The organism is Accumulibacter sp. (assembly GCF_029255145.1).
GTDB lineage: Bacteria > Pseudomonadota > Gammaproteobacteria > Burkholderiales > Rhodocyclaceae > Accumulibacter.
Map to the genome: position 1 here is coordinate 1 of NZ_JAPUVQ010000042.1, position 56,349 is coordinate 56,349.

Genomic DNA, 56,349 nt, shown 5'->3' on the forward strand with positions numbered 1-56,349 from the left:
CGATGGCGAGGCCCTGGCGATAGGCGGTGAGCGCCGCGGGTCCGTCACCCTGGGCGACCAGCACGTCGCCGATCTTGATGTGGCTGACCGAGAGATCGCGCTGCCACTCGGCGTTGGCCGGATCGCGCCGGGTCAGCGCTTCGGCGATGGCGAGGCCCTGGCGATAGGCGGCGAGCGTCGCGGGTCCGTCACCCTGGGCGGCCAGCACGTCGCCGATCCTCTCGTGGCTGACCGACAGGTCGCGCTGCCACTGGGTGTTGGCCGGATCGCTGGCGAGGCGGTCCTCGGCCAGGCGCCGCGTCGCGGTGAAAGCGTCGTTGGCGGCGGCCAGGTCTCGGGTCTTCAGGAAGACGTCGCCGAGTCCGCCCTGCGCGGCCATTTGGCCCCACGAATCGGCACGAACGGTTGCGGCGTAGAGCGACCTGGTCAGTGCCTGTTCGGCAGAGTCCAGATCGCCGACGACGATCAGCGCGTGGCCGAGCAGACGGGCGGTCTCGGGATCATCGGCTTCGGCGGCCAGCGCTTTGCGGTAGAAGCGCACGGCCTTGGCGACGTCGCGCAGCAACGCGAGGTTGGCGACGTTGCGCGCGGCTTCGGCCATGGTCTGCTGCGCTACTGCCGCCGCGTGCTGCTGCGCGTCGTAGGCGCGCTCGAAAGCGTCCTTGGCGGCCAGCGACCTGCCCTGAGCGAGCTCGGCAAAGGCCTCGGCGAGGCCTCGCCGCTCGCCCGCGGACGCCTCGGCCAGCTTGCGCCTGAGGTCGTCGATGGTGCGGCCGAGGGCGTCGATCTGGTCGGACTGGAGGTGGCGGGTCTCTTCGAGTTCGCGCACGCGCTGCTGCGCGGCGCCGACGTCGCGCAGCAGTTGTTCGAGGTCGGGACCGACCGGCAAGCTGGTGGCCTCGGCGATCTCGGCGATCAGGCGGCGGGTGTCGTCTTCCCAGCCGCCTTCGCTGACCACGCGTGCGTTCCAGGTCTCGAACAGCGGGCGCAGGGGCGCTGGCAGCTCGGCGACGCTCGGCAGTTCTGCGCCCTCGACCAGCGTCGGAACCAGCGCCAACTCCTCGTCGGCCAGCGCGCTGACGAGCTCGTGGCGCACCATGTCGGCTTCGTCGTGCAGGCGGCGGAGGTGGTCGGCGTTCGCCCAGCGCGGACCGATGACCGCCACGCAGGCGGCGCTGCGCGCCAGCGCGGCGTCTATTTTCGTCCGCCATTTGCCGACGCCGAGACTGTGCACGTCGCGAAAGACGTGCTCGCGGCCAAAGCCGATGCGCAACCAGTCGTACAGGCGGCCGCTGGCGCCGCGCGCGTCGTCGCGACGGTAGCTGACGAAGATCTGGTCGCGTGTCGGCAAAGAAGGATCAATCGTGGGCGGCATTGGCGGGGTCCGGCTTCGCGCAATTCGGCGGGCTGTTCAGGCTCGATCATATGCCAGCCGTGCGGCTGCGTGTCACGGAGTTCGCAGCGTCGCGGGTCCAGTGTGCAAGGCGGCATTTCCTCGACCGGTTCCTGGTCATTCGTCGCTGCGATGCGGTTGATTTCCCGGTAAGGCAGACGGTTGCCGGGACGTTGGAATAGAGCAGCGACGGTCGTTTCGGGGTACCGAGCGGGCGGACCGCGAGCTTGATGCAGGCGCTACCACGCAAGCCCCTCGCCTGTCGACGGCGACTGGCTCGATGCCGTCGGCGCATTCCGGCGAGAGCGTATCCGGGACTCCCGGAAAGGTGGCGGTATCACGCCGTTCATGGATGCACGCGATGCGGCCACCGTTCTCACCCGGCGTCAGGTCACTGAACAGCGTGCGATATTCGCGCGCATGCCAGGCATCACAGACAGCAGCGCCTCGACGCGCACGCACGACGGCGGCGATCACGCCAGCACTCGACCGTGATCGTGCCCGTCGTATCGTCCTCCCGAACAACCTTGCTCACTTGCCCGTCGTAGCCCAGAATCCCTACCGCGATGGCCGCACCCGTTTCGCTTGCCTCGCGGTGTCCTCGGAAAGCCCGGATGGCTACGCGATCTCGGGGTTTTCGGTCATCCCTGGTGACGCAAGCAAACGACGAAAGGCCGAATCTTTCCACCACAGAAGAGGAAACTTCCATGTCCAGTGTTGGCTACCACGAACCTGTTGAAGAACTATCCGATGAAACTCGCGACATGCATCGAGCGATCGTGTCGTTAATGGAGGAGCTTGAGGCCGTCGATTGGTACAACCAACGTGCAGATGCCTGCAAGGATCACGACCTGAAGGCAATCCTCGAGCACAATAGAGACGAGGAAAAGGAGCATGCCTCGATGGTGTTGGAGTGGATTCGGCGCAAAGATCAAGCGTTCTCGAAGGAACTGAAGGATTACCTCTTCACCGACCAGGCGATCACGCACAAGTAGCAGCAACCTGCGGCCACCGTTCAACGGGCGTTGCCTGCGGCAGGCCGGTCAATGCGCTTCGGAACTGGACAGCTGCTGTGGTGGTGGGAAGGCACGGCGTCGCGTCGTCATTTGAGAGGCTCCGCTGTCCTGCACGGCTTCGGTTGCTTAAGGCGGTGTGCTGATCGATGCAAGGCTGGTCGCTGAGACTGTCGCCGCAGAACGTGGAAACCGCCGCGATCCGTCCGCGTCGGCCTGCACGACGGAAGGTGTCAATGACTTTGAGACCCCAGGGCACATCCATCCGACGGCGCTGCGGCAGGCCGACTGATCGCGCCGGTCCTTGGCGGCTGGGTGCAAACCTGCTTTGCCTGACCCTCGGTGTTTGCTCTACTGGCGCTGCTGAGCGTCGCGCTGTGGCTGGCCTGCTGGAAGCTGCGCCCGGAAACCGTGCCCCGGCACCGGCGGCAATCGCCGCGCCCCAGCCATCTGTCGCAGACTTACCGGAAGGTGCTGAATTCGCACGCTTTGCTGCTGGTTTGTAGCGCGCTGGCGCTCAATTTCGTGGCCTTCTTCGTCGTTGTGTTGTCGGCGCCTGGCCGTCGCGCGTCCTGTCGGTGTTCGGCTTCACCTTCGGCATGTCGCTGGCGACGCCTGGCCTGACGCTCGCTGCACTTGACCTGTTTCCCGAACAGCGCGGACTGGCTGCCTCATGCCAGGCAGTCGTCCAGACCACCTGCAATGCCCTCGCTGCGCCACCGCGATCCACCACCGGTTGCACGCGGTCGCGGCGTCATGCCGTCTGCTGGCAATGGGTCTCTTTGGCAAAAGGGATCAGGCACAGCGAGACGACCAGGCAGGCGGCCATCAGGCTGAACGCGGTCTGATACGCGGTGGCATCGTAAATGCGCGCGCCGTTCGCGCTTGCGCCCAGCCAATTGCGGTCGAGCACCCAGCCGACAGCCGGTTGCAGCAGCATCCCGCCGAGCAGCGGCCCCATGTTGCAGATTCCCGAGGCGGTACCCATCAGGCGCACCGGGACCGATTCCTTGGCGAATGCGAAGCCGATGATCAGGTTGCCAGAAACCAGGCCGGTGAATAACAGGGTGACAATCAACAGCCACACGGGAATCGGCGCGAAGATGACCACCGCCCAGCCGGAGAGAGCCGCTGCGGTGGTCCACACATAGAGTGGCCGGCGGTGGCCCAGGCGTTGCGAGAGGGTGCCGAGAAGCGGCCCGCCGACCGCCCAGGCGATCAGCAGCAGCGAGGTGATCGCCGCCGCGGTCCTGGTTTCCAGTCCATGCACCTGACGCAGATAGGGTACCCCCCACAGCCCTGCGAAAGTGAGTACCGCGCCGGCTATCCCGATCGGGGTGATCAGCAGAATCCAGCTGTTGCGGTAGGAGAGCACCGCGGCGACGCCGCGCAGGATCGAAGCATGCTGTCCGCTATCGTGCGTCGTCTGGGTGTGGCTGTCATAACCCCAGTCAGCCGGGTCGTCGCGAACGCGCAGCCAGATCGCCACGGCCAGCAGCGCGGTGACTACCGCCGACACGCCCATCACCGGGCGCCAGCCCCAGGCCTCGATCAGCAGCCGCAGCGGGACACCGGCGATCACCCCGCCAACGACGCCGAAGACCAGCGCCAACCCCGAGGCGAGGGCAAACTGCTGCGGCGCGAACCAGTGGCTGGCGAGCTTGAGCATCGACACGAAAGCGACCGCCACCGAAGCGCCGACCAGCAATCGCCCGGCACTCGCCCACCACAGGTCCGGCGCGTACGCGAAAACGGCACTGCCGACCGCCGCCACGGCTGCGCCGGCGGTCAGCAGGCGGCGGGGTCCCCAGCGGTCGGCGATGATCCCGGTCGGGATCTGCATCGCCACATAGGAGTAGAAATAGAATGCCGAGAGATTGCCGAGTTCGGTCGCGCCAATCGCGAAGTCGTTCATCAGCCGGTCGGTCATCACCGCCGGGGCGACGCGCTGGTAGAAAGCGATCAGATAGAGCAGGGCACCCAGTCCCCATACGGTCCATGCTACCGCAGCCGGTGGATAGCGACGCTGGCCGGGGTTCAACACCATTCCCCGGTGAATCCGCGGTGGCCGCGTGCGGCGCGTTCCGGGCAATGCCGCTCCCGGTCGGTGGCTGGCCGCGCACGCCTGGCAATTCTCGGGGGATCGGTCGGTCTCACGGGACTCCTGATTGTGCCTTCGTCTATACTCGGGCTTGCTCGAACGATTCTAGTCGCAGTCAGTGGAGCGCGGTGGACATGTTCAGGAAAGTATTTGCCGGGATCTTCCTTTCGGGCGTGATTGTCTTGGCGTTGTCAGCCTGTGATGCCGACAAGCTGAGCAAGCTGAAGCCCGGCAGCACCAGCGCCGATGAAGTGCGCAAGCTGATGGGCCAGCCGAGTCTGGAGTGGGTGGACGCGGAAGGGACGCGCGTCTGGGAGTATCCGCGGATGCCCGAGGGGATCGTCAACTACATGGTCGTGATCGGCCCGGACGACGTGCTGCGCGAGGTCCGACAGGTCCTGACCGAAGAGAACTTCGCCAGGGTCAGGCCGGGCATGAGCACCGATGAAGTGCGCTATCTGCTCGGCCGACCGGCGCACGAACGCTACTTTTCGCTGCAGCGGGAAACCGTCTGGGACTGGAAGATCAAGGTCGAGCCAGGAATGACGTGGTACTTCAACGTCCATTTCAACCAGCACGGGGTGGTCAGCAAGACCAGCACCAACTTCGTGCCCAAGGGCTGAGTACGGCGGCCGGCGCGAAGGCGCAACCGGCGGCGCCCGTCGACCGCCCCGGATTGGCGATCTGCCGATTTCCTGAACGCAGGGGACTAGCTGCGCACGGCCTGCAGCTGATTGCCGAACTCCATGACTGTCGCTGCGACTCGCGGCTGCTCGCCGAATCGCATCTGGCGGTACACACCTGGCCGGAAGCGAAAACAGTGACCATCGACCTCTATGTCTGCAATTTCAGCCAGGACAACAGTGGTGTAGCGCGGGCCGCCTGGCAGCGATTGCTTGCCGAATTCGCGCCGTCGCGACTGGTTCAGCGAGACCTTGAACGCGGCGTGCCGGATCATGCCGGCGCGCCAGCTGGCATCTGCGGTAGTGATTAGGGGCGATATCCCGGGGTATACTCCCCTGTTCGATCAAGAAGAAATGTCGGAGGTTTCGTGGAATCGTTACGCATTACGCTCGAACAGTCCGAGATTCCGACCCACTGGTACAACGTTGTCGCCGACATGCCGACGCCGCCGCTGCCGCCGTTGGGCATCGACGGCAAGCCGGTGTCGCCGGAGCAGATGGGGGCAATTTTCCCGGCGGCGATCCTCGAACAGGAAATGTCGGCCGAGCGCTGGATCGCGATCCCTGCGCAGGTTCGCGAGATTTATCGGCTGTGGCGCCCTTCACCGCTGATTCGCGCCCGGCGGCTTGAAGAAGCTCTGGCGACGCCGGCGAGGATCTACTACAAGTACGAGGGCGTTTCGCCGGCCGGTTCGCACAAGCCGAACACCGCCGTCGCGCAGGCCTTCTACAACCAGCAGGCAGGGATCAAACGGATCACCACCGAGACCGGTGCCGGGCAATGGGGTTGTTCGATGGCCTTCGCCGGCCAGATGTTCGGCCTGGAGGTGCGCGTGTACATGGTCAACATCAGCTTCCAGCAGAAGCCTTTCCGCCGCTCGATGATGCAGACCTGGGGCGCTGAAGTGTTCGCCAGTCCGTCGATGATGACCCAGACCGGCCGCGACCTGCTGGCCGGCGATCCGGAAAACCAGGGCTCGCTCGGGATCGCGATTTCCGAGGCCGTCGAGGAAGCGGCGGCACGCGCCGACACCAGCTACGCGCTGGGTTCGGTCCTCAATCACGTCGCCCTGCACCAGACGATCATCGGTCAGGAAGCGAAGAAGCAGTTCGAGAAGGTCGGTGACTGGCCGGATGTCATTTTCGCGCCGTGTGGTGGCGGTTCGTCATTCGCCGGGGTGGCCTTTCCGTTCATCGCCGAGAACGCCGCCGGCGGGCGCAACGGCCGGCCGACGCGACTGGTGGCCGTCGAGCCGAGTTCTTGTCCGACGTTGACCAGGGGTGCCTACGCCTATGATTTCGGCGATGCCTCTGGCTTCACGCCGCTGATGAAGATGTACACGCTGGGTCACGATTTCATGCCGCCCGGAATCCATGCCGGCGGGCTCCGCTACCATGGCGATTCGCCGCTGGTCTCGCAGCTCTACCATGACGGCCTGATCGAGGCCGTTGCCGTCGCCCAGTTGGCCACCTTCGAAGCGGGCGTGATGTTTGCGCGGGCCGAGGGCGTCATCCCCGCGCCCGAGTCGAACCACGCCATCCGGGCGGCGATTGATGAGGCATTGCGCTGCAAGCAGAGCGGCGAAGCAAGCACCCTCCTGATCAATCTCACCGGGCACGGGCACTTCGACATGGCCGCCTACGACCGGTATTTCGCGGGTGAACTCGAAGACTTCGAGTATCCCGCGGCAGCCATCCGGGCTTCACTCGAACACCTGCCGAAAGTTGGATGATCGCCGCGATGCGGATCGCCGTCCTTTTTCTGCTCCTGGCTAATCTGCTGCTGTTCGCGTGGGCGCGCGCCTACCTGGGCGCGCCGGCCAGCGCCGACGCGCGACGCGTAGACGAGCAACTGCTGCCCGAGCAGGTGAAAGTCGTTTCTCGCGATCGGCCGTCGCGGGCAAACGGCAAGAAGGAGGAGTTGGAAAAGATGGTGGATAGGGTGGATAACAAGGTGGATAAAGTCGCCGACAAAGGCGCCTCCGAGAGCTGTCAGCTGTGGACTGAGCTCGCCAGTGCCGACGCCGATCAGCTGGAGCGCCTGCTGGCCGACCAGTTTGCGGCGTTCAGGGCAACGCGCGGCACAACCGGTGAGGCCAGTGGCTACTGGGTTTACATCCCGCCGCTGGCCAGCAGGGAAGAGGCCGGCAGGAAGACGGCCGAACTGCAGGAACTGGGGATCAAGGATTTTTTTGTCGTGCCGAACGGTGGCACCAACCCCCTGGCGATCTCCCTGGGTGTCTATCGCAACGAGGAAGCCGCCAAGGCGCGGCTTGAGGCCTTGCGCGCCAAGGGCGTGAGATCGGCGAAAGTCGCCGAGCGCAAGGGCAAGACGGCGCTCAGCACGCTCGAGATTCGTGGCCCTGAAGCGCAGACGGAAGCGCTCGGCAAGGCGATCGTCGCGCTGCTGCCAAAGGCCAGCCCGGCAACTTGCAAGACCAGGAGTGAGACGGCGCCATGACGTTCATCGTCGGCTTGACCGGTGGCATCGGCAGCGGCAAGAGCACCGTCGCCGAACTGTTTGCCCAGCGCGGTGCAGTGCTGGTGGACACCGACGCCATCGCGCATCAGCTCAGCGGTCCGCAGGGTGAGGCCATCGGAGCGATTACGGCAGCCTTCGGGAGTGCCGTGCTGCGCGCCGATGGGGGGCTGGACCGGGCGGCAATGCGCCGTCTTGTTTTCGCCGATCCGACCGCCAAGGCGACGCTCGAAGCGATCCTGCATCCCCTGATCCGGCAGCGCAGTGACGCTTGTTGCGCCGCTGCCGAGGCCGCGCCTTATGTCTTGTTGATCGTCCCCTTGCTGGTCGAGTCGGGCAGTTATCGCCGACGTGCGGATCGGGTGCTGGTCGTCGACTGCGATGAGTCCGTGCAGATTACGCGGGTGATGGCGCGCAGCGGTCTGACAGCGGATGCCGTCGCGGCGATCATCGCCACACAGGCCTCACGAGACGAGCGGCGCGCCGTGGCCGACGATCTGGTGTACAACGATGGCGAACCGGAGGCCCTGCAGCCGCAGGTCGAAGGCCTGCATCAACGCTATCTCGTTCTGGCCGGGGCCAAACTTAATGCCGGGCGTTGAGGTTTTGCTGCAAATGCTTCAGAATCATCGAAAATTCCCGTTTTTTGAGTTTGGCGGAAGTGTGATCACCTACGAATATCCCTTCAATGAACGCATACGCACCCTGTTGCGTCTGGAGGATCTATTCCAGAAGGTGAGTAGTTTCATGCAGCGAGATGGCTCGCAGGAGCATCATATCGTGCTCCTGACCTTGTTCGAGATCCTTGATGTGGCCGGGCGCGCCGACCTGAAAATGGATCTGATTCAGGAACTCGAACGCCAGCGCCAGAGTCTCCTCGCTTATCGCAACAATCCGGACATCTCCGAACAGGCACTTTCCGACGCCCTCAACGAGATCGAGCAGGCATCGGCGGCGTTGCTGGCCATGGCCGGCAAGATCGGCCAGCATCTCCGCGACAACGACTGGCTGATGAGTATCAAGAGCCGCGCCAGTATTCCGGGAGGCGTTTGCCAGTTCGACCTGCCGTCATACCACTACTGGCGGCATCAGGATGCCGGGGTCCGGCGCGAGGCGCTGCTCGGCTGGCTGCAGCCCATGCTGCCCTTGCGCGACGCGCTGGCCATCGTGCTACGTCTGCTGCGCGCCAGCGGTCGCCCGGAACATCATGTGGCAAGCAACGGTGCTTTCCAGCTGATGCTCGGCGGCAGCAGTTCGCAGATGGTGCGTATCTCGCTCAAGCTGGACGATCCCTACATCCCCGAAATCAGCGCCAACAAGTACGCGCTGAACATCCGCTTCACGCGTCCGGACAGCGACCATCGGCCGCGGCAATCGGACAACGACGTTCAGTTCGAGATGCTGTTCTGTAACCTCTAGACGCCGCCTGCCGGCATCGTGCCGCAGCCAGGCGACGCCAGCATCCTCGTTTCCTGGACGCTTGACCAACCGACCGTCAGCAGAACGATGTTTCGAACTCTCAGTCAGCCTGGCGTATGGGCGGTCACCCTGTCGGCAGCCGGAATTCTGATGGTGACCATGGGCGCCCGCCAGTCGCTCGGGCTCTTCCTGTCGCCGCTGAATACGACCACCGGGCTTGGCGTCGCGTCAATCAGCCTGGCGATGGCCGTCGGCCAATTCACCTGGGGAGCGATCCAGCCGCTGGCCGGCGCTGTCGCTGACCGCTACGGGCCGGGGCGCGTGCTGCTTGCGGGGCTGTTGTTGCTGGCCCTTGGCAGTGCGATCACACCCTTGATGAGCGGTACCGTCGGCCTGATCGTCTCGTTAGGTTTGTTCTCGGCGATCGGTTCCGGTGCGGGCAGCTTCTCGGTGCTGATCGGCGCTTCGAGCCAGCGGCTGCCACTCGACGCGCGCGCCGCTGCTTCCGGGGTGATCAACGCCGGCGGCTCCTTCGGCCAGTTCGTCTTCGCCCCGCTCCTGCAGGCGCTGATTCAGCTGCTGGGCTGGATGGGCGCCATGTGGTCGCTGGCGGTCATGACTCTGGCGGCGACGCCGCTGGTGCGAGTGCTGTCGAAGCCGGTCGAGCAGCCGCAGCCGCGCGCAGCCGGTGAAGCCGGTCTGTGGCGGAGCGTGCAGGATGCGATGGACGATCGCAGCTACCAGTTGCTCAACCTTGGTTTCTTCAGCTGCGGCTTCCACATCGCTTTTCTGGTCACCCACCTGCCGGGCGAGGTGGCGCTTTGTGGTCTGCCGTCGGCGGTGGCCAGCTGGTCGCTGGCGATCATCGGCCTGGCGAACATTTTCGGCAGCCTCTACGCGGGTTCCTGCGTCGCCCGCTATCGCAGCAAGTACGTCTTGTTCTGGATGTACGGCTCGCGCGCGCTGATGATCGCGCTCTACCTGATGGCGCCGAGAACCGATCTGACCTTCTACGTTTTTGCCGCCGGACTGGGCTTCACCTGGCTGGCAACCGTGCCGCCGACCGCTGCCATCGTCGGCAAGCTGTTCGGCGTACGCTATCTTGGGACACTCTTCGGCATGACGCTGCTCTCACACCAGATCGGCGGTTTCTTTGGTGCTTACCTGGGTGGCATAGCGCTCACCCGCTTTGGCGACTATGGCTGGATGTGGTACGCCGACATCGCGCTGGCAACGGCGGCGGCACTGCTGAATCTGCCGATCAAGGAAGCCGCGCTGCCCAGTGCGGCAAGCTGAAGGGCAATGCCGAGCAATGATCTCGGGTTCGGTAGCGCACAATGGCTGCTTGCGAAGCCATTGTCCTGCTGAGGGTAGACGCGCTTGACCTCGGCAAGCGGCAGTGGACAGTCAGCTGAATCGCATGCTGCCCGATTCGCCGTGCCCCCCCACAGGAGGCCGCTGCTGGACGCGCTCCTCTTACGTTCTCCGGGACCTGGCCAATCTTGCTGCCGGTGGATCGCAGAGCGCGGCGGAGAGAGGGCGACGAGTCTGCACGCGCCACGGTAAAGGCCTCGGACCGTCGGCCTCGCCCCTGGCAAGTGTCAATCGCTGTTCCAGAGTATCATTGAGGGGCTTCTTGCAGCGTTTCTCAACCAGACGACCGTTCGGGCCAGACGATGACACTAGAGTGCAGCTATATCGCGCTGCAAAAAGACGATATCCTCCTCGGGAAGCCTCTTCCCTGGGCGGTTTTCGACCGTAGCCGGAAGCTCCTTCTGGAACCGGGTTCGGTAGTGGCCGTGCAATCGCAGCTCGACGCCTTGCTGGACAAGGGGATCTGTCGGGAGCGGCCAGGGGCGGACGTCAAGCTCGATTCCCGGCGCGAGCGCAGGGAATCCGGCGTAGGGGCCAGCACCGAGGCGGCTGGCGAGCGGGCGCTGCCGCTCGACGAAATCAAGCTGGGCATCGGTGATCCCTTCCAGATACAGACCCAGACCGAACACGCGGAAGCGCGGTACTACGTCAAGCTGATTGGCTATCTCAAAGGCAAGGGCGTCCTGGTAACGCTTCCAGAAGTCGATGGTCGGCTCTGTCTGGTGCGCGAAGGGCAGGCGTTTGTCGTTCGCTTTTTCTCGGGAAAGAGCGCCTATGCGTTCACGGCCAGTGTTCTGCGATCATCCAGCATCCCCTTTCCGCACATGTATCTCAGCTATCCGTCGCAGGTGCGCGGTCTGGTCGTCCGCACTGGCGAGCGAGTCCCGGTACGCATCATCTGCGCGATTGCCATGCGTGACGATACCAAGACGGTCAGCGCCGCCGGGATGCTGACCAATCTCAGCGTCAGTGGCGCGTTGCTGTCAGCGAAGGCCCGCCTGGGCAACCCGGGGGACCTGTTGTCGATCAAGTTTCGCGTCGAGATCCGGGAGATCGAATTCCTTGCTGCCCTTGACGCCGCGATCCGCTCGGTGTCCCGGGACGACTCGGGCGAGTTCCTGCATGGCATACAGTTCGCGGGCTTGCCAGACGACGTCGCAATTGCGATGACCGCATTCGTCTATCAGAAGCTGGCCGAAACATCCCGCTGAGGCGCTGTCTTCGAAGCCTCGCCCGCCGCTGCCGTGCTGGCGGCCGGCGACGCGATGCCTCTGGCATCGGCGCGGACAAGCCGGCGAGCAGGGACGGCGTTCGCGCCGTAAGGGCGGGTGAGGTGCCGGCCTTTACTCGGTGAGAATCAGGTTGTCACGATGGATGATTTCGGGTTCATCGATGTAGCCGAGGATGCTTTCTATGTCCTGGCTGGCACGACGCGCTATGCGTCGCGAATCGCTGCTGCCGTAGTTGACCAGGCCGCGGGCGATCTCGTACCCCTCGTCGGCGATGCAGGCCACCGCCGCGCCGCGCTCGAACTCGCCCCGGACGGCAACGACGCCGATCGGCAGCAGGCTTCTTCCTTCGCGCAGGGCGTTGATTGCGCCGCCATCGAGAACCAGTTTGCCGTTCAACTGCAGGTGGTCGGCAAGCCATTGCTTGCGTGCCGTCAGCGCTTGCGTTTCGGAAACAAGCAGCGTGCCGAGCGCTTCTCCGCGCGCCAGGCGCAGGATGACATCCGGCTCGCGGCCACTGGCGATGACGGTGTGGGCGCCACTGCGTGCGGCGCGCTTGGCGGCGATCACCTTGGTGATCATGCCGCCCTTGCCGTACTGGCTGCCAGCGCCGCCGGCCAGGGCTTCCAGATCAGCGAGCCCGGCCCGCGCCTCGCTGATCAGGGTGGCGGCCGTGTCCTTGCGTGGATCGGCAGTGAACAAGCCTTGTTGATCGGTGAGGATAATCAGGCAGTCTGCTTCCACGAGATTGGCGACCAGTGCGGCGAGCGTATCATTGTCACCAAACTTGATTTCGTCGGTGACGACGGTGTCATTCTCATTGACGATCGGCACGACGCCCAGGCGTAGGAGGGTGTTCAGCGTCGACCGGGCATTGAGGTAGCGTTTGCGGTCGGCGAGATCGTCATGGGTCAGCAGGACTTGCGCGGTATGCAGCGAGTACCGGGCAAAAGCCCTTTCATAGACCTGCACCAGACCCATTTGGCCGACCGCCGCCGCCGCCTGCAGTTCGTGCACCGCGCGCGGGCGCTTTTGCCAGCCGAGCCGCTGCATGCCACAGGCAATGGCTCCGGACGACACCAGAATGAGCTGTTTCCCTGCCTGGCGCAACTCGGCGATTTGCCGTGCCCATTCGTCGATGGCGGCCAGATCCAGGCCTTCGCCGTTGTTGGTGATCAGCGCCGAACCGGCTTTGATGACCAGTCGCCGGGCTGCGGCGATGCGGCTCGTAGCCATCTTCACGGGCCCTGCTCGTCGTCGTCGGCGAAGAAGTCGTCCGACCAGCAGGCGGCGGCGGCCGCGCTGGTTGCGGCAGGGGACGCCTGCCTGGCGGGCAGTTCTTGCAGCGCCTCCTGCAGCTTTCGGGTCAGTTCCCGACAACCGTCACCGCTGATTGCGCTGATGCGGTAGCAGGGGATGGCTGTCGAGGTCGTCTGGCAGGCCTGCAGGAAGTCTGCAATGCGCTGTTCACGATCCTCTTCGGGAATCAGGTCGAGCTTGTTGAGAACCAGCCAGCGCGGCCTGGTGGCGAGCTCGGGATCGTATTTTCCAAGCTCGCGGACGACCGTCTCGACGTCTCGGACCGGGTCGGCCGCCGGGTCGAGAGGGGCCAAATCGACCAGGTGCAGCAGCAAACGCGTACGCGCAAGGTGCTTGAGGAAGCGGATTCCGAGGCCAGCGCCTTCGGCAGCGCCGTCGATCAGTCCGGGAATGTCGGCGATGACGAAGCTCTGGTCGTGGTCTACGCGCACCACGCCGAGGTGGGGATGCATGGTCGTGAAAGGGTAATCGGCGACCTTCGGGCGGGCGGCCGAGACCGCGCGCAGAAAGGTGCTCTTGCCCGCGTTCGGCAGGCCAAGCAGGCCGACATCGGCCAGCAGGCGCAGTTCGAGCCGTAGTTCACGCTGCTCGCCTTCGTCGCCGCGGGTGCATTGGCGCGGAGTACGATTGACGCTCGACTTGAAGTGGATGTTGCCCAGGCCGCCACGGCCACCTTTGGCCAGCAGTACCGTCTTGCCATCGACGTCGAGGTCGGCAAGGACTTCCTGGCTGTTGATGTCGGCGATCGTGGTGCCGATCGGTACGCGCAGCGTCAGATCCTTTCCGCGCTTGCCGTAGCAGTCACTCGAACCGCCGTTTTGGCCGCGCTGGGCACGATGGCGGCGGGCGTAGCGGTATTCGATCAAGGTGTTGACATTGCGATCGGCGACGACATAGACGCTGCCGCCGTTACCGCCGTCGCCGCCGTCCGGGCCACCTTCCGGCTCGTACTTGTCGCGCCGGAACGAGGCGATCCCGTTGCCGCCATCACCGGCGCCAACAAGAATTCTCGCCTCATCGATAAATTTCATGGCTGCGCCCGTCCCTTTAGCCTGTTTGAAAAGCAAAAAGCCCTACCGACAGCGATAGGGCTTGGTGCCGCACTGCCATGCTCTGGCAGCGGTATGCCAGCGCCTTCAGGCGGCGGCAGGAATGATGCTGACCGTGCGGCGGCGCAGCGCGCCCTTGATCGCAAACTGCACGTGCCCGTCCACCAGTGCAAACAGCGTGTGATCCTTGCCGAGGCCCATGTTTTCGCCGGGGTGAAAAGCGGTGCCACGCTGGCGGACGATGATGTTGCCGGCGCGGACCAACTGGCCGCCGTAGCGCTTGACGCCCAGGCGTTTTGCTTCGGAATCGCGGCCGTTGCGTACGCTGCCGCCTGCTTTTTTGTGTGCCATGAGTCAGATTCCTCTCAAGTCAGGCTGAAGGGTCCGGCGCGGCGCCGTCGGCAATGGCGTCAACCCGGATTTCGGTGTAATTCTGGCGATGCCCCTGATGCTTTTGCGAGTGCTTGCGCCGACGAAACTTGAAAATCCGGATTTTGTCGTGACGACCTTGCGAGAGCACAGTGACCTTGACCGAAGCGCCGGCGATGATCGGTGTGCCGACCTTCACCGTCTCGCCTTCGCCAACCATCAGAACCTGATCAAGGGTGAGTTCTGCGCCAACGTCTGCCGGTATCTGTTCTATCTTCAATTTTTCGCCGCTGACAACGCGATACTGCTTGCCACCGGTTTTTATGACCGCGTACATGTTGGACTCCAAAGAACTGAACAAAGTAAAACGAAGAACCGCGCATTATACGTGTTATTCCTGCTTCGTCAAACGTTTGCGATCGACCTGGTGCATCGCTCCCTTGACGCAACACCGGCCGACGCCTAAGATTCGAGGGTTTTGTGCGAAGGTGCCGTGTTGTGAGAATGGAGCAGTTGTACAGGCTGATCGGGTCGGACATGGCCGCCGTTGACGCGGTGATCCGTCAGCGCCTCCATTCCGAGGTGGCCCTGGTCCGCCAGGTGGCCGAGTACATCGTGCAGAGCGGGGGCAAGCGGCTGCGCCCGGCTCTGGTCCTGCTGTCGGCCGGCGCCATGGCTTACCGTGGGGCGCATCATCACGAACTCGCTGCGGTGGTCGAGTTCATCCACACGGCCACCCTGCTCCATGACGATGTCGTTGATGGTTCCGATCTGCGGCGCGGGCGCCAGACCGCCAACGCGATGTTCGGCAATTCGGCCAGTGTGCTGGTCGGAGACTTCCTCTATTCGCGTGCTTTCCAGATGATGGTGACGGTCAACGACATGCGCATCATGCGGGTGCTGTCGGATGCGACGAATGTCATTGCCGAGGGGGAGGTGCTGCAGTTGATGAACTGCCACGACGCGGGCATCGACGAGGATGGCTACCTGCAGGTCATTCGCTACAAGACGGCGAAGTTATTCGAGGCGGCGGCGCAACTTGGTGCAATCATCGGCGGCGGCGCTGCGGTCGTCGAGCAGGGGATGGCCACTTACGGCCTGCACCTGGGGACCGCATTTCAGCTGATCGATGACGTGCTCGATTACTCTGGCGCGGAGTTGGAGACCGGCAAGCATCTCGGTGACGACCTGGCGGAAGGCAAGCCGACGCTGCCGCTGATTTTCGTCCTCCGCAATGGCAATCCGGAGCAGGCGGCTTGCGTGCGGCGGGCCATACAGACCGGTGGGCGGGACGACTTTCCCGAGGTGCTGGCGGCAATTCGCGAGACCGGGGCGCTTGACTACGCTCGGCAGAAGGCCCAGGTTGAGGCGGAACTCGCGGAGGCAGCGCTTGATGTCGTGCCTGCTTCTCAATACAAGGATTCCTTGCTAGAATTATGCCTCTTCGCTGTCGCTAGGAACAGTTAGCGCAGTTGTCGCCTCGGTCGGGGCGTAGCTCAGCCTGGTAGAGTACTGCGTTCGGGACGCAGGAGTCGGAGGTTCGAATCCTCTCGCCCCGACCAATCCACTTCACTTCGATCCGCACATCGCGCCTGATCGCGATGCCCGCGTTCGCCTTTGCGCTACCCGGGCGCATGACAAGGGCGGACGCTCCCCGTAGCTCGCTCGGCACTTGTCGTTCATTCCCGAGGGGTGGTTCTGTTACTGCGGCTGCATCTGGCATCTGCTATGCTTGAGCGCTCTGCGGAACCTCTCTCGCGATGAGCAAATACCTCCTACTGATCGGACTGGCGTGCGTTTTCTGGTGGCTCTGGCGCAAGTCGCGTGCCTCGTCGCGCGGCGAGGCTGGAACCCGGACCGTCCAGCGCGAAGCTGAACGGATGGTGCAGTGCGCGCGCTGTGGGGTGAATCAGCCAGTCAGCGAGAGCATTCTGGCCGACGGGCGCTACTACTGCTGCGCGGCTCATTTGCACGACGCACCATCCGATGACGCCTGAGGCACTATGCTGACCACCGCGGAGTCCGGTGAGGAACCGTTCTCCGAGATGCACTGGAAGTCGCTGCGCTACTTCAACCTCTATCGCTTTGCGGTTGCCGCGCTGCTCTTTTCGTCGGCGCTGCTTTATCCCTCCGTTTTTCCGATTGCCGGCCCGGACCAGAGTCAGCGGCATCTGGCGCTGGCCAGCCTGTATCTGGTCGCTACCGCAGTGGCGGTGGTCCTGGCGTATCGCCATGGGCAGCACGCGACCGTGCAATTGACCGCCAGCGTGCTGCTCGACGTACTGGTCATGACCGTTTTGATTCATGTCGGTGGCGGCCTGGGCAGCGGTCTCGGGTCGATGCTGCTGGTGACGCTGGCCGGAGCCGGTCTGGTAGGACAGGGGCGTCTGGTGTTGTTCTATGCCGCGATGGCCACCCTGGCGGTGCTCTTCGAACACTCCTACCGTGTGATGCAGAACGACTTCGATGCGGCTGGCTTTTTTCACGCCGGCGTGTTCAGCGCGGGTTTTTTTGCGGTAGCCATTTCCGCCCGTTTGCTGGCGCGGCGGGTGATCGCCAACGAGGCGCTGGCGCACCAGCGTGGCGTTGATCTGAATAACCAGACGGTGATCAGCCAGCGCGTCATCGAAGAGATGCAGGACGGCGTGGTGGTCCTTCGCCGCGACGGCAGGGTCCGGCAGAGCAACCCGCGCGCCCGGCAACTGTTGGGGCTGGACGGTGGCAGTGAGTCCCTGCTGAGCGCGTATTCGTCCGACCTGGCGCTGGATTTCGTCGATTGGTGTCGGAATGGCAGCGAAGATGCGGTGCTGGTGCGCGTGCCGGCAAGCGGTTTGCGGCTGCGGGCGCGGTTTGCGGCGACCGAGAGTTCGGAACGTGACGTGCTGGTTTTCCTCGAGGACATGGGCCGACTGCAGGAGCAGGCGCAGCAGATGAAGTTGGCTGCACTGGGGCGCCTGACGGCCAATATTGCGCACGAGATACGCAATCCGCTCTCGGCGATCAGTCATGCCGGCGAACTGCTGCGTGAAGAGCGGCGTGGCGAGGCCTATGAGCGCTTGTTGCGCATTATGCTCGACAATACCCAGCGTCTCGAGCGGATCGTCAGCGATGTGCTCGAACTCGGGCGCCGTGATCGCCTCTATCGGGAACTGATCGATCTGCGGGCGACCTTGCCGCCGCTGATCGAGGAATACCTGGCCAAGGAGGGCTTGCCTGCCGATGTGGTTCGCCTCGACTTGTCGGCTGGGGCGACCCTGTGCTTCGATCGTTCCCATTTTCATCAGGTGTTGGGGAATCTGCTGGGCAACGCGCTGCGGCATTCGCAGCGCGTCGCCGGCAGCGTTCGCCTGCTGGCCTGCGCCGGCAAAGTTGCTGGGCAGGTCGAGTTGCACGTGATCGACGACGGTGAGGGTGTCGGCGAGGAATTCCGGGAACATATATTCGAGCCCTTCTTCACCACGCATCATCGGGGTACCGGCCTGGGTCTGTACATTGCGCGCGAGTTGTGTGACGCCAATGACGCGCAACTCGAACTGCAGGGCTCTGGCCCGGGTGCTGATTTCTGTCTATTGGGGAGGGCTTCAGGGTGTCAGTAGTCAAGGCGGAGCGTCGCCCGCGCGGCGAGTTGGCAAGGGTGCTGGTGGTCGACGACGAAGCGGATATCCGTGAACTTCTCGATCTGACCGTGGCCCGCATGGGCTTGTCGGCGGACTGCGCGGCGAGTATTGCCGAGGCCCGGCGACTGCTCGAGCGGCAACACTACCAATTGTGCATTACCGACATGCGTCTGCCTGACGGCGAGGGTCTGGAGATCGTCAGGCTGATCGGTGAGCGCTACGGGCAGACGCCGGTAGCGGTGATCACGGCCTTCGGAAGCGCCCAGAACGCGGTAGCCGCGCTGAAAGCCGGTGCGTTTGACTATCTGGCCAAGCCGGTCGCCCTCGAGCAGTTGCGCAGCTTGATCAAATCGGCGCTCAGCTTGCCGCGGCATGGCGGCGTTGCCGACGACGAGCGGTCGCTGGTCGCTGGCGGGCAATTGATTGGCGAGTCGGCAGCGATCGAGCACGTTCGTCAATTGATCGAAAAACTGGCCCGGAGTCAGGCGCCGGTCTACATCTCCGGTGAGTCGGGAACGGGAAAGGAACTCGCCGCGCGTTTGATCCACGACCAGAGCTCTCGGCGCGCAGCGCCCTTCGTGCCGGTGAACTGTGGCGCGATCCCAGAGAACTTGATGGAGAGCGAGTTCTTTGGCTATCGCAAGGGTGCCTTTACCGGTGCCGACAGCGATCGAGATGGCTTCTTTCAGGCGGCGAAAGGCGGGACGCTGTTTCTCGACGAAGTAGCTGACTTGCCGCTGGCGATGCAGGTCAAATTGCTGCGCGCGATTCAGGAGAAGAAGGTTCGCAAGGTCGGCAGCACTGCCGAAGAAATGGTGGACGTGCGTATCCTTTCGGCGACTCACCGTTCGCTCAAGGGATGCGTCGATGACGGGCTCTTTCGCCAGGATCTCTTCTATCGCCTCAACGTCATCGAACTGCGGATGCCGCCGCTGCGCGAGCGTCACGAGGATGTGGCGCCGCTGGTGGAGGCGCTGCTGCACCGCATTTGCGGCGCCACGGCGCCGCGGATCGAGCAGCCAGCCCTGCGTGCGCTGGCCGGGTATAGCTTTCCGGGTAACGTACGGGAACTCGAGAACATTCTCGAGCGGGCGACGGCGCTGTGCACCAACGGTGCGGTAGCCACCGACGACCTGCAACTGGCGCCGGTCGCGGCGGTTGGCGGCAGTGTCGGCAGGGCTGGCGAAACGCTTGACGAATATCTGAACCGCCTCGAAAAGCAGGCCATCCTCGAGGCTTTGACGAAGACGGCCTTCAACCGCACCGCAGCGGCAAGATTGCTCGGTGTGAGTTTCCGTTCGCTGCGCTATCGCATCGAGCGGCTCGGCATCGAGGAGTGATGCCCCGGTATCGGGCGCTGGCCCTGCGGAGGGATGCCGACGGCTGGCTGGATGGCGCGCGCCGGGTCGCGTCGCCAAACTGCGATCAGCGTCCGGACGGCGAACAGCTCACGCTGATCGTTGTGCATGCAATCAGCCTGCCGCCAGGACAGTTTAGTGGCGACGCGATCGAACGGCTGTTCACCAATCGACTGGATGTCTCCGCCCACCCCTATTTTGCGCAGATCGGTGCGCTGCAGGTGTCGGCCCACTTCCTGCTTCGCCGCGATGGCGAGTTGCTGCAATTCGTTTCGTGTCGGCAGCGAGCCTGGCATGCCGGCGTGTCGTCCTGGAGCGGGCGCCCGCGTTGCAACGACTTTTCGCTGGGAATCGAACTCGAGGGCTGCGACGAGTTGCCCTTCGCGGATGCGCAGTACGACCGTCTGCTGGAACTGATCCAGGTGCTGTGTGCGCAGTACCCGATCGAAGCGGTGGTCGGGCACAGTGACGTTTCGCCTGGTCGAAAGACCGACCCCGGTCCCTGCTTTGATTGGCGGCGCCTGGCCGCGCTTGGCGATTTGCCCGGCTTGCGCCGCTGAGCGCCTGGGCGCTCAGCCAATAAATCGGCGGATCCTGTCCACTGCCTCGGTCAGGCGTTCGACGCCGGCGGTGTACGCAAATCGCAAGTGCTCTTCCGGCGCGTTGCTCCCGAAGTCGAGTCCGGGCGTAATCGCCACGCCGGCCGATTCGAGCAGTTCGCGTGCAAAGCGGTCGCTGTTGTCGGTCAGTTCAGCGCAATTGGCGTAGATGTAGAAGGCACCCTCCGGCTTTGGCGCCAGGCGGAAGCCGAGGTCTGCAAGCGCCGGCGCAAGAAAATCGCGACGTCGCCGGAATTCGTTTCGTCTTGCTTCCAGGATGCTGATCGTGGCCGGCTCGAAGGCGGCCAGCGCCGCGTGCTGGGCTGGCGTCGATGGTGAGATGAAGAGATTCGGTGCGAGCTTTTCGATGTCGCGGCCGAAGCGCTCGGGAACGACCAGCCAACCCAGGCGCCAGCCGGTCATGTTGAAGTATTTGGAAAAGCTCTGGACGACAAAGATGTCGTCACCGAATTGCAGTGCCGTTGGTACCTCGCGTTCGTAGGTGAGGCCATGATAGATCTCGTCGACGATCAATTGCCCACCCTGCTGGCGGACGAACTCCGCCATCGCCGCCAGCGAAGCATCGTCGAGGAGGGTGCCGGTGGGGTTGGCGGGTGAAGCCAGGAGAGCACCGGCGGTGCGCTCGTTCCAGTAGCATTCGAGGTCGGCGAGCGTTGGCTGGAAGTTGTTTTCGGCGTGCACCGGAACGGCGACCGGTACCCCTTCGAAGCTGCGCACGAAGTTGCGGTTGCAGGGGTAACCCGGGTCGGTCAGCAGCCATTCGCTAGCCGGTTCTGAGAGGCAGGCCATGGCCAGCAGCAGCGCTCCCGATGCCCCGGCAGTGACGACGATCCGCGAGGCAGGGACGCTGATCCCGTAGCGTGTGGCATAGAACGCGGCAATCGCGCGGCGCAGTTCGGGCAGTCCGAGCGCCGCCGTGTAGTACACGCGGCCGGTGGCGAGCTGTGCCTGTGCCGCTGCGATAATTGGTTCGGGCGTCGGGAAGTCGGGTTCCCCGACTTCCATGTGAATGATGTCGCGCCCTTCGGCTTCCAGCGTCTTGGCGCGCGCCATCAGCTCCATGACATGGAAGGGGGCGATGTCGGCAAGGCGGCTGGCGGGGAAGGTCGGCATGATTCGGCGATGGCAGTTTGAGAAAAGCAGGCAGTCTACCCGCAAGGCGGGTCGAGGCGCAAAAAAGCCGCCCGCAGGCGGCTTTTCGGCGACCGAAACCGCGTCGTGATCAGGCGGCCTGGAAGCCCTTCTCGAGTTCGTTGCGGATCTCGGCGAGCTTGGGAGGCAACTTGTCGCCCATCTTGGTGAACCACTCCTTGACGCCGTCGAGTTCGCTCTTCCACGCCTGCTGGTCGAGGCTGGTCACGCCGGCAAATTCTTCCTTGGAGAAGTCGACGCCGGTCCAGTCGATGTCCTCGTAATTGGGCATCCAGCCAAGCGTCGTCTTCCTTGCGGAAACCTTGCCTTCGCAACGGTCGATGATCCACTTGAGGATCCGCGCATTGTCACCGAAGCCAGGCCAGGCGAAGCCGCCTTGTTCGTTGGTCCGGAACCAGTTGACCATGAAGATCGGCACCGGCGTATCGGCGGCGTTGCCCATCTTCAACCAGTGGCTGTAGTAGTCGGCCATGTTGTAGCCGCAGAACGGCAGCATCGCGAACGGATCGCGACGAACGACGCCCTGCTGGCCGAAGGCGGCGGCAGTCGTCTCCGAGCCAAGGGTGGCGGCGGCATAGACGCCGTGATCCCAGTCAACGGTCTGACAGACCAGCGGTACGGTCGAGGCGCGACGGCCGCCGAACAGGAAGGCCGAGATCGGCACCCCTTCGGTGCTCTGCCACTGGTCGTCGATGCACGGGCACTGTGACGCCGGTGCGGTAAAGCGGGAGTTCGGATGAGCGGCCTTGGTGCCCTTTTCCTTGGCGATCGCCGGGGTCCAGTCGTTGCCCTGCCAATCGATTGCGTGCGCCGGTGCCGGCCCCATGCCTTCCCACCACACGTCGCCATCGTCGGTGAGTGCGACGTTGGTGAAGATGGTGTTCTCGGCCAGTGAAGCCATGGCGTTGAAGTTGGTCTGCTCGTTGGTACCCGGCGCGACGCCGAAGAAGCCGGCTTCGGGGTTGATCGCGTACAGCCGGGTGACGCCGTTCTTGTCCTTGCGCGGCTTGATCCAGGCGATGTCGTCGCCGATGGTGGTGACCTTCCAGCCGTTCAGGCTGGCTGGCGGAACCAGCATCGCGAAGTTGGTCTTGCCACAGGCCGACGGGAACGCCGCCGCAACGTAGTGTTTCTTGCCTTCGGGCGACTCGACGCCGAGGATCAGCATGTGTTCTGCCATCCAGCCGTCGTCGCGTGCCATGTTCGAAGCGATGCGCAGCGCCAGGCACTTCTTGCCGAGCAGCGCGTTGCCACCGTAGCCCGAACCGTAGGACCAGATTTCGCGCGTTTCCGGATAGTGGACGATGTACTTGGTGGTCGGGTTGCACGGCCAGCGCGGGTCCTTCTGGCCTGGTTCCTTGGGTGCGCCGATTGAGTGCACGCAGGGAACGAAGGCGCCGTCGGTACCGAGGACCGGGAAGACGTCCTTGCCCATGCGGGTCATGATCCGCATGTTGACTACCACGTAGGCACTGTCGCTGATCTCGACGCCGATCTGGGCGATCGGTGACCCAATGGGTCCCATCGAGAAGGGGATCACGTACATCGTGCGGCCCTTCATGCAGCCCTTGAAGACGCCCTTCAGCGTCTCGCGCATCTTGGCCGGTTCTTCCCAGTTGTTGGTCGGGCCGGCGTCTTCCTTCTTCTCGGAACAGATGTAAGTACGGTCTTCGACGCGGGCGACGTCCGAAGGGTCCGAAAAGGCCAGAAAGGAGTTCTTGCGCTTCTCGGGATTGAGCTTGACGAAGGTGCCGGCGGCGACCAACTCGGCGCAGAGCCGGTCGTATTCTTCTTGCGAGCCATCGGCCCAGACCACCTGGGCAGGCTCGGTGAGGGCCGCGATATCGGCAACCCATTGTTTCAGGCGTTCGTGTTTGACGTAGTCCGGGGCATTGATGGAAAAAGTCTGGTTCATGGTAATCACTCTCGAAGGAAGGTGGAGGAGCGGAGCTTGCCGTGGCGTGGCGCGCGCAGAGGCTGGCCAACGGAGCAGGGACCCGAAGGGTCCGTCCAGCCCAGTCGGGGGCGACGCGTCGGTCGCGGCTGGCGAAGAAACCGAGTGCAGCAAGGGGGGATTGACATGCCGGATGCTGGTGCTACAAGGTTGTCAGGGTTTGTGTAATTATGCCACAGGTCCGACCGGAACTGACGATCGATAGACAAGCCGCGTTCTGCCGAGAGGGTCGAGCGGGACACTCGGGAGTCAGAGATCTAGTGACCGTTGGGGAGCCACAAGCAGCCGCTTTGGCTTGATATGCCGCCAGGAGAGAGTCATGAACAAAGACAAAGACAAAGACCAGCTGCGGATTGCCGCCTTGGCCTACCACCGCAATCCACGACCGGGCAAGATCGCGATCCAGCCGACCACCCAACTGACCAATCAGTACGACCTGTCGATGGCCTACTCGCCAGGAGTGGCGGCGGCCTGCGAAGAGATCGTCGCTGTCCCCGCTGAAGTCAGCACGCTTACTTCACGCGCCAATCTGGTCGGCGTGATTACCAATGGCACGGCGGTGCTGGGTCTCGGGGCGATCGGTCCGCTGGCGGCCAAGCCGGTGATGGAAGGCAAGGCTGTGCTGTTCAAGAAATTTGCCAACATCGATGTCTTCGATCTGGAGATCGAAGAGCTTGATCCGGATCGCCTGGTCGAGATCATCGCCTCGCTGGAGCCAACATTTGGCGGCATCAACCTCGAGGACATCAAGGCGCCGGAGTGCTTCTATGTTGAGCGGAAGCTCCGTGAGCGGATGAAGATCCCGGTCTTCCACGACGATCAGCACGGTACGGCGATCGTTGTCGGTGCGGCGATCCTCAACGGCCTGTACCTCCAGGGCAAGGACCTCGACAAGGTAAAGCTGGTGACCTCGGGCGCTGGCGCCGCTGCGCTGGCGTGCCTGGATCTGCTGGTGATGCTGGGTATCCCGGTCGAGAATATCTGGGTGACCGACATCAAGGGGCTGGTCTATGAGGGCCGTGTCGAGGACATGGACGAGATCAAGGGGCGTTACGCCAAGCAGACCGACGCGCGAACTCTCGACGACGTGATCGGTGGCGCCGACGTCTTCCTCGGGCTGTCGGCCGGCGGCGTGCTCAAGCGGGAAATGGTGGCGAAGATGGCGCCGTCACCGCTGGTCATGGCGCTGGCGAACCCTAACCCGGAGATCACACCCGAAGACGTCAAGGCGGTGCGTAGTGATGCAATCATCGCTACCGGGCGCTCCGACTACCCCAACCAGGTCAACAATGTGCTGTGTTTCCCGTTCATCTTTCGCGGTGCGCTCGACGTCGGAGCGACGACCATTACGGAAGCAATGAAGCTCGCCGCGGTCAAGGCGATCGCCGAACTGGCGCGCGTCGAGCAATCCGAGGTGGCGCTAAAGGCGTACGGCGAGAAAGTCTCCAATTTTGGCCCCGAATACCTGATTCCGAATCCTTTCGATCCGCGCCTGATCAGCAAGATCGCGCCGGCGGTGGCGGCGGCAGCCATGGAATCGGGTGTGGCGACCAGGCCGATCAAGAATATGGACGCCTACGAGGACAGCCTGGACGAGTTCGTCTATCACTTTGGCCTGATCATGAAGCCGGTGTTCTCGCAGGCCAAGCAGGCGCCCCGGCGGATCGTCTTTGCGGAAGGGGGCGATGAGCGCGTGCTGCGCGCGGTCCAGGTGATCGTCGACGAGGGTATCGCGAAACCGATTCTGATCGGCCACCCGGGCGACATCGCCCGCAAACTGGAGGCGGCGAACCTGCGGGTCCGTCCGGGTGTTGACTTCGACATCGTTTGCGCCGGCCACAATGATTTCTTTGAGCACCATTTCGAGCCTTACTGGAAAGAGTATCGGCGGACGATGGAGCGCAAGGGCGTTTCGGCCGATTTTGCCAAGCGCGAGGTGCGGCGTCATCCCTCCCTGTTCGGCGCGCTGATGGTGCGCATGGGCGACGCAGACGGGCTGATCTGTGGCACTTTCGGTCGCCACCACGTGCACCGCGAGTATGTCGAGAACGTCATCGGCCTGGCGCCGGGCGTCCGGGGGCTCTATGCGATGAGTGTGCTGCTGCTGCCGGATCGCACGCTGTTCATCGCCGACACCTACATCAACTACGAGCCGACGGCGGAACAGCTGGTTGACATGACTCTGCTGGCTGCCGACGCAGTGCGTCGCTTCGGCGTGACGCCGCGTGTCGCCCTGCTTTCGCATTCGTCGTTCGGCTCCGAGAACACGCCAACGGCGCTGAAAATGCGCGAAGCGTTGCGCTTGCTGAAGGAGCGTGCGCCGCGCCTCGAGGTCGAGGGCGAGATGCACGGTGACGCGGCGATCGACGATCAGATCCGGCAGCGTGTTTTTCCGAGTGATGCGCGGCTGAAGGGGCAGGCCAATCTGCTGATCATGCCGACCCTCGACGCGGCGAACATTTCGTTCAACCTGCTCAAGATCGCTGCCGGTGACAACCTCACGATTGGCCCGATCCTGCTGGGATCCGCGCAGCCGGCGCACATCCTGACGGCGACCGCGACCGTTCGACGGCTGGTCAACATGACCGCCCTGGCGGTGGTCGACAAACTGATGAACGAACGCTGAACGCGCTGGGCGGCCCATCGGTGGCGCTTGGGCGTGTTCCTCCAACGCGTGTCGAGAACCCCACCTCTCAAAACCAGGTAGTGATGAGGGCCGATGGCCAGCGGTAGAATGGCGCTGATTCTCGGTGGTGGCGGCGCGCGTGCCGCGTATCAGGTTGGCGTCCTGCGCGCTGTTCGCGACTTGCTTGGCGACTGCAGCCGAAGCCCGTTTCAGATCTTGTGCGGCACTTCGGCGGGCGCCGTCAATGCGGCGACGCTGGCCTGTCATGCCCACAACTTTCGTGATGCGGTCAATGCCATGGAAGATGTCTGGCGCAATATGCGCGCCGGCCAGATCTATCGCGCCGACCCGATCGGAATCGGCCTGGCGATGGCCAACTGGCTGAGCGCCTTCCTGCTCGGCTGGGCGTTCAGGCGTAGTCCGCGTTCGCTTCTCGACAATCGGCCCTTGCGTCGTCTTCTTGAACAGAAACTGCACTTCCGCAACATTGAGCGCTCGTTGGCCAAAGGGACGCTATACGCCGTAAGCATTACCGCGTCAGGGTATGCGACCGGCGACGGCGTCAGCTTTTTCGAGGCCCATCCGGAGGTGCAGAACTGGCAGCGAACGCAGCGCATCGGTTGTCGAACGCAATTGTCGGTTGACCATCTGCTGGCTTCGAGCGCGATCCCTTTCATCTTTCCCGCCGTACATCTCAATCGCGAGTATTTTGGTGACGGTTCGATGCGGCAACTGGCGCCGATCTCACCGGCAATCCACCTGGGGGCCGACAAGATCATGGTCATCGGCGTCGGCAAGATCAATGAAGTGAGTCAACGGCAAAGTTCGCGCACCTACCCGAGTCTGGCTCAGATTGCGGGCCATGCGCTTTCGTCGATCTTCCTGGACAGTCTGGCCGTCGATATCGAGCGTATGGAGCGCATCAACCGGACCCTGGCGCGGCTTCCCGATGCGTTGCGAGAAAGTGGCGAAGTAGGCCTGCGGCCGATCGAGTCACTGATCATCGCGCCATCCGAGAGTCTCGATCAACTGGCCGCGCGCCATGCCAGAGCACTGCCATGGGCGGTGCGACTGCTGCTCCGGGGGCTGGGGGCAATGAACCGGCGCGGCGGTGCGCTGACCAGCTATCTGCTCTTCGAAAAATCGTACACTGGCGCACTGATCGATCTCGGCTATGGGGACACGATGGCTCGCCAGGAAGACGTCAAGGCCTTTCTTGATGCCTGAATGTATTTGATATGCTACATTACATAGTCAATCTATCTCCTTATTTTCCTGAATGTATGGTTTTCTCGGAAGACGAGCTGCGGTAGAATTGTGACGAATTGTAGATCGTGCAGGAGGCTGGAAATGCGGATGATACTCAGAGCAGTGTTGCTGGCGGGCGCCCTGTTGGGTGGTGGCCTGATGTCGATTGAAGCCGCGCACGCCGTGGATAAGGCCAAGAGCAAGGCCGAAGAACAGAAGAGCAAAGCGCGGACAGCCCAGAAGGCGCCTCCGGTGGCCAAGAAGAGCGCGACCAAGACAGTGGCGCATAGGGACAAGGGCGCGGTGAAGGCCAAGTCCGCGCGCGTCGCCAAGAGCAGCCATGCTGCTCCCCAGGCCGAAAAGAAAAGGTACACCAGCGACGCCAGGAAGCACCGGACTGCCAACCGGGTCTTCGCCGGCGACGCCGACCCCTGGCAGGAACCGGGCAACCTGGCGGTACACTCGGGCTCGGCTTTGGTAGTCGCGCAGGATGGTGGCGAAACCCTCTACGAGAAGAACGCCACTACCGTGGTTCCGATTGCCTCGATAACCAAGGTCATGACGGCGATGGTGGTGCTCGATAGCATGCCCAATCTGCAAGAGTCGATTACCATCACCGATGAGGATGTCGACTACTTGAAAGGAAGTCGTTCGCGCCTCCAGGTGGGAACAGTGATGACGCGCGAGATGGCTTTGTTGCTGGCGTTGATGTCTTCTGAAAACCGTGCGGCGCACGCGCTAGGACGTCACTACCCAGGCGGCCTGGCGGCTTTTGTGGCGGCGATGAACCGCAAGGCCGCGTCGTTGGGGATGGCCCGGACGCATTTCGAGGACCCCACCGGTTTGACCAGCAACAACGTCTCCACGGCACGCGACCTCGCGCGAATGGTCGCGGCCGCACATCGCTACCCCTTGATTCGCGAGTTTTCGACGACCTCCGGCGCGACGGCCGAGGTGAAAGGGCGTGAACTCGAGTACCACAATACCAATCAGCTGGTCAAAAGCCCGACTTGGGAGATCGGTCTGTCGAAGACCGGCTACATTCAGGAAGCGGGCAAGTGCCTGGTCATGCAGGCACGCGTAGCGGACCGACCGGTAGTGATCGTACTGCTTGATTCGGCTGGCAAGCAAACTCGCATTGGTGATGCGAATCGCATCAAGCGGTGGATGGAGAGCGCAGGGGCTTCCGGCAAGCAGCCGACGCCGGCCTGACCTGCCGCCGGAAGTGGATGCCACGGCACGCCGTGGCTTTTTTTTTCCCAGCGCGCCGCCGTTGGCGAAGGTGCAGGGGGGCAGTCTTCGCTCCTGCCGCGTCTTGCGCCGGTTCGAGGAACTGACAGCAAGGGCTGTGGCGGAGTTGTCGGGTAGCATGCGCGTGTGATTGAAGCGCTTCTCGCCATGAAATTCGTGACTCGCCCGTAGCCCGCTGCTACCGAGCCAGGATGTTTTTGACATCACCGAAACCGCCGCGGTGTCCGATTTTCCGCCGCCCGTACCTTCATGGACGCGGTGTGCGATCTGGGTTGCGCGTTCTCGCTTAATGGTCTTCGGTGTGGACTACGCGCTGTGCTACTTTGTCGGCAAACCCGCGCGGGACGTCGCCTGACCCGGTTGGTCGGCAGCAGGCAACAGGCGGGCAGCACCTGACGCTCCGGGAGGCTGGCAGAGCGGGTGCTATAATCGCCCGCTGACTTGCCTACCCCCTCTTACGCATGGCGCTGTTTACCCTTGGCATCAACCACCACACGGCGCCACTTGCGGTTCGCGAGCAGATCGCGTTTCAGACCGACACGGTGCAGCAGGCGTTGGCCGACCTGACGCGTTGCCAGGCGGTGCATGAGGCGGCGATTCTGTCGACGTGCAACCGGACCGAAGTCTACTTTGCCGGCGATACGCCCGGGGCGGCCAGTCAGTGGCTGGCGGCCTATCATCGACTGGCGCGCCACGAGATCGAACCTTACCTCTATACCTATCCCGAACGGGACGCCGTTCGCCACGCTTTTCGCGTGGCCAGCGGACTCGATTCGATGGTTCTCGGCGAACCGCAGATTCTCGGCCAGATGAAGGAAGCGGTGCGCGCTGCCGAGGAGGCGGGGACGCTGGGTACGACTTTGCACAAGCTTTTTCAGCACTCCTTTGCGGTCGCCAAGGAGGTGCGTTCGACGACCGCGATAGGGGCCAACATCGTCTCGATGGCCGCCGCCGCGGTGCGCCTGGCCGAACGCATCTTCGAGCGTATCGCCGACCAGAGGATTCTGTTCATCGGCGCGGGCGAGATGATCGAACTGTGCGCGACGCATTTCTGCGCCCAGCAACCACGGCACGTGGCGATCGCCAACCGGACCGTCGAGCGCGGCCTGATGCTTGCCGATCGCGTTGGCGGAACGGCGATCCGGCTAGAGGAACTCGGCGAACGGTTGGCGCAGTTCGATATCGTCGTCTCGTGCACCGCCAGCCCTTTGCCGATCCTCGGCCTCGGCATGGTCGAGCGGGCGATCAAGGTTCGCCGCCACCGCCCGATGTTCATGGTCGACCTGGCCGTTCCGCGCGACATCGAGTTCGAAGTGGGCGAGATGGACGACGTCTTCCTCTATACCGTCGACGATCTGGCGCAAGTGGTCGAGTCCGGTATCGAGTCGCGGCAGGCGGCGGTGGTGGACGCCGAGGCGATCATCAGCGAGCGGGTCGATGGTTTCCTGCGCTGGTTGGCGACGCGTGGTACAGTGCCGATCATTCGTTCGCTCCGCGATGCCGCCGAACGCGCGCGCCGCCACGAAATGGAGCACGCGCTCAAGTTGCTCGCGAGAGGCGACGACCCGGTGCGGGTTCTCGACCAGTTCTCGCACCGCTTGACCAACAAGTTCCTGCACGCGCCAACGCAGGCCCTGGCGCAGGCCGGTGATGGTCGGGACGAGTTGCCGGCGCTGGTCGGGCGCTTGTTTCACCTGCATCCGGATTCCCGCCTCGGCGAGTAGCGGGTTTCGATGGCTGACGACCATCCTTCGCTGATTCTTCCCGCCTGCGTTCGCGCGCTTGATCCTGCTTGATCCTGCTTGAACCCTTGAAACCATTTCCTGATGAACCAGAGCATTCGCGACAAACTTGAGCATTTGAGCGGCCGCCTCGACGAACTTGATCGGATGCTGGCCAGCAGCGACGCGACGCGCGATCTGGACGAATACCGCAAGCTGTCGCGCGAGTACGCCGAGCTTGGCCCGGTGGTCGCTCTTTACCACACTTGGCTGGGGTCCGAGGCTGACCTGTCGTCGGCGCTTGCGCTGCTCGCCGATCCGGAAATGCGCGAACTGGCCGAAGCGGAAGTGGCCATCGCCAGGGAGCGCCTGCCGCAGATCGAGAGCGATCTCCAGAAGCTGCTGCTGCCAAAGGACGCCAACGACGAGCGCAATGTCTTTCTTGAAATCCGTGCCGGAACCGGCGGTGATGAATCGGCGCTGTTTGCCGGAAGTCTGTTTCGCATGTACACGCGCTATGCCGAACGGCAGCGCTGGCAGGTCGAAGTGATTTCCGCCAGCGTCTCTGACCTCGGCGGTTACCGCGAAGTCATTGCCCGGATCATCGGCAACGGCGTCTACTCGAGGCTCAAGTTCGAGTCGGGCGCCCACCGCGTGCAGCGTGTCCCTGAGACCGAAACGCAGGGACGGATTCATACTTCCGCGTGTACAGTGGCGGTGATGCCCGAGGGCGACGAACTGGAGGAGGTGCTGATCAACCCGGCCGAAATCCGCGTTGACACCTACCGGGCTTCAGGTGCTGGCGGGCAGCACATCAACAAGACCGATTCGGCGGTGCGGATCACCCACCTGCCGACCGGGATCGTCGTCGAATGCCAGGATGATCGCTCGCAGCACAAGAACAAGGCGCAGGCGCTGTCGGTCCTGGGCGCCCGTATCAGGGACATGCAGGAACGCGCGCAACACGAGAGCATCGCCTCGGAGCGACGGAATTTGATCGGCAGTGGCGATCGCTCGGAACGGATCAGAACGTACAATTTTCCGCAGGGCCGGGTCACCGACCACCGCATCAACCTGACGCTCTACAAGATCGAGGCGATCATGGACGGCGATCTTGACGATCTGCTCGGCGCCCTGAACGCCGAACATCAGGCCGATCAACTGGCGATGCTCGCCGACAGCGATTCCTGACACTGCTTCGGACGATCTATTCAGCATGCAGCGGACGAGACCCTGCGCCGGCCGCCGCTTTCGTCGCGGCATTGGCGCCGAATGTCGGCGGCGACGATGATCGGGATCGGCGACGCGTGGCGCTCGGCCAGCCAGCGCATCGATCGCCTCGATGCACGACTGCTGGTGGAGCGCGTCGCCGGCTGCACGCACGCCGATCTGATTGCGCACTCGGCGCGCCTGTTGTCGGCGGCGCAACTTGCCACCCTCGAGGTGCTGGTCAGGCGTCGCCTTGGCGGCGAGCCGCTGGCCTATCTCCTGGGCTCGGCAGGGTTCTACGGTCTGGAATTCATGGTCACGCCGGCGGTCATGATTCCGCGCCCCGAGACTGAGCTGCTGGTCGATCTCGCGCTCGCGCGCGTGCAGAGTTTGCCTGCGCCGCGGATTCTCGACCTCGGCACGGGCTCGGGCGTTCTGGCGGTGACGCTTGGTTGGAAATGCCCGGCAGCGGTGCTTACCGCGGTTGATCTTTCGCCAGCAGCACTGGCCGTAGCCAGTGGCAACGCAGCGATGCACGAGGTCGCGATCAACTTCCTTGCCGGTGACTGGTACGCTCCGCTCGGGGAGCAGCGTTTCGATGTGATCGTCGCCAACCCGCCCTACGTCACGCACGCTGACCCGCACTTGCAGCAGAATGGATTGCCATTCGAGCCACAGCTGGCATTGACCGATGGGGTCGTCGGCGGTGACGGTCTGGCGTGTATTCGCGATATTGTCGGTAGTGCTGCCGCGCATCTTCGAGCTGGTGGCTGGCTGTTGATTGAGCACGGCTATCAGCAGGCGGCAGCGGTGCGCACGCTGCTGTGCCAGGCGGGACTGACCGAGGTTGCCTCATGGCGCGACCTGTCGGCCATCGAACGGGTCAGTGGCGGACGTTTACGTTGACGATCAGCGCAGCCAGACAGTACACTGCTCTGTTGATAATTTTTCTCAACCGCTATCACTTGTGAGGTCTGGCGATGGATGTGCAGCAGTTGATCAAGGAACAGGTCACGACCAACCCGGTAGTGCTCTACATGAAAGGGACGCCGGAGGCTCCGCAGTGCGGTTTTTCGGCGGTTACCGTGCAGATTCTCAGAGCCTGCGGCGTGGCCAACTTTCTCAGCGTGAACGTGCTGGAGAATCCGGAGATTCGCGTCGGCATCAAGTCGTACGCCGACTGGCCGACCATTCCGCAGCTGTACGTGCGCGGCGAGTTCGTCGGCGGCTGCGATATCATGCGTGAGATGTACGAGGATGGTGAGTTGCAGAAGCTGCTGGAAGGGCTCGTCGACCCGGTCTGATTCGGTGATCAGGCGCCGCCTACGGCAGCTCCGCAGGCGGGCTTGTTGCCGGAGCCGGCGTCGGTTTCGCGGACACAGCGTCCTTGCCCGTGGTCGCTTACCTGTTCAGGCGCTGACCGGTGCCGGCTGCTCGGAGTTCAGTTCCTCGTAGGCCCGTACCGCCTCGGCCGCGTACATCAGGGTCGGCCCACCACCCATGTAGGTGCACACCGCCAGCGTTTCCATCAACTGTGCACGGCTGACGCCCAGTCGAATCAGCGCCTTGACATGAAAACCGATACATGCGTCGCAACGGCTGGCAACGCCGATCGCCAGCGCAATCAGCTCCTTGTCGAGTGCGGACAGCACGCCCGGCGAGAGCGCTGCCTTGGCCAGTGCATTGAAGCCTTGAATCGTTTCCGGGATTTCCTTGCGCATGCTGCCGAGTCCCTTGGCCACGTCATCGGTAATGGTGGTGAAAGACTTGCTCATTGGCGTCCCGCTCATAAAATCATAGAACGCTAATATACCGCGGAGGAACTTCGCCGCGCAATCGCTTTCGTCGGCAGGTACGCGGACGAAGATCGGGGGTGGCTCGCGTCGATGGACGAGGAACTGCGGATGAATGGTTACCGTTGGCAGCACCCGTATTCCTTGCTTCTGATCGCTTCTTCGCCGTTGTCGGCTTGCGCGGGCGACAGCGGCCGTGGCTTGAAGCCCGGCGTGGCCGTGGCCACCTTGCCCGAGGGGCTGGCGACGATGAGCCAGCCGCCACTGAGCTGGAAGCATCCCGGTGGCAGCGAACAGCGGCCTGTCCGCGTGGGCCGGCGGGTTTGCAGACCCATATGGCGTTCATCGCGCCCGCCGGGCGCCGGCAGCGGATAGAGGAGGGTGCTGGATATGGCGCACTTCGCGTCAAGCCGGGCAAGAGTGACCAGGCGTCCGTTCTGCGTCTGCTCGGCCGATCGCAGCCCAAGTGGACCAACTACTTCCAGGCTTGCGACGAGCCGGTATGGGAGTGGAGATTCTGCGACAGCTGGAACCACCTGGCGCGCTTCGATGTGCTCTTCGACGCCAGAACCGGTATGGTCCGCACTGCTTATCAACGGCAAGGCCTGGTGGGCTGGAACGGCGTGGCGCTGCGGGGCCTCAGAAAGTCACCAGGCGGACGTTCGCTGCCGTCAGCCGTTCGCTGAGTACTGCCAGGAAAGACTGGTAGAAGTGCGCCCGGCACGATTCCGAGGAACTGCGCAAGGCATTTGCCGTGATGCGCACCAGCTTGGCGTCGGTTACGGCGACGATGTCGGCACCGCGTCTTGAGTTCGCCTTGCCGATCACGGCCATTTCGCCAAAGCACTCGCCGGTGCCCAGCATGTCGAGAATCATCCCGTTCTTGAGAACCTTCAGCTCGCCTTCGGCGAGGAAGCAGAAGAAGTCGCCGTGGTCGCCATCACGAATGATCGCGGTGCCGGGTGAAGCCCGGCTCCATTGCGAAAAACGTACTACTTCCCAGATCTCGACGTCGGAAAAGTCCGCGAAGAAAGAGAACGAACGCAGGCTGTCGAACTTTTCGAGATCAGCCAACTGGTCGACTGCGACTTTGGGTTTGCGGTTGCGAAAAGCCTGCGCCAGATCGTGGGCAAATTCCTGCCAGGTGGCGTAACGCGTTTCGAGTCGCTTGCTCATCGCGCGCGCGACGATCGCGTCGAGCGCCTCCGGAATGTCTCTGCGCAAGGCCGAAGGCCGGCGCGGCTCGGCGTTGATGATCTGGTAAACCATGTCGTAACTGTTGCGCGCCTGGAAAGGCAGTTGTCCGGTCAGCAGCTGATACATGACGACGCCAAGGGAGTAGATATCGGTCTGCTGATCGAGTGTCTGTTCTTTCACCTGCTGCGGTGACATGTAAGCGGGTGATCCGATCCCCAGCACCAGGGTACGGTCCGGTGAGCCGATGATCGCGGCCCCGAAATCGGAGATCTTGATGTCGCCCTGGTCTGCATCGGTGCCAGTGAACAGGATGTTGGCCGGCTTGATGTCACGATGAATGATGCCCGCCCGGAAAGCGAAATCAAGCGCCCGTGAGCACTTGAAAACGATCTCGACAGTACGTTCGACCGACAGCAGCCGGTCGGCCGTGGAGACCCTCTCCAGCGTGCCGCCAGCAACGTATTCCATCACCAGATAGCAGAAATCGTCGTCGACCACCGCGTCGTAAATCTGCACGATATGCGGGTGCGACAGCTTGCCGACCAGTGCCGCCTCGTTGAGGAACAGGTGGGTGTATAACCTGCCCCGTTTGGGGTCCTTCAGAATTCCGGGAAAGGCCACCTTGACGGCCACCGCGCGCTGGGTAAACGCGTCGCTGCCCAGATAGACGATCGACGTTGCGCCACGGCCGATTTCACGGTCGAGGTGATACTTGCCGATCTTCTCCATCATCTTCCGGTTTCGGCGGCGCGCCTAACGGCGACGGGCGCGGGCAATTGCCGCCAGGACCTGTTCCGGCGCGGTGCCGCCAATATGCTTGCGCGCCGCCAGCGATCCGTCTACGGTCAGCACCGCAAAGACGTCGTCGGCAATCAGCGGCGAGAAGTGCCGCAATTCGGCGAGCGGGAGTTGCGCCAGGTCGGCACCGAGTTCCTCGGCGCGCCGCACTGCCAGGCCCACCGCCGCATGGGCGTCGCGGAAGGGCAATCCCTTGCGGGTCAGGTAGTCGGCAAGATCGGTGGCGGTGGCAAATCCCTGATCCAATGCCTCGCGCATTCTTGCCGGATGGACGGTAATTCCGCCGACCATCGCGGCAAAAATGCGCAGCGTGTCGCTGACCGTGTCAATGGCGTCGAACAGTGGCTCCTTGTCTTCCTGGTTGTCCTTGTTGTAGGCCAGAGGCTGGCCCTTCATCAGCGTCAGCAGGGCGGTCAGGTGCCCGTAAACGCGGCCGGTCTTGCCGCGTGCCAGTTCGGGAACGTCGGGATTCTTCTTCTGGGGCATGATCGAGCTGCCGGTGCAGAAGCGATCGGCGATCCGGATGAAACCGAAACGCGGGTTCATCCACAGCACCAGTTCCTCCGACAGGCGCGACAGATGCATCATCAGCAGCGCGCTGGCGGCGCAGAATTCGATCGCAAAGTCGCGGTCGGAAACGGCGTCGAGCGAGTTTTCGCAGAGGCCGTCGAAGCCCAGCATTTCAGCGACGAAATGGCGATCGATCGGATAGCTCGTACCGGCCAGCGCGGCGGCACCCAGAGGCAGGCGGTTGGTGCGTCTTCGGCAGTCGGCGAAGCGCTCGGCATCCCGCTCCATCATCTCGAAATAGGCCAGGACGTGATGGCCGAAGGTCACCGGTTGCGCAACCTGGAGGTGGGTGAACCCGGGCAGCGGCGTGGCTGCCTCCTTCTCGGCGAGGTCAAGCAGCCTGGCCTGGAACTCGCGCAGCAGTGGCAGCAGCTCGTCGATCGCGTCGCGCAGATAGAGGCGGATGTCGGTCGCCACCTGATCATTGCGCGAGCGACCAGTATGCAGGCGCTTGCCGGCATCGCCAACCAGCGTGGTCAGGCGCTTTTCGATGTTCAGGTGGACATCTTCGAGGTCGAGCGACCAGACGAAACGGTCCCCCTCGATCTCGCGTACGATTTCCGCCATGCCGCGCTCGATGTCGGCCAGATCCGCGGCGCTGATAATCCCCTGCCTGGCGAGCATCGTGGCGTGTGCCACCGAGGCCCTGATGTCCTGGCGCCACATCCGCCGGTCGAAGTTGACCGAGGCGGTATAACGCTTGACGAGGTCCGACATTCCTTCGGAGAAGCGGCCGGCCCAAGTGTATTGGGAAGAATCCGATTGACTCATTAGCGACAGGTTCCTGGGCTAAAATCACTCGTAGAACCTTGGACAGGCGCCACTTCGAGTGATCGCAAGTATAAAGCAAAAGCCCACTGGCCAGCCCTTGCCAGACTTCCGGAATTCCGGAGTCATGCTGCGCACCTTGCTTGGGGTGAATCTGCTGGCGCTGCTGGCAGCGCTGGTGCAGAGCGAAGGAGTGAACGACAGCCTGCAGCATTACATCGACATGGCCGCCTGGGTACAGCCCTTGTTGCTCTTCAACGTGGCCCTGCTGGCGTTGCTCGGAGGTTTCCTGCAGAGCGCGCCAATCTGGATCGCGCGCAGCGCGGTGCTGGTGTTGGCCGCCGCTTCCGCCATCTTGTTGTCCGCTCTGTGGCGCCTTCTGGCGGTGGAAGAGGAAGGCGGGCAGCGCTTGATCCGGGCCGGTCTGCTCGCCGCCATGGCTGCCGCTTTCATGCTTTCCTATTTTGCCTTGCGTGCCAGAGCGCTCTCGCCAGCGCTGGTCGAAGCAAGGCTGCAGGCCTTGACCGCGCGCATCCGGCCACATTTCCTGTTCAACAGCCTGAATGCGGTCCTGTCGCTGATTCGTGCTGACCCGCGGCGTGCCGAGACCGCGCTCGAGGAACTCGCCGAGCTCTTTCGTGCCCTGATGCGCGATCATCGGGAGCTGGTACCGCTAGCCGACGAACTGGCGCTGTGCCGGCAGTATCTGGACCTCGAAAAGCTGCGCCTGGCGGAGCGTTTGCAGGTCGAATGGCAGTTGGCCGACAACTTGCCACTCGAACTCAGAGTGCCGCCGTTGATGGTGCAGCCGCTGCTGGAGAATGCCGTCTATCACGGCATCGAACCGGCTGGCGACGGCGGGACCATCCGTATTCGCCTGGCGCGTCGTGGCGACGAACTGCACGTCGAACTGGCCAATCCCTGCGGCGGCGGCTCCGAGCATCCGCGTGGCAACCACATGGCGCTCGACAACATCCGCGAACGGCTGGCTCTCTACTACGATCTCGAGGCGCGACTGGAGACCGGTGAAGTGCGGCTTGCCGACGGCCGCCGCGAGTATCGGGTGCGCATCGTGCTGCCGTGTCACCAGCATTCCCCGCGAGCGCGATGAGTACCCTGGCGCCGGATTTGCCCTTGTCGGTGATGATCTGCGACGACGAAGCGCCGGCGCGGGCGCGCCTGCGCGACTTGCTGGCCGACATCGCGCCGGAGCTGCCCAACGACGTTCTTGCCGAAGCCGACAATGGCGCGTCCGCCCTGGCGGCGGTCAGGAGTCAGCGGGTGGACGTGGCGCTGGTCGATATCCGGATGCCCAAGATGGACGGCGTCGAACTGGCTCGTCATCTGTCGCAGCTCGACCATCCGCCGGCGGTGATTTTTGTCACCGCTTACGACGCTTACGCCGTGCAGGCCTTCGAGCTCAACGCCGTCGATTATCTGGTGAAGCCGGTGCGGGCACGACGTTTGCTGGCTGCTCTGCAAAAGGTCATGCTGAGCCGCCGACAGGCGCCAGCGCTGCCTGCGAGCGTGCAACTCGCCGCGCGCAGCCACCTTTCCTGTCATGAACGCGGGCGCCTGCTGCTGATCGCGGTGAGCGAAATCGTCTACTTCAGAGCTGACCTGAAATACGTCGCGGCACGCACCAGCGATCGCGAATACCTGCTCGAAGAGTCCTTGACGCATCTCGAACACGAGTTCGGCGAGCAGTTCATCCGCCTGCACCGCAGTGTGCTGGCTGCCAGGGAGGCGATCATCGGCTTCGAGAAGAGCGTTTGCCACGACGACGCCGAGACGCAATGGCAGGCCATTCTGCGCGACATCCCGGAACGTTTGCCGGTCAGCCGTCGGCAGTGGCCTTTGCTCAAGTCCTACGCTCGCCAGCTAACTTCGTGACCGTGGCGGGTTACGGCGCTTGCCCGGCGAGCTTCGGAGCGTCGGTTCTTGACGCTCATCAAGGTCGCCAGCGAGCGCCTCTCTATAATTCCGCCTTCACTCCGACGAGGTCTTCATGCGGCACGCGCGACGTTTAAAGCTACTGTTCTGGATCCTGCTCGGAGCCGTCGTCGCGCCACCGCTGGCGGCCCTCGATGTCGATCGAGCAAGGGAGATCTACGGCCCCTGCGCTGCTTGCCACGGTCCATTCGGTGCCGGCGGCAAGAAAGGCGAATACCCGCGCATCGCTGGCCAGTCGGCAAAGTACATGGAGCAGCAGCTGAAAGCATTCCAGAGCCAGCTGCGAATCAACCTGCCGATGTATCCCTACACCAAGGAGCGAGAACTTCCCGATGAGGACATGAAGCTGGTCGCCGCCTACCTCGCACAGATCGAACTGCCGACCAGGCCGCCGGTCTTCAAGGACAGTGACGATGCGCTGACGCGCTTGCTGGCGATGGAGAAGATCATGATCGTCCCGCGTGCCGAGGGCGATATCGACAAGGGCCGGGCGGTGTACCAGCAGAAGTGCGCGGCCTGCCACGGCAAGAAGGCGCAGGGGCGCGGCATGTTCCCGATGCTCGTTGGCCAGTACACCACCTACCTCAAGAAACAGATCGATGCCTATCTCAAGGCCGATCGCCCGCACGACGAGGACAGTGCCGCTAGCGGCACCTTGTATACCCTGCAGGGCGGCGATATCCAGGACGTCCTGGCTTATCTGACGTCGCTTCAGGAGGTCGGGCCATGAGGTTCCTCCGGATCAAGGCGGTTGTCATGGCTGCCAGGAAGCGCGTTCGGCGCTAGGCGCTAGCGAGCTGTCGCCCCGGTCTGACGGCGCTGAACCAGCTGGCCAAGCATGTTAGAATCAGCTTCCCTGATGATAATGTCTTGTTGGTCGATGTTGCCTTGGCGTGCCGGCTGGATGGCGCGGGCGAGCAGCGTCTTACCGGAATCCTGCCTTGAATTCTGCCAATCCAGATCAGCCCCGCATTGTCATCGCCTCGCGTGAGTCGCGCCTGGCGATGTGGCAGGCGGAGCACATCCGTGGCCGCTTGCTGGAACTATACCCACAGCTTGAGGTAGATATCCTCGGGATGACCACCAGGGGCGATCAGATCCTGGACCGCCCACTGTCGGAAATCGGGGGCAAGGGCCTGTTCATCAAAGAGCTCGAGGTGGCGATGCAGAGCGGCCGCGCTGATCTCGCGGTGCATTCGATGAAGGATCTGCCGATGGAGATGCCGGAGGGCTTCGTCCTGGCAGCCATTTCCGAGCGCGCGAACCCGTGCGATGCTTTCGTCGCCAACCATTACGCCGCACTCGACGACCTGCCCGCCGGTGCAGTGATCGGTACCTCCAGTCTGCGTCGCGAGGCGACGCTGCGCGCCAGTCATCCGCAACTTGCGATCAGGGGGCTGCGGGGTAACCTCGATACGCGCCTCCGGAAGCTCGATGCGGGTGAGTACGACGCGATCATCCTCGCTGCGGCCGGACTGGTCCGACTCGGCCTGGCGGACCGGATCAAGTCGGTGCTGGCCCCGGAGCAGTCCTTGCCCGCGCCGGGTCAAGGCGTACTCGGTATCGAAGTCCCCTCCGGGCGTGCCGACCTGATTGCGCTGGTGGGGCCGCTCAACGACCTGGCGACAGCGCATTGCGTGCGAGCCGAGCGTGCTTTTTCGCGCGCCCTGGGGGGCAGCTGCCAGCTGCCGCTCGCGGCCTATGCGGTACTGGAGAGCGGCCAGCTGCGGCTGCGGGGTTTTGTCGCCACGGCGGATGGCAGGCGATCGGTAGCTGGTGAACTGCGTGGTGTGCCCGACGAAGCCGAGTCGGTCGGCTATCGTCTGGCGCAAACACTGCGTGCAGATGGGGCCGACGTCATTCTCCGGGAGCTTGCTGCCGACCAATGACCGCGTCCCTGCAAGGCAGAAAGATCGTCGTGACCCGGCCGCGCGCGCAAGCAGCGAGGCTGGCCAGCTGGATTGCCGGGCTGGGTGGTCAGCCGGTGATTTTTCCCTTGCTCGAGATCGCTCCGGCGGCCGACCCGGAACCGTTGCAGGCAGCAATCGCCCGTCTCGACAGCTATTCGCTGGCGTTCTTCATCAGCCCGAATGCGGTCGATTTCAGCCTCCCATCCATCCTGGCGAGCGGCCCGTGGCCGGCGGGTCTGCGTGCGTTCGCCATTGGTCAGTCCAGCCTCGCCTCGCTGGCAAGCTACGGGATCGCCAACACGCTCGCTCCGGTTGCGCACTTCGATTCAGAGTCCTTGCTCGAACTTCCGGAGTTGCAGCGGCAGTTCGTCGGCGGCCAGCGGGTGGTGATCTTTCGCGGCAACGGTGGTCGCGAGCTGCTTGGCGACACGCTGCGGGAACGTGGCGCGCAAGTCGATTACGTGGCATGCTACCAACGCTCGGCACCCGCCGATGCGGCAGCGCTGGCGTCCCTGTTGCGCGGCGGCCAGATTGACGCCATGACCATATCATCGAGCGAGGGGTTGCGTAATCTGGTTGATCTGCTCGACGCTTCAGCCCGCGCATCTCTGCAGGAAACGCTGGTGTTCGTCCCTCACCAGCGGATCGCCGAGGTGGCCACGGAACTTGGTTTGCAGCGCGTGATTCGGACCGGCCCGGCGGATGCCGGGATCATCGCGGCTCTGAGCGTATATAATTGGCAGTCATGATGAACGAAGAAATCGACCCTCGGCCGTCCCTCCCCGAACCAGTTGCCGCGGCGCCGGCGGGCCACTCGGCGGCAACCAGCGATCCGGCGGCGGCAAGCCAACCGACGGCAGCCAGCCAGTCGGCCGCAGCGAGCCAGTCGTCGGCGAGCAAGGCCTCATCGGCCAGTACGGCCGCATCGGCGAGTCAGCCGTCGTCAGCGACCCAGCACGCTCCTGCGTGGCGCAATCCGTGGTTGGTGGTGGCGCTGCTGGCTCTCGGACTGGCGGCCTGGCAATGGGTGGAAACCCGACAGAAGCTTGCCGACACCCAGCAGGAGCTGGCGCGCCGTCTGGCCGACAACGATTCCGTCGGCGTTGAAGTGCGCGGGCTGGCGAAGCAGTCGCAGGAGCAGGTAGCCGGCGTGCTTGGCAGGCTGGGCGCGCTCGAGGCGAAAATCGCCGAATCACAGAGTCAGCAGGCGACGCTGGAGCGGCTGTACCAGGACTTGGCGAGCAACCGCGACGAGTGGGCGCTGGCCGAGGTCGAGCAAGGCGTGACCTTGGCGGCCCAGCAGTTGCAGCTGGCCGGCAACGTGCACGGCGCGGTGCTCGCCCTGCAGGCTGCCGACGCTCGTCTGGCGGCCAGTGATCGGCCACAGCTCATCAGCTTGCGCAAGACCCTGGCAGGCGATCTTGATCGCCTGCGCGCCTTGCCGCAGATCGATACCGCCGGCATGAGCCTGCGCCTGGAAGGGGTGATCAATGCCATCGACAAACTTCCGCTGGCGGCCGATGGGCGACCTCGTGCGGGTGAAGCCAGCCCGAAGGAGCAGGCCGATGTGCTAGCGAATTCGGCCGCGGAGTCTACTTCGCAGTCGCCGTCCGTGATCAGTGTGGAATTCTGGCAGCGCCTGGCCAGCGTCGCCTTGTGGCAGCGCCTGGCTGGCGAGTTTTGGGGCGAGCTGAAATCGCTGGTCAGGATCCAGCGTTTCGACCGCGACGAGCCGGCCTTGCTGGCGCCGGGACAGGTCTTCTTCTTGCGTGAGAATCTCAAGTTGCGCTTGCTGAATGCCCGCCTGGCGTTGCTGGCGCGTGATCAATGGACCTTCCGCAACGAGTTGCAGCACGCGCAGGCGTGGATTGATCGCTACTTCGACGCTGGCGCCGCTTCGCAGCAGGCGGCGCAGGAGTCGCTGAAACAGCTGGCGGAGACCGAGATCACCATCGAAATGCCGACGCTCAACGACAGCCTGTCGGCGATCAAGACCTTCAAGCTTGGCCAGGAGCGCAAATGAGAGGGCTGCTGTGGTTGCTGGCCCTGTTCGCCCTGGCAGTCGGTATTTCGCTGGCAGCGCGCTTCAATGACGGTTACCTGCTGCTGGTGGTGCCGCCGTATCGCATTGAAGTGGCACTAACGCTGGCGATCTTCCTGTTCTTTGCCGCTTTCGTGCTGCTTTATGCGCTGCTGCACGCAATCGGGCTGACACTGTCGCTGCCGAACCGGGTGAGCGCATTTCGTGCTCGCCGTCGTCGCGAAAAAGCGGCCGCGTCATTTCACGAGGCTGTCCGTCTGCTGTTTGAAGGACGTTTCACGCAAGCCTTGAGCAAGGCCGCCGAGGCGTACACGACCGGGCAGTCGCCGGGTATGGCCGCGCTGATCGCCGCGCGTGCCGCACAGCGCTTGCGCGAACCCGAAAAAGAGAAGGAGTGGCTCGACCGGGTCAGCGTCGGCGACCGGAAGCTGGAGCCAGCGCGCCTGATGCTGCAAGCCGAAATCGCGATCGATCGCGGCCAATTCCAGGATGCTACGGCTGCCCTGCATGACTTGCAGAATCTGACCGGTCGTCACATCGCTGCGCTACGCCTCGAATTGCGCGCGCAGCAGGGTTGTGGCAACTGGCAGGAGGTGCTGCGTCTGGCTCGTCTGCTCGAGAAGCGTGAGGCACTGTTGCCCGAGCCAGCGCAGGAAATAAAGACCAAAGCGCATCAGGAAAACATTCGTCAGCTGCAGTCCGACAAAAGCCAACTGCTGGACTACTTGCGCCAGGTGCCGGCCAGGGAACGCTCGCCGCGGCTCACGTACACCTCGGCGGAGGCTTTTCTCGAACATGGCGCCGACGACGAGGCTCAACGTCTGATCGAAAAGCAACTCGACACTCAGTGGGATTCGGCATTGGTTCAGCTCTACGGCCAAGTCCGCGGCAGCGACCTGACGTCGTGCATCGCGCGTGCCGAAAAATGGCTGCCGCAGCATCCCGACGACGCGCGCCTGCTGCTCACGCTGGGCCGCCTGTGCGTGGCGCAACGTTTGTGGGGCAAAGCGCAAATCTACCTCGAAGCGTCGCTGTCGCTGCACGATCAACGTGCCGTGCGGCTGGAACTGGCGCGCCTGTTCGAGCGGACCGAACGCTCGGACGAGGCGATGCCTCATTACCGGGCAGCCGCCGAGCAGGTCGCCTGAGACGCTTCCGGCCGGCGCTGGCAGCTTTCGGCGCGCGGCTGCTGCCGCCGCCCGATCCTCAGACCCAGTCGCGTGGCGGCAGCATCTCGTAGATCAATGCTTCAGCCGTACCGGCTTGCGGTTGCCAGTCATAGCGCCATTTGACGATTGGCGGCAGCGACATCAGGATCGATTCCGTTCGGCCGCCAGATTGCAGGCCGAACAGTGTGCCGCGATCCCAGACCAGATTGAATTCGACGTAGCGGCCTCGCCGGTAAGCCTGGAAGTCGCGCTCGCGTTCGCCGTAGGGCAGTGATTGCCGCTTGTCGACCAGCGGCAGATAGGCTTCGGCAAAAGCATCGCCGACCGCTTGGGTCAGGGCAAAGCAGCGCCAGAAGCCGCCTTCGCTCAGGTCGTCGAAGAACACGCCACCCACTCCACGTGCTTCCTGGCGGTGTTTGAGGAAGAAGTACTCATCGCACCATTTCTTGTAGCGCGGATAGAGGTCGTTACCAAAAGGCAGCAGTGCTTGCTGGCAGGTGGCGTGGAAATGCCGAATGTCCTCGGTGAAGGGGTAGTAGGGGGTCAAGTCCATGCCGCCGCCAAACCACCACGCGGGCTCGGCATCGGCGCTGGTCGCGAGCAGCGCGCGGACGTTCATGTGCGCGGTCGGGCAGTACGGGTTTTCGGGATGCAGGACCAGCGAAACGCCCATCGCCTCGAAGGCGCGACCGGCGAGTTCGGGGCGTCTGGCGGTTGCTGAAGCCGGCAGCGCTGCGCCGCTGACCTGCGAGAAGGCGACACCACCGCGTTCGAAGACGCGACCACCCTCGATGACGCAGGTCCGCCCGTTGCCTGCGAGCGGTTCGCCAGCGACCTTCTGCCAGCTGTCGGCCGAAAATTTCCCGCCCTGCTCGCCCTCGATCGCTTCGGCGGCCGCGATGATCTTCGTCTGCAGGCCGGTGAAATAGTCCCTCAGGAGCGTCGCCTCGATCATCGCGGGCGCCGCGCGGTAGCCGGCCTTGCGCTCACCGGTTGAGCGCCCGCTGACCGATGTCATGGCGATACTGCATGCCGTCGAAGTGGATGCCGATAATCGTGTTGTAGGCGCGCTTTTGCGCCTGCTTGATGTTGTCGCCAAGGGTGGTGACGCACAGCACGCGGCCACCGGAGGTGACGATCTGCCCGTCTTGCTCGATGGTCCCGGCATGGAAGACGTAACTGTCTTCACTGGCTTTCGGCAAGCCGCTGATCGCGTCGCCGGTCCGCGGCGTGTCAGGGTAGTTGGCCGCGGCCAGCACCACACCCAGCGCGACCCGGCGATCCCAGACTGCTTCGACCTGGTCGAGTCGGCCGGCGACGGCATGTTCCAGTAGCGTCAACAGGTCGGATTTAAGGCGCATCAAGATCGGCTGTGTTTCCGGGTCGCCCAGGCGGCAGTTGAACTCCACGGTCTTGACCGATCCATCCCTGCCGATCATCAGGCCGGCGTACAGGAAACCCGTGTACGGGATGCCCTCGGCGGCCATGCCGCGGACCGTCGGCAGGATGATCTCGCGCATGGTCCTGGCGTGCACCTCCGGCGTTACCACCAGCGCTGGCGAGTAGGCGCCCATGCCGCCGGTGTTGGGGCCGGTGTCGCCGTCGCCGATGCGTTTGTGATCCTGACTCGATGCCAGCGGCAAGACGTCCTTGCCGTCTACCATGACAATGAAGCTGGCCTCTTCTCCTTCAAGGAACTCTTCGATGACTACCCGGGCGGCGTTCGCGCCATCCGGCAGGAGCGCGGTCGGTTCCGGGAGCATACGATCAATGGCGGCGTGTGCTTCGATCAGCGTCGCCGCCACCACCACGCCCTTGCCGGCAGCCAGTCCATCCGCCTTGATGACGATCGGCGCGCCCTGCCGGTCGACGTAGGCGTGCGCGGCGGCCTGGTTCGAGAAGGTGGCGAAACGAGCGGTCGGGATGTTGTGCCTGGCCATGAAGCGCTTGGCAAAGTCCTTCGAGCTTTCGAGTTGCGCCGCCTCGCGCGTCGGGCCGAAGATCTTCAGGCCGCGGGCGCGAAAGACATTGACAATGCCGGCGGCGAGCGCGGCCTCGGGGCCGACCACCGTCAGCGAAACCTTTTCCTCCTCGGCGAAGTCGGCGAGCGCATCGAGGTCGGTGATGTTGACGTTTTCAAGTTGGCGTTCACCAGCCGTGCCGGCGTTGCCAGGTGCAACGAAGACCTTCTGCAGTCCATCTGTTTTCGCCAGGCACCAGGCGAGCGCGTGTTCGCGGCCGCCCGAGCCGATTACCAGTAACTTCATAAAACTCCTTTCGCCACCAGATCATTGGTGGTCGAGCGTCAGCCGCGATCACGGGGACTTTGTCCGCCAAAGCAGGCCGATTCACACTTGCCGCAACGTCCGGCACCGGCTTGTTGCAGTCGCGCCGCAAGCAACCGATCAGTGCCGGAAGTGCCGCGCGCCGGTGAACACCATCGCCAGTCCGTGCTCGTTGGCAGCGGCGATTACCTCCTCGTCACGCATCGAGCCGCCGGGCTGAATGACGGCCTTGGCACCGGCCCCCGCCAGGACGTCAAGCCCGTCACGGAACGGGAAGAAGGCGTCGGACGCGACACAGGAGCCCGCCAGGTCAAGGCAGGCGTTCTGCGCCTTGTTCACCGCGATGCGGGTGGAATCGACTCGGCTCATCTGGCCAGCGCCAACGCCGAGCGTCATCCCGGCGCCGCAGAAGACGATCGCGTTGGACTTGACGAACTTGGCGACGCGGTAGGCAAACAGCAGGTTTTCGATCTGAGCCTCGGATGGCGCCAGTTGAGTGACAACGCGGAGGTCGGACGCCTGGACATTGAAGCGGTCGGGCGTCTGCAGCAGCAGTCCGCCGCCGACGCGCTTCATTTCGAAGGCGTGATAGACCTTCGCCAGAGGCAGTTCGAGGACCCGCAGGTTCTGCTTGGCTGCCAGCAGCTCGCTGGCAGCGCTGGTGAACGCGGGCGCCAGCAGGACTTCGACAAAATGCTTGCGGGCGTTCATGGCGGCGACGACATCGACGTCCACCGTTCCGTTGAAGGCGATGATGCCGCCAAAGGCCGAGGTCGAGTCGGTCTGGAAGGCCTTTTCGTAAGCCGTCAGCAGATTGCCGCTGACCGCCACTCCGCACGGATTGGCGTGTTTGATGATCACGCAGGCCGGCGTGTCGAAAGTCTTTACACATTCCCAGGCGGCGTCGGCGTCGGCGATGTTGTTGTACGAAAGTTCCTTGCCCTGCAGTTGGCGGTAGTTGGCGATCGAGCCGGGGGTCGGCGCGGGATCGCGGTAGAAGGCGGCCTGCTGGTGCGGGTTCTCGCCGTAGCGCAGCGTTTCGACACGGTCAAAGGCGAGTTGCAGGTGCCCGGGGAAGGGCTGTGGCTGCTCGCCCTCGTCGAGTGATGTCAACCAGTTGGCGATTGCCGAGTCGTAACGGGCCGTGTGTACGAAGGCCTTCCTGGCCAGCGAAAATCGGGTTGCCAGGCTCAGTGCGCCATCGTTGGCAGCCATTTCGCTGAGCAGCGCCTGGTAGTCTCCCGGATCGGTGACGACGGCGACGCCGCTGTAGTTCTTGGCCGCGGAACGGACCATCGCCGGGCCCCCGATGTCGATGTTCTCGATTGCCTCGGCGAGCGTGACCCCGGCCCGGGCGATCGTTTCGCGAAACGGGTAGAGGTTCACGCACACCAGATCGATCGCCGGAATGCCGTGCTCTTCGATCGTCGCCAGGTGCTCGCTCACGTCGCGACGCGCCAGAATACCTCCGTGTACCTTTGGATGAAGGGTCTTGACACGGCCGTCGAGCATCTCCGGGAAGCCCGTGTAGTCGCTGACTTCGGTAACCTCGATCCCGGCGTCACGCAGCATGGCGGCCGTGCCGCCCGTGGACAAGAGCTTGACACCGTGAGCGATCAGGCCCTTGGCAAAGTCGAGAGCATGGTTCTTGTTGGAGAGGCTGAGCAGGGCTTGACGTATCTTCATAATGGGCAGACAGGCGACGTGGTAAGGAAGGGTAAGGACACGGTTCAGGAAATCAGCTGGTGGTCGACCAGTTTCTTGCGCAGGGTGTTGCGATTGATGCCGAGGATTTCGGCCGCGAAAGTCTGGTTGCCACCCGCCTGCCGGAGAACGACTTCGAGCATCGGGCGTTCGACGCTCCTGATCACCATCTCGTAAACCGCCGCCGGCTTCTCGCCATCGAGCTGCTCGAAGTAGGTCTCCAGCGCGCTGCGGACGAAAGAGGCGATATCTTCACCGTTATCGTGGTGTCGCTTCATGCGGCGAGATCCTCGCAAGGGCCATCGGCCCGGACGGCCGCATCCGGGCTACCGGCGACGTAGGGCAGGTGCTCGTTGTGCTCGGCGAGCGCCAGGAAAAAGTCATCGACCGCTTGCCGCTGCAGGGCGATGGTCTGCAGTTGATTCATCCGGTAGCGGAAAGCTGCCGAGCCGACCAGCCCTCTCGTGTACCAGGAAATATGCTTGCGCGCGATGCGCAAGCCGGTCTCGGTGCCGTAAAACTGGTAGAGATCTTCAAGGTGCCCAAGCAGAACCTGGTGAATCTCACCGACTCGCGGTGGCAGCAGGTGGCTGCCGGTCTTCAGGAAGTGCTCGATTTCGCGGAACAGCCACGGCCGGCCCTGTGCCGCGCGGCCAATCATGACGGCGTCGGCGCCGGTGGTGTCGAGCACATACTTCGCCGTTTCCGGCGAGACGATGTCGCCGTTGGCGATCAGCGGAATACGGGCCACTGCCTTCACCATCCGGATGGTGTCGTACTCCGCATGGCCGGTATAGCCGCAGGCGCGGGTTCGACCGTGCATCGCCAGGGCCCTGATTCCCGACTGCTCGGCGATTTTGAGGATGTTCAGGGCGTTGCGGTTGGCGGTGTCCCAGCCGGTGCGAATCTTCAGCGTCACCGGTGTCTGCGGTACGGCATTGACCACCGCTTCCAGGATCTGGCCGACCAGCGACTCGTTCTGGAGCAGCGCCGAGCCCGCCATGACTCGGCAGATCTTCTTGGCCGGGCAGCCCATGTTGATGTCGATGATCTGCGCCCCATGGTCCACGTTGTAGCGCGCGGCGTCGGCCATCATCAGCGGATCGGCGCCAGCGATCTGCACCGAGATCGGCGCCACCTCGCCGGCATGGTCCGCCCGTCGTCTGGTTTTCACGCTGCCATAGAGCAGGGAGTTCGAAGTGACCATCTCGGAGACCGCCAGGCCGGCGCCCATGCGTTTGCAGAGTTGCCTGAATGGGCGATCGGTCACCCCCGCCATCGGCGCGACAAACAGGTTGTTGCGAAGCGAGAATCCGAGGAATTCCATGGCGTGAGGTGCCGGTGGGCGCGAGGCAAGGGGACGATTCTACCTCGATTGCAGCCCGAAAAATAGACACTTGTCGTCTGCAAGCAGCACCCGAGTGCAGCGTCGGTGCTGCCTGTTTGCTGGAATCCCGAGCGCCCTGGCGGTGGCGCCTGCCGCACGCAGCCTGGCGATTGCCGTGCAGTCTATGGCCTGTTGCCGACGTCCGGCATGACGATGTTGACCTCGAGCACTTCCATGTTTCCCTGCTTTTCGATCGACACCTTGATGTCTTCCGGGTTGACCGAGACGTACTTCGAGATCACCGCCATCAATTCCTGCTGCAGGGCCGGCAGGAAGTCTGGCGCGTTGTTGCTGGCATTGCGCTCGTGGGCAATGATCAGCTGCAGCCGCTCCTTGGCGATGGCGGCCGTCTTGGGCTTGTTGCCGAAGATCAGGGAGAACAGGGACATCCTTATTTACCCCCGAAAATTCGCTTGAACAGGCCGGGCTTCTCATAGTCGACGAAACGTAGTGGAATGGTCTCGCCGAGGAAACGGCCAACCACGTCGAGATAGGCGTTGGCGACGTCGCTGCCGGCCAGATGGATTGCCGGCGACCCCGCATTCGACGATTGCAGTACCGCTTCGGACTCGGGGATGACGCCGATGATCGGTACCCGCAGGATCTCCTGCACGTCCTTGTAAGACAGCATCTCGCCGTCATTGACGCGTTTCGCCGAGTAGCGGGTGATCAACAGGTGTTCCTTGACCGGCTCGCCGCCGAGCAGCGCGCGACGCGACTTGGCCTGGATGATGCCGAGAATGCGGTCCGAGTCACGCACCGACGAAACCTCGGGGTTGCTGACTACCAGCGCCTCGTCGGCAAAGGTCAGGGCCAGCACCGCGCCGCGTTCGATGCCTGCCGGCGAATCGCAGACGACGTAGTCGAAGCCCATGTGTTCGAGTTCCTTGAGAACTTTCTCGACACCTTCTTCGGTCAGCGCATCCTTGTCGCGCGTCTGCGATGCGGGCAGCACGAAGAGGTGGTCGTTCTCGCAGTGCTTGTCCTTGATCAGCGCCTGGGTGAGCGTCGCTTCTCCGTTGAGGACATTGACCAGGTCATAGACGACGCGCCGTTCGCAGCCCATGATCAGGTCGAGATTGCGCAGCCCGACGTCAAAATCGATGACGGCAGTCTTGTACCCGCGCAGAGCGAGGCCCGAAGAAAAGCTGGCGCTGGTGGTGGTCTTGCCGACCCCACCCTTGCCGGAGGTTACGACGACAATACGTGTCACGGACGTTTCTCCGCAAATTAAAGAAGCGATTCTACCTGCAGAATGGCAATTCTGTTGCCTGGCGCGGCTGACCGAAGTGGCAGCCCGGGTGCCGGCAACACGGCTAGTCGGTCTTCAGGGGCTCGACGACCAGTTTGCCCGCAGGCTCTCCGGGTTTTTCGGTGAGTCTGATCTGCACTGCCTTGCCGGCCAGCTCGGGCGGAACGCCGCCGTCGAAAGTCCGGTACAGACCAGCCACCGAAACCAGCTGGGCGTCGAAGTGCGTGCAGAAGATGCGTGCCTCGGCCGAGCCGCTGGCACCAGCCAGCGCGCGACCGTGCAGCGGGGCATAGATGTGGATGCTGCCATCGGCGATGACTTCGGCGCCGGAATTGACCGCCGCCAGGACCACCAGGTCGCCACCACGGGCATAAAGCTGTTGCCCGGATCGCAGGGGGCGCGTGACGAACAGCGTTGGCGCGGGCGCGGCGGCGCCAGGCGCTGCGGGCGACGGCGTTGCCGGCGGTAGCGCGGCTTCCTCCGGGGCTTCGACTGCCGGCGCTACCGCTGGCGGTGTCGGCGCAGCGTCGGCTTCGCTGCCGGCCGGGATGCGCGGCGAACGTTCGGCGGCCGCGTAGGTCGGCAAACCGGCTTTGGCCGCGCTCGCGCGCAGTTCGTCGCTGCCGCCGCGCACACCAATCACGTGCAGGCCGTGCGCCCGCAAGACCTCTTTCAGCAGCAGCCATTTTGCTGACGAAGTTTCGCCCACCGCGGAAAGCTCAAGGACAGAAGCATCGCCATCGAAAAAGGGATCATCACCGAACAGCGCGCTGGCCGCCTCGGCCACTTCGCCAGGGTGCAAGGATCGCAGGCTGATCACGACGACCGGCAGGGTGGTTCCCTTGAACTCGATCAGTGGCTTGGTCTTGGTCGCTGGTGGCATGGTCACGGAGTTCAGGCGAGGATTGGCGGAGCGACGAAGTCTAGCTGAATCAACACGAAAAGCGAACTGCGCCGCGCGGCTAGGGCCAGGCCCTGGCTCCCCAGATCATTCGCCTGGCGACGAAGTGACGCAGCGGCGGGAACAGGTCGAGAGCCAGCAGGCCGGCGCCGCGCGCGACGCGCAGCGGCGCCAGGTCGTTGGCGAAGACGCGCGCGACGCTGTCGGTGAAGGCGATGCTGCCCTGGCGGTCGAGCCGGCGCCCGCGCGCGTACGAGGCCAGAGTGGCTGCGTCGCCCGGATCGCCGGCGGCGTTCTCGAGCAGTCTTTCGGCCAGTTCCCAGGCGTCGCGCAGGCCGAGGTTGAAGCCCTGGCCGGAGATCGGATGCAGGCTCTGCGCGGCGTTGCCGATCCACACCTGCCGCGGTCCGGTGAGTTTCCGGCGGACCCGCAAAGCCAGCGGGAAGCTCGCACGCGGGCCGCTGGCGACGAAATCGACGCGACTGCCGAACTGCGCGCGCAGGGCGGCGAGAAAACCGTCTTCGTCGAGGGCCAGCAATGGTGCTGCCTTGTCCGGCGGCGCGGCAAGAACCAGGGAGTAGTCGTTCCCGATCGGCAACAAGGCCAGCGGGCCGTCCGGCGTGAAGCGCTCCCAGGCACGCCGCGCGTGTCCCGCAAGCGGGCGGACCTCGGCGACGACGGCATGCTGCCGGTAATCGTAAACCCGAACCTCGGGGTCGTCGGCGGGCGTGCCTTCGGCGTGTACCACCAGTCTGGCCGACACGCGGCGGTTTTCGCCGGCGCGGTGCAAGGTGACCTCGCTCGCTTCGCCGCAGCTCTGGAGATCGATCACCGCGCAGTCGTCCCAGATCCGCCCGCCGTCGATCGGCGAGTCCAGGGCCGCCGCCAGATCCCGGTAGCGCATCACGTAGCCCAGCGCCGGGAGGTCGTAGTCACGCGCGTCGATCAGCGTCCGGCCGAAGCCGCCACGCTGCGAGACGTGGATGGTATCGATCGCCGTGCAGGTGTCAGTGTCCCACGCGCCGAGGCGTTCGAGGAGTTGCCGGGTTCCCTGCGAAAGGGCCAGCGCGCGCGGGTCGCCGGCCCAGGCACCGCGCTGGCGGCTGTCGATCAGCAATACGCTATACGGGCCGCCGGCCAGCGCCAGCGCCAGAGTCATGCCGACCGGGCCGGCGCCGACGATGGCAATGTCCACGCACTCGATCTGCTCAGTCATGGCGCATCACTTCCTCGATTTCGGCGATCGTTTTCGGCGCGTTGGTGTAGACGGCGCAGCCGTCGGCAGTGACCAGGACATCGTCCTCGATGCGCACACCAAGGCCATGCAGATGTTGCGGAATCCTGCTGCCGGGGCGGAAGTAGAGGCCGGGTTCGACGGTCAGCGTCATTCCGGGAAGCAGTTTGACCCACGCGTCGTCGGCGATGCCGGTCTTGTACTCGCCAGCGTCATGCACGTCGAGGCCCAGCCAGTGGCCGGTGCGGTGCATGTACCAGGGCTTGTAGGCTTCGCTCTCGATGGCGCCGTCGACGCTGCCGGCGAGCACTTTGAGATCGATCAGTCCCTGCACCAGAACGCGCAGTGCGGCCTGGTGATAGTCGGTGAACAGGGCGCCGGGGCGGACCGCAGCAAGCGCTGCCTGCTGCGCGGCCAGAACGACTTCGTAGACCTCGCGCTGCACCGGGCTGAAGCGGCCGCCAACCGGGAAGGTACGGGTAATGTCCGAAGCGTAGCCGTCAACCTCGCAGCCGGCATCGATCAGCACCAGCGACTGGCCGGCCAGCAGCTTGTTGTTGGCGACGTAGTGCAGAATGCAGGCGTTGGCGCCGCCGGCGACGATCGGCGTGTAGGCGTGGCCGTCGGCGCCGCGGCGGCGGAACTCGTAGCCGATTTCGGCTTCCAGTTCGTACTCGGCCATGCCCGGCCGGCAGGCCCGCATCGCACGGCTATGGCCGGCCGAAGCGATCTCGGCGGCGCGGCGCATGCTCTTGATCTCGTGATCATCCTTGATCAGACGCATCTGGTCGAGCAAGCCGCGCAGGTCACGTATTTCGCCAGGCGCGCGGCTGCCGCTACGGCTCTGGTTGCGAATCGCGTTCAAGGCCCTGGTGATCCGCTGGTCCCAGTCGGCGTCGTGGCCGAGCGAGTGCCACAGGGGGCCGCGGTTGGCGATCAGTTCGGGCAGTTTCTGTTCGAGACTGGCGATCGGGTGTGCTTCGCTGAAGCCGAAAGCCTTCGCCGCGGCTTCGGGCCCGTAGCGGAAACCGTCCCAGGTCTCGCGCTCCTCGTCCTTGTCGCGGCAGAACAGCAGCGACTTCGGTTCGCGGCCGCCGACCAGGACGATTGCGGCTTCGGGTTCGGGGAAGCCACTCAGGTACCAGAAGTAGCTGTCGAAGCGGTAAGGGTAATGCGAATCGCTGTTGCGCACGCGCTCGGGGGCCGTTGCCAGCACGGCGACGCCGTCACCAAGGCTGTCGAGCAGTCGCTGGCGGCGACTGGAATAGGGGGCATGCGTCATCGGCAGGGGTGGGCGAGTCATGGTGCGCGGGCAAGCTCCATATCGAGTTCGGTAAGACGTTCGGCGGTGCCGACGTCTACCCAGCGGCCCCGGTGCCGCTCGCCGGTGACGATCTTGTGCGCAATGCCGTCGTCGAGCAGCGGGCGCAACTTCATCGTCGTGCCGGCGGCAACGCCGGCAAAGAATTCGGGCCAGAAGACGCCGATCCCGGCGTAGGTCAGGGCGCCGCCGCGGTTGGCGCCAGCGGTCCGCAGCGGTTCGCCTTCGCCGTCGAGGCAGAAGTCGCCGCCGGGATGATGTGGCGGGTTGTCGACCAGCACCAGGTGCGCACGGCGCCGGTCGAGCGCTCGTCCGATCCGGTGCGCCAGCAAGACGTCCCAGTCGCACCAGATGTCGCCATTGAGCGCCAGAAAGGGCTGCGTGCCGAGCAGCGGCAGCGCCGCGGCGATGCCGCCGGCCGTTTCCAGCGCTCCCGGCGGCTCGGGCGAGTAGGCGATACGCAGACCAAAGGCGCTGCCATCACCCAGCGCCGCCTCGATCTTTTCGCCGAGGTGGGCGTGGTTGATCACCACCTCGTACCAGCCAGCCGCCGCCAGGCGTTGCAGGTGCCAGACGATCAGCGGCCGGCCGCCGGCTTGCAGCAGGGGTTTCGGTGTCGTGTCGGTGAGCGGCCGCAGGCGCTCGCCACGGCCGGCGGCGAGGATCATCGCTTTCATCAGAAGCTGTAGCCGACGTCGACCTGCCGGTCTTCGACCGCGTCGAGCAGTCGCGCAAGCGGCCGCAGCTCGCGGTAGCGCTGGCAGGTCCGGCGCAGGTAGCTCAGGACGCGTGGCATGTCGGCGAGGTAATTGCTCTTGCCGTCGCGATGACATAGCCGGGCGAAGATCCCGAGCACCTTGAGCTGGCGCTGCGCACCCATCCATTCGTAGTCGCGGTAGAAGTCGTGAAAGTCGGACGCCACTGGCAGCGCCGCCCCGCGAGCGGCCTCCCAGTAGCGGATCACGTAGTCCAGCTCGTGTTCTTCCGGCCAGTCGATATACGCGTCGCGATAGAGCGAAACCAGGTCGTAGGTCAGCGGCCCGTACACCGCATCCTGAAAATCCAGGACCCCGGGGCTGGCCGGAAAAGCGCCTGTTCCGCCGCCGACAAGCATCAGATTGCGCGAGTGATAGTCGCGATGGACGAAGACCCGCGGCTGACGCAGGTTGTTGTCGAGGATCGCGGCAAAGGTGGTCTTCAGCGTTGCCTGCTGGCGATCGTCCAGAGTCAGGGCGAGGTGGCGCCTCAGGTACCACTCGGGAAACAGCGCCAGCTCAAGGCTGAGCAGGGCATGGTCGTAGTCGGGCAGGACCCCGGGCCGGCTGGCGAGCTGGATCGCCAGCAATGCCTGATTGGCGTCATGGTAGAGTTGCGGGGCTGTGCTGCGGTCCTGCAGGGCACTCAGGTAGGTCGTGCTGCCGAGGTCGGAGAGCAGCAGGAACCCCTGCGCCAGATCGTGTGCGAGGACCTCGGGCACATGCACGCCGGCGCCCTTAAGCAGCGCCGCGACCGCCATGAACGGCCGGCAGTCTTCTTTTTCCGGTGGCGCGTCCATGACGATCCGCGCCGTCTGATCCGGCAGCCTGACGCGGAAGTAACGCCGAAAGCTGGCGTCGGCCGAGGCCGCTTCGATCGGCAGTTGCTGACCGGGGAAATCGGATTCGAAGCGCTCGTGGACCCAGTCGCGCAGCGCGGCGGTACGCGGCATGCCGCTTCTCCTTGGACGTTGATGCTAAAATCGGTCAATTTTATCACCGGCTCGCTGTCCGAGGCGTCGCCAGAGACAAGCAGCGCAGGCACCTTTCACTGACTACTCCAGAATGACGTTTCCTTCGCGGCAAAAGCCGCTGACTTTGCTCTGCTGCTATGGTTTGGCGGGTACCCTTGCCGGCAGTCTGCCTGGTACGGCGGCAGCGCAGGCCTCACCACCGCTGCGGGTCGATCCGACTCTGCTGGGCCTGCCACCGTTGCCGCGGGTGGCGCGGCCGCCGGTTGCGCCGGCTGGCACGCCAGCCGTAGAAACCCGGTCGGTGGAGGCGCCGGTGGTCGACCAGCAGCCGCTGCAGACGCCACCGGTGGCGAACGCTCCGGCACCGCTTGAGCAGGCCGAGCAGCGAGACTCCGGGCCTGGCCGGCAGGCGACAGACAGCGCTGCGGCAAAGCTACCGACTCCACCCGAGGCGACATCGGCTCCCGTGCCGGCGCCGGCGCAGGCTGTTTCGGAGGCGGCAAGGACGTCGCAGGAAGCCGCGGCGGCAACGCTTTCGGTGCCGGCCGAGGAAGCGTCGCCCGTGTTCAAGGCGCCAGCACCGCGGCCGGCCCCGGAGGCGAGGCCGTCCGTGCCGACGCTGGTAACGCCGGTTCCGTCGGCTGGCGCCGTGGCGCCGCTGCCTGAGTCGGCATCGCCGGCCGCTGCGCCCGCGGCGGAAGCGATTTCCGCTCGGTCTGAACAGCCGGCGGCCACGGCGTCAACCCTGGCATCGCCAGCGCCTGTTGAGCAGTCGGGGTCCGTGGGTGTTTCGCCGTCCCGTCCGCCGGCCACGTCGGTTGCCAGGGCGACGATGCCGCCCGGGCCAGCAGCCGACGGACCACAACCGTCGGTGCTGAGCGCGCAACGAATCTCGGGGATCATAGACCGCGAGGTGATCGCCGAGGATGAGGCGGAACTGCGACAGGGCGACAAGGTATTGACGGCCGACCGCATGACGTACTGGCCGGTTGACGACGAGGTCGAGGCAGTCGGCTCCGTGCGCTTTCAGCAAAACGACGATGTCATCTCCGGGGTCAAGATGCGGATGAAGCTCGAAGATCAGTTTGGTTTCTTCGACGACGCTTCGTACTTCGTCAAACGACCGCCGAAGGAAGCGGTCCGTGCGCGGAG

General features: G+C 64.0%; 53 protein-coding genes and 1 tRNA gene (1 of these 54 only partly in view). 31 read left to right on the forward strand and 23 right to left on the reverse strand.

Annotation, left to right across the window (positions count from 1 at the left end):
• Positions 1-1,375: TIR domain-containing protein (locus Q1L50_RS04360; RefSeq protein ID WP_300336185.1), on the reverse strand; the 1,375-nt coding region annotated here is incomplete at its 3' end.
• Positions 1,376-2,100: 725 nt separating this feature from the next.
• Here Q1L50_RS04360 and Q1L50_RS04365 point away from each other — a divergent pair.
• A complete protein-coding gene (locus tag Q1L50_RS04365) occupies positions 2,101-2,388 on the forward strand; it encodes a ferritin-like domain-containing protein (RefSeq protein WP_300336187.1) in 288 nt (95 codons plus the stop codon).
• Positions 2,389-3,160: 772 nt separating this feature from the next.
• Here the strand turns inward: Q1L50_RS04365 and Q1L50_RS04370 are convergent.
• The gene (locus Q1L50_RS04370) at positions 3,161-4,453 is read right to left on the reverse strand and encodes an MFS transporter (RefSeq protein WP_300336188.1); all 1,293 of its coding nucleotides are present in this window, start codon (positions 4,451-4,453) and stop codon (positions 3,161-3,163) included.
• A 188-nt stretch (positions 4,454-4,641) separates the two neighbouring features.
• Here Q1L50_RS04370 and bamE point away from each other — a divergent pair, with 188 nt between their 5' ends.
• From bamE to Q1L50_RS04410, 8 genes are all read left to right on the forward strand, one after another.
• Positions 4,642-5,130 carry an outer membrane protein assembly factor BamE gene (bamE, locus tag Q1L50_RS04375; protein WP_300336189.1) on the forward strand — a complete coding sequence of 163 codons (489 nt, stop codon included), beginning with the start codon at positions 4,642-4,644 and terminating at the stop codon, positions 5,128-5,130.
• Complete coding sequence (locus Q1L50_RS04380) at positions 5,055-5,501, forward strand: S-adenosylmethionine decarboxylase (RefSeq protein ID WP_300336190.1); 447 nt, start codon at positions 5,055-5,057, stop codon at positions 5,499-5,501. The genes bamE and Q1L50_RS04380 overlap by 76 nt, the downstream gene beginning before the upstream one ends.
• Positions 5,502-5,558: 57 nt before the next feature.
• Positions 5,559-6,923: a TrpB-like pyridoxal phosphate-dependent enzyme gene (locus Q1L50_RS04385; RefSeq protein WP_300336192.1), complete on the forward strand. Its 1,365-nt coding sequence runs from the start codon at positions 5,559-5,561 to the stop codon at positions 6,921-6,923.
• On the forward strand, positions 6,920-7,651 hold the full coding sequence (locus tag Q1L50_RS04390) for an SPOR domain-containing protein (RefSeq protein WP_300336193.1): 732 nt from the start codon (positions 6,920-6,922) through the stop codon (positions 7,649-7,651). The genes Q1L50_RS04385 and Q1L50_RS04390 overlap by 4 nt, the downstream gene beginning before the upstream one ends.
• Complete coding sequence (coaE, locus tag Q1L50_RS04395) at positions 7,648-8,271, forward strand: dephospho-CoA kinase (RefSeq protein WP_300336195.1); 624 nt, start codon at positions 7,648-7,650, stop codon at positions 8,269-8,271. The genes Q1L50_RS04390 and coaE overlap by 4 nt, the downstream gene beginning before the upstream one ends.
• Positions 8,272-8,332: 61 nt before the next feature.
• Positions 8,333-9,088: a cell division protein ZapD gene (gene zapD / locus Q1L50_RS04400; protein ID WP_300336197.1), complete on the forward strand. Its 756-nt coding sequence runs from the start codon at positions 8,333-8,335 to the stop codon at positions 9,086-9,088.
• An 87-nt stretch (positions 9,089-9,175) separates the two neighbouring features.
• Positions 9,176-10,384: an MFS transporter gene (locus Q1L50_RS04405; RefSeq protein WP_300336199.1), complete on the forward strand. Its 1,209-nt coding sequence runs from the start codon at positions 9,176-9,178 to the stop codon at positions 10,382-10,384.
• Positions 10,385-10,764: 380 nt separating this feature from the next.
• Positions 10,765-11,673 carry a flagellar brake protein gene (locus Q1L50_RS04410; protein ID WP_300336200.1) on the forward strand — a complete coding sequence of 303 codons (909 nt, stop codon included), beginning with the start codon at positions 10,765-10,767 and terminating at the stop codon, positions 11,671-11,673.
• A 132-nt stretch (positions 11,674-11,805) separates the two neighbouring features.
• Here Q1L50_RS04410 and proB read toward each other — a convergent pair whose 3' ends face one another.
• The 4 genes from proB to rplU form a co-directional block, all read right to left on the reverse strand.
• A complete protein-coding gene (proB, locus tag Q1L50_RS04415; protein WP_300336270.1) occupies positions 11,806-12,927 on the reverse strand; it encodes a glutamate 5-kinase in 1,122 nt (373 codons plus the stop codon).
• Positions 12,928-12,929: 2 nt separating this feature from the next.
• Positions 12,930-14,042, reverse strand: coding sequence for an Obg family GTPase CgtA (cgtA, locus tag Q1L50_RS04420; protein WP_300336201.1), 1,113 nt, complete (start codon positions 14,040-14,042; stop codon positions 12,930-12,932).
• 105 nt (positions 14,043-14,147) lie between these two features.
• Positions 14,148-14,411, reverse strand: a complete 264-nt coding sequence (gene rpmA / locus Q1L50_RS04425) for a 50S ribosomal protein L27 (protein ID WP_300336203.1) — start codon at positions 14,409-14,411, stop codon at positions 14,148-14,150.
• 19 nt (positions 14,412-14,430) lie between these two features.
• Positions 14,431-14,766: a 50S ribosomal protein L21 gene (rplU, locus tag Q1L50_RS04430; protein WP_300336205.1), complete on the reverse strand. Its 336-nt coding sequence runs from the start codon at positions 14,764-14,766 to the stop codon at positions 14,431-14,433.
• Positions 14,767-14,927: 161 nt separating this feature from the next.
• Here rplU and Q1L50_RS04435 point away from each other — a divergent pair, with 161 nt between their 5' ends.
• The 6 genes from Q1L50_RS04435 (at position 14,928) to ampD (ending at position 19,964) form a co-directional block, all read left to right on the forward strand.
• A complete protein-coding gene (locus tag Q1L50_RS04435; RefSeq protein ID WP_300336206.1) occupies positions 14,928-15,896 on the forward strand; it encodes a polyprenyl synthetase family protein in 969 nt (322 codons plus the stop codon).
• 18 nt (positions 15,897-15,914) lie between these two features.
• Positions 15,915-15,991 (forward strand) — tRNA-Pro (locus Q1L50_RS04440).
• A gap of 198 nt (positions 15,992-16,189) precedes the next feature.
• A complete protein-coding gene (locus tag Q1L50_RS04445) occupies positions 16,190-16,426 on the forward strand; it encodes a PP0621 family protein (RefSeq protein WP_300336208.1) in 237 nt (78 codons plus the stop codon).
• A gap of 6 nt (positions 16,427-16,432) precedes the next feature.
• Positions 16,433-18,025: a PAS domain-containing sensor histidine kinase gene (locus Q1L50_RS04450; protein ID WP_300336210.1), complete on the forward strand. Its 1,593-nt coding sequence runs from the start codon at positions 16,433-16,435 to the stop codon at positions 18,023-18,025.
• Positions 18,016-19,386 carry a sigma-54 dependent transcriptional regulator gene (locus Q1L50_RS04455; RefSeq protein WP_300336211.1) on the forward strand — a complete coding sequence of 457 codons (1,371 nt, stop codon included), beginning with the start codon at positions 18,016-18,018 and terminating at the stop codon, positions 19,384-19,386. The genes Q1L50_RS04450 and Q1L50_RS04455 overlap by 10 nt, the downstream gene beginning before the upstream one ends.
• On the forward strand, positions 19,386-19,964 hold the full coding sequence (gene ampD, locus Q1L50_RS04460; protein WP_300336213.1) for a 1,6-anhydro-N-acetylmuramyl-L-alanine amidase AmpD: 579 nt from the start codon (positions 19,386-19,388) through the stop codon (positions 19,962-19,964). Before Q1L50_RS04455 ends, ampD begins: the two co-directional genes overlap by 1 nt.
• A gap of 12 nt (positions 19,965-19,976) precedes the next feature.
• Here the strand turns inward: ampD and Q1L50_RS04465 are convergent, their stop codons facing one another.
• Both Q1L50_RS04465 and Q1L50_RS04470 read right to left on the reverse strand, forming a co-directional pair.
• Positions 19,977-21,137: a pyridoxal phosphate-dependent aminotransferase gene (locus Q1L50_RS04465; RefSeq protein WP_300336215.1), complete on the reverse strand. Its 1,161-nt coding sequence runs from the start codon at positions 21,135-21,137 to the stop codon at positions 19,977-19,979.
• Between the two features lie 109 nt (positions 21,138-21,246).
• Positions 21,247-23,091 (reverse strand): phosphoenolpyruvate carboxykinase (GTP), encoded by a 1,845-nt coding sequence (locus tag Q1L50_RS04470; RefSeq protein WP_300336216.1) that lies wholly within the window; start codon positions 23,089-23,091, stop codon positions 21,247-21,249.
• Positions 23,092-23,449: 358 nt separating this feature from the next.
• Here Q1L50_RS04470 and Q1L50_RS04475 point away from each other — a divergent pair, with 358 nt between their 5' ends.
• The 7 genes from Q1L50_RS04475 to grxD all read left to right on the forward strand — a co-directional run bounded on the left by Q1L50_RS04475 (position 23,450) and on the right by grxD (position 32,489).
• Positions 23,450-25,756: an NADP-dependent malic enzyme gene (locus Q1L50_RS04475; protein ID WP_300336217.1), complete on the forward strand. Its 2,307-nt coding sequence runs from the start codon at positions 23,450-23,452 to the stop codon at positions 25,754-25,756.
• Positions 25,757-25,849: 93 nt separating this feature from the next.
• Entirely contained in the window at positions 25,850-26,983 is a 1,134-nt protein-coding gene (locus Q1L50_RS04480) for a patatin-like phospholipase family protein (RefSeq protein ID WP_300336218.1), read from the forward strand.
• A gap of 144 nt (positions 26,984-27,127) precedes the next feature.
• The gene (gene pbpG, locus Q1L50_RS04485) at positions 27,128-28,216 is read left to right on the forward strand and encodes a D-alanyl-D-alanine endopeptidase (protein WP_300336220.1); all 1,089 of its coding nucleotides are present in this window, start codon (positions 27,128-27,130) and stop codon (positions 28,214-28,216) included.
• Positions 28,217-28,716: 500 nt separating this feature from the next.
• Positions 28,717-29,979, forward strand: a complete 1,263-nt coding sequence (hemA, locus tag Q1L50_RS04490; protein ID WP_300336221.1) for a glutamyl-tRNA reductase — start codon at positions 28,717-28,719, stop codon at positions 29,977-29,979.
• A gap of 102 nt (positions 29,980-30,081) precedes the next feature.
• Complete coding sequence (gene prfA / locus Q1L50_RS04495; RefSeq protein WP_300336222.1) at positions 30,082-31,167, forward strand: peptide chain release factor 1; 1,086 nt, start codon at positions 30,082-30,084, stop codon at positions 31,165-31,167.
• Between the two features lie 96 nt (positions 31,168-31,263).
• Positions 31,264-32,091: a peptide chain release factor N(5)-glutamine methyltransferase gene (gene prmC, locus Q1L50_RS04500; protein WP_300336223.1), complete on the forward strand. Its 828-nt coding sequence runs from the start codon at positions 31,264-31,266 to the stop codon at positions 32,089-32,091.
• A gap of 74 nt (positions 32,092-32,165) precedes the next feature.
• Positions 32,166-32,489 carry a Grx4 family monothiol glutaredoxin gene (gene grxD / locus Q1L50_RS04505; RefSeq protein WP_300336224.1) on the forward strand — a complete coding sequence of 108 codons (324 nt, stop codon included), beginning with the start codon at positions 32,166-32,168 and terminating at the stop codon, positions 32,487-32,489.
• A gap of 105 nt (positions 32,490-32,594) precedes the next feature.
• Here the strand turns inward: grxD and Q1L50_RS04510 are convergent, their stop codons facing one another.
• Positions 32,595-32,960, reverse strand: coding sequence for a carboxymuconolactone decarboxylase family protein (locus Q1L50_RS04510; protein ID WP_300336225.1), 366 nt, complete (start codon positions 32,958-32,960; stop codon positions 32,595-32,597).
• A 353-nt stretch (positions 32,961-33,313) separates the two neighbouring features.
• Between Q1L50_RS04510 and Q1L50_RS04515 the strand changes: the two genes are divergently transcribed.
• On the forward strand, positions 33,314-33,664 hold the full coding sequence (locus Q1L50_RS04515; protein WP_300336227.1) for a hypothetical protein: 351 nt from the start codon (positions 33,314-33,316) through the stop codon (positions 33,662-33,664).
• Here Q1L50_RS04515 and Q1L50_RS04520 read toward each other — a convergent pair.
• Complete coding sequence (locus tag Q1L50_RS04520; protein ID WP_300336272.1) at positions 33,618-34,904, reverse strand: serine/threonine-protein kinase; 1,287 nt, start codon at positions 34,902-34,904, stop codon at positions 33,618-33,620. The genes Q1L50_RS04515 and Q1L50_RS04520 overlap by 47 nt on opposite strands.
• A gap of 24 nt (positions 34,905-34,928) precedes the next feature.
• Complete coding sequence (gene argH, locus Q1L50_RS04525) at positions 34,929-36,314, reverse strand: argininosuccinate lyase (RefSeq protein ID WP_300336228.1); 1,386 nt, start codon at positions 36,312-36,314, stop codon at positions 34,929-34,931.
• Positions 36,315-36,438: 124 nt separating this feature from the next.
• Between argH and Q1L50_RS04530 the strand changes: the two genes are divergently transcribed.
• The 7 genes from Q1L50_RS04530 (at position 36,439) to Q1L50_RS04560 (ending at position 43,363) form a co-directional block, all read left to right on the forward strand.
• The gene (locus Q1L50_RS04530) at positions 36,439-37,422 is read left to right on the forward strand and encodes a histidine kinase (RefSeq protein WP_300336229.1); all 984 of its coding nucleotides are present in this window, start codon (positions 36,439-36,441) and stop codon (positions 37,420-37,422) included.
• A complete protein-coding gene (locus Q1L50_RS04535; protein ID WP_300336231.1) occupies positions 37,419-38,204 on the forward strand; it encodes a LytTR family DNA-binding domain-containing protein in 786 nt (261 codons plus the stop codon). The genes Q1L50_RS04530 and Q1L50_RS04535 overlap by 4 nt, the downstream gene beginning before the upstream one ends.
• A 115-nt stretch (positions 38,205-38,319) precedes the next feature.
• Positions 38,320-38,994: a c-type cytochrome gene (locus Q1L50_RS04540; protein ID WP_300336233.1), complete on the forward strand. Its 675-nt coding sequence runs from the start codon at positions 38,320-38,322 to the stop codon at positions 38,992-38,994.
• A gap of 211 nt (positions 38,995-39,205) precedes the next feature.
• Positions 39,206-40,153: a hydroxymethylbilane synthase gene (gene hemC / locus Q1L50_RS04545; protein WP_300336235.1), complete on the forward strand. Its 948-nt coding sequence runs from the start codon at positions 39,206-39,208 to the stop codon at positions 40,151-40,153.
• Positions 40,150-40,923: a uroporphyrinogen-III synthase gene (locus Q1L50_RS04550; RefSeq protein WP_300336236.1), complete on the forward strand. Its 774-nt coding sequence runs from the start codon at positions 40,150-40,152 to the stop codon at positions 40,921-40,923. Before hemC ends, Q1L50_RS04550 begins: the two co-directional genes overlap by 4 nt.
• On the forward strand, positions 40,923-42,197 hold the full coding sequence (locus tag Q1L50_RS04555; RefSeq protein WP_300336237.1) for a uroporphyrinogen-III C-methyltransferase: 1,275 nt from the start codon (positions 40,923-40,925) through the stop codon (positions 42,195-42,197). The genes Q1L50_RS04550 and Q1L50_RS04555 overlap by 1 nt, the downstream gene beginning before the upstream one ends.
• Positions 42,194-43,363: a heme biosynthesis HemY N-terminal domain-containing protein gene (locus Q1L50_RS04560; RefSeq protein ID WP_300336238.1), complete on the forward strand. Its 1,170-nt coding sequence runs from the start codon at positions 42,194-42,196 to the stop codon at positions 43,361-43,363. The genes Q1L50_RS04555 and Q1L50_RS04560 overlap by 4 nt, the downstream gene beginning before the upstream one ends.
• Positions 43,364-43,421: 58 nt before the next feature.
• Here Q1L50_RS04560 and hemF read toward each other — a convergent pair whose 3' ends face one another.
• The 12 genes from hemF to Q1L50_RS04620 form a co-directional block, all read right to left on the reverse strand.
• Positions 43,422-44,339, reverse strand: a complete 918-nt coding sequence (gene hemF / locus Q1L50_RS04565) for an oxygen-dependent coproporphyrinogen oxidase (RefSeq protein ID WP_300336274.1) — start codon at positions 44,337-44,339, stop codon at positions 43,422-43,424.
• Positions 44,340-44,370: 31 nt separating this feature from the next.
• Positions 44,371-45,651 carry a phosphoribosylamine--glycine ligase gene (gene purD / locus Q1L50_RS04570; protein ID WP_300336239.1) on the reverse strand — a complete coding sequence of 427 codons (1,281 nt, stop codon included), beginning with the start codon at positions 45,649-45,651 and terminating at the stop codon, positions 44,371-44,373.
• Between the two features lie 138 nt (positions 45,652-45,789).
• Complete coding sequence (gene purH, locus Q1L50_RS04575) at positions 45,790-47,355, reverse strand: bifunctional phosphoribosylaminoimidazolecarboxamide formyltransferase/IMP cyclohydrolase (protein WP_300336241.1); 1,566 nt, start codon at positions 47,353-47,355, stop codon at positions 45,790-45,792.
• Between the two features lie 44 nt (positions 47,356-47,399).
• Entirely contained in the window at positions 47,400-47,651 is a 252-nt protein-coding gene (locus tag Q1L50_RS04580; RefSeq protein WP_300336243.1) for a helix-turn-helix domain-containing protein, read from the reverse strand.
• A complete protein-coding gene (dusB, locus tag Q1L50_RS04585) occupies positions 47,648-48,700 on the reverse strand; it encodes a tRNA dihydrouridine synthase DusB (protein WP_300336244.1) in 1,053 nt (350 codons plus the stop codon). The genes Q1L50_RS04580 and dusB overlap by 4 nt, the downstream gene beginning before the upstream one ends.
• A 182-nt stretch (positions 48,701-48,882) precedes the next feature.
• Entirely contained in the window at positions 48,883-49,149 is a 267-nt protein-coding gene (gene minE / locus Q1L50_RS04590; protein ID WP_300336245.1) for a cell division topological specificity factor MinE, read from the reverse strand.
• 2 nt (positions 49,150-49,151) lie between these two features.
• On the reverse strand, positions 49,152-49,973 hold the full coding sequence (gene minD, locus Q1L50_RS04595) for a septum site-determining protein MinD (RefSeq protein WP_300336247.1): 822 nt from the start codon (positions 49,971-49,973) through the stop codon (positions 49,152-49,154).
• 103 nt (positions 49,974-50,076) lie between these two features.
• A complete protein-coding gene (gene minC / locus Q1L50_RS04600; protein WP_300336248.1) occupies positions 50,077-50,895 on the reverse strand; it encodes a septum site-determining protein MinC in 819 nt (272 codons plus the stop codon).
• A gap of 79 nt (positions 50,896-50,974) precedes the next feature.
• Positions 50,975-52,129 carry an FAD-dependent monooxygenase gene (locus tag Q1L50_RS04605; RefSeq protein WP_300336249.1) on the reverse strand — a complete coding sequence of 385 codons (1,155 nt, stop codon included), beginning with the start codon at positions 52,127-52,129 and terminating at the stop codon, positions 50,975-50,977.
• A complete protein-coding gene (locus tag Q1L50_RS04610; RefSeq protein ID WP_300336250.1) occupies positions 52,122-53,450 on the reverse strand; it encodes an aminopeptidase P N-terminal domain-containing protein in 1,329 nt (442 codons plus the stop codon). Before Q1L50_RS04610 ends, Q1L50_RS04605 begins: the two co-directional genes overlap by 8 nt.
• On the reverse strand, positions 53,447-54,145 hold the full coding sequence (gene murU, locus Q1L50_RS04615) for an N-acetylmuramate alpha-1-phosphate uridylyltransferase MurU (protein WP_300336252.1): 699 nt from the start codon (positions 54,143-54,145) through the stop codon (positions 53,447-53,449). The genes Q1L50_RS04610 and murU overlap by 4 nt, the downstream gene beginning before the upstream one ends.
• Positions 54,145-55,176, reverse strand: a complete 1,032-nt coding sequence (locus Q1L50_RS04620; protein ID WP_300336253.1) for a phosphotransferase — start codon at positions 55,174-55,176, stop codon at positions 54,145-54,147. The genes murU and Q1L50_RS04620 overlap by 1 nt, the downstream gene beginning before the upstream one ends.
• Positions 55,177-56,068: 892 nt before the next feature.
• Between Q1L50_RS04620 and Q1L50_RS04625 the strand changes: the two genes are divergently transcribed.
• Positions 56,069-56,349, forward strand: partial view of an LPS-assembly protein LptD gene (locus tag Q1L50_RS04625; RefSeq protein WP_300336254.1) — the 5' end (the start) only. It continues 1,972 nt past the right edge of the window; only the first 281 of its 2,253 coding nucleotides appear in the window; the start codon lies at positions 56,069-56,071; its stop codon lies beyond the right edge, outside the window.

What these genes read in the sequence shown, in the direction of transcription:
- prfA (WP_300336222.1), top strand. Translation starts at nt 30,082, where the DNA reads ATGAACCAGAGCATTCGCGACAAACTTGAGCATTTGAGCGGCCGCCTC.
- Q1L50_RS04450 (WP_300336210.1), top strand. Translation starts at nt 16,433, where the DNA reads ATGCTGACCACCGCGGAGTCCGGTGAGGAACCGTTCTCCGAGATGCAC.
- Q1L50_RS04365 (WP_300336187.1), top strand. Translation starts at nt 2,101, where the DNA reads ATGTCCAGTGTTGGCTACCACGAACCTGTTGAAGAACTATCCGATGAA.
- hemA (WP_300336221.1), top strand. Translation starts at nt 28,717, where the DNA reads ATGGCGCTGTTTACCCTTGGCATCAACCACCACACGGCGCCACTTGCG.
- Q1L50_RS04370 (WP_300336188.1), bottom strand. Translation starts at nt 4,453, where the DNA reads ATGGTGTTGAACCCCGGCCAGCGTCGCTATCCACCGGCTGCGGTAGCA.
- Q1L50_RS04465 (WP_300336215.1), bottom strand. Translation starts at nt 21,137, where the DNA reads ATGCCGACCTTCCCCGCCAGCCGCCTTGCCGACATCGCCCCCTTCCAT.
- Q1L50_RS04510 (WP_300336225.1), bottom strand. Translation starts at nt 32,960, where the DNA reads ATGAGCAAGTCTTTCACCACCATTACCGATGACGTGGCCAAGGGACTC.
- Q1L50_RS04475 (WP_300336217.1), top strand. Translation starts at nt 23,450, where the DNA reads ATGAACAAAGACAAAGACAAAGACCAGCTGCGGATTGCCGCCTTGGCC.
- rpmA (WP_300336203.1), bottom strand. Translation starts at nt 14,411, where the DNA reads ATGGCACACAAAAAAGCAGGCGGCAGCGTACGCAACGGCCGCGATTCC.
- argH (WP_300336228.1), bottom strand. Translation starts at nt 36,314, where the DNA reads ATGAGTCAATCGGATTCTTCCCAATACACTTGGGCCGGCCGCTTCTCC.
- Q1L50_RS04540 (WP_300336233.1), top strand. Translation starts at nt 38,320, where the DNA reads ATGCGGCACGCGCGACGTTTAAAGCTACTGTTCTGGATCCTGCTCGGA.
- Q1L50_RS04390 (WP_300336193.1), top strand. Translation starts at nt 6,920, where the DNA reads ATGATCGCCGCGATGCGGATCGCCGTCCTTTTTCTGCTCCTGGCTAAT.
- Q1L50_RS04560 (WP_300336238.1), top strand. Translation starts at nt 42,194, where the DNA reads ATGAGAGGGCTGCTGTGGTTGCTGGCCCTGTTCGCCCTGGCAGTCGGT.
- cgtA (WP_300336201.1), bottom strand. Translation starts at nt 14,042, where the DNA reads ATGAAATTTATCGATGAGGCGAGAATTCTTGTTGGCGCCGGTGATGGC.
- Q1L50_RS04520 (WP_300336272.1), bottom strand. Translation starts at nt 34,904, where the DNA reads ATGGAGAAGATCGGCAAGTATCACCTCGACCGTGAAATCGGCCGTGGC.
- ampD (WP_300336213.1), top strand. Translation starts at nt 19,386, where the DNA reads ATGCCCCGGTATCGGGCGCTGGCCCTGCGGAGGGATGCCGACGGCTGG.
- Q1L50_RS04445 (WP_300336208.1), top strand. Translation starts at nt 16,190, where the DNA reads ATGAGCAAATACCTCCTACTGATCGGACTGGCGTGCGTTTTCTGGTGG.
- Q1L50_RS04410 (WP_300336200.1), top strand. Translation starts at nt 10,765, where the DNA reads ATGACACTAGAGTGCAGCTATATCGCGCTGCAAAAAGACGATATCCTC.
- purD (WP_300336239.1), bottom strand. Translation starts at nt 45,651, where the DNA reads ATGAAGTTACTGGTAATCGGCTCGGGCGGCCGCGAACACGCGCTCGCC.
- Q1L50_RS04515 (WP_300336227.1), top strand. Translation starts at nt 33,314, where the DNA reads ATGGCGTTCATCGCGCCCGCCGGGCGCCGGCAGCGGATAGAGGAGGGT.
- Q1L50_RS04535 (WP_300336231.1), top strand. Translation starts at nt 37,419, where the DNA reads ATGAGTACCCTGGCGCCGGATTTGCCCTTGTCGGTGATGATCTGCGAC.
- minC (WP_300336248.1), bottom strand. Translation starts at nt 50,895, where the DNA reads ATGCCACCAGCGACCAAGACCAAGCCACTGATCGAGTTCAAGGGAACC.
- Q1L50_RS04555 (WP_300336237.1), top strand. Translation starts at nt 40,923, where the DNA reads ATGAACGAAGAAATCGACCCTCGGCCGTCCCTCCCCGAACCAGTTGCC.
- Q1L50_RS04530 (WP_300336229.1), top strand. Translation starts at nt 36,439, where the DNA reads ATGCTGCGCACCTTGCTTGGGGTGAATCTGCTGGCGCTGCTGGCAGCG.
- Q1L50_RS04580 (WP_300336243.1), bottom strand. Translation starts at nt 47,651, where the DNA reads ATGAAGCGACACCACGATAACGGTGAAGATATCGCCTCTTTCGTCCGC.
- Q1L50_RS04550 (WP_300336236.1), top strand. Translation starts at nt 40,150, where the DNA reads ATGACCGCGTCCCTGCAAGGCAGAAAGATCGTCGTGACCCGGCCGCGC.
- dusB (WP_300336244.1), bottom strand. Translation starts at nt 48,700, where the DNA reads ATGGAATTCCTCGGATTCTCGCTTCGCAACAACCTGTTTGTCGCGCCG.
- murU (WP_300336252.1), bottom strand. Translation starts at nt 54,145, where the DNA reads ATGAAAGCGATGATCCTCGCCGCCGGCCGTGGCGAGCGCCTGCGGCCG.
- hemF (WP_300336274.1), bottom strand. Translation starts at nt 44,339, where the DNA reads ATGATCGAGGCGACGCTCCTGAGGGACTATTTCACCGGCCTGCAGACG.
- grxD (WP_300336224.1), top strand. Translation starts at nt 32,166, where the DNA reads ATGGATGTGCAGCAGTTGATCAAGGAACAGGTCACGACCAACCCGGTA.
- Q1L50_RS04470 (WP_300336216.1), bottom strand. Translation starts at nt 23,091, where the DNA reads ATGAACCAGACTTTTTCCATCAATGCCCCGGACTACGTCAAACACGAA.
- rplU (WP_300336205.1), bottom strand. Translation starts at nt 14,766, where the DNA reads ATGTACGCGGTCATAAAAACCGGTGGCAAGCAGTATCGCGTTGTCAGC.
- proB (WP_300336270.1), bottom strand. Translation starts at nt 12,927, where the DNA reads ATGGCTACGAGCCGCATCGCCGCAGCCCGGCGACTGGTCATCAAAGCC.
- purH (WP_300336241.1), bottom strand. Translation starts at nt 47,355, where the DNA reads ATGAAGATACGTCAAGCCCTGCTCAGCCTCTCCAACAAGAACCATGCT.
- Q1L50_RS04480 (WP_300336218.1), top strand. Translation starts at nt 25,850, where the DNA reads ATGGCCAGCGGTAGAATGGCGCTGATTCTCGGTGGTGGCGGCGCGCGT.
- coaE (WP_300336195.1), top strand. Translation starts at nt 7,648, where the DNA reads ATGACGTTCATCGTCGGCTTGACCGGTGGCATCGGCAGCGGCAAGAGC.
- Q1L50_RS04610 (WP_300336250.1), bottom strand. Translation starts at nt 53,450, where the DNA reads ATGACTCGCCCACCCCTGCCGATGACGCATGCCCCCTATTCCAGTCGC.
- minE (WP_300336245.1), bottom strand. Translation starts at nt 49,149, where the DNA reads ATGTCCCTGTTCTCCCTGATCTTCGGCAACAAGCCCAAGACGGCCGCC.
- bamE (WP_300336189.1), top strand. Translation starts at nt 4,642, where the DNA reads ATGTTCAGGAAAGTATTTGCCGGGATCTTCCTTTCGGGCGTGATTGTC.
- Q1L50_RS04405 (WP_300336199.1), top strand. Translation starts at nt 9,176, where the DNA reads ATGTTTCGAACTCTCAGTCAGCCTGGCGTATGGGCGGTCACCCTGTCG.
- Q1L50_RS04620 (WP_300336253.1), bottom strand. Translation starts at nt 55,176, where the DNA reads ATGCCGCGTACCGCCGCGCTGCGCGACTGGGTCCACGAGCGCTTCGAA.
- Q1L50_RS04605 (WP_300336249.1), bottom strand. Translation starts at nt 52,129, where the DNA reads ATGACTGAGCAGATCGAGTGCGTGGACATTGCCATCGTCGGCGCCGGC.
- prmC (WP_300336223.1), top strand. Translation starts at nt 31,264, where the DNA reads ATGATCGGGATCGGCGACGCGTGGCGCTCGGCCAGCCAGCGCATCGAT.